Origin of the sequence: Hymenobacter puniceus, assembly GCF_014333525.1 — a bacterium.
Taxonomy (GTDB): domain Bacteria; phylum Bacteroidota; class Bacteroidia; order Cytophagales; family Hymenobacteraceae; genus Hymenobacter.
Window position 1 is genome coordinate 229,928 of record NZ_JACSCX010000001.1, and the last position, 57,671, is coordinate 287,598.

Genomic DNA, 57,671 nt, shown 5'->3' on the forward strand with positions numbered 1-57,671 from the left:
AGTTTGCATCGGGTATCTTTGCCAATCCTGTTGCAGCAAAGCAGCCTGCTATGGCAAGGGCTGCCAGCTTCTGCTGGTGCCAGCCACCAACTATGGCCAGGCGCTTGCGTACCGGACAGCAGATTTCTGGTATTCATTTTCTTGTTTCGCATGAGGTTAAAGCTGTCTACCAAGCTCTTCACTGGTTTTCTGATCATTCTGCTGCTGTTTGTAGGGGTAGTGTTTGTCAACTACCAGCTCTCACGCAAGGTGCTGCGCAATGCCCGGCGCGTGCAGCTTTCACAACGCACCTCCTCAGAGGCCTCTACTCTGCTGCGCAGCATTGTAGATATGGAAAATGGATTTCGGGGCTTTCTGCTGATTGGCAAGGAAGAAACTCTGCAGCCCTACCATGAAGGTGAACGGTACCTGGTCCGGCATTTCGAGCAGCTGCTTACTGAACTGCCGGACACATCGGCGCAGCACGCGCGCATCCTGCGGGCTCGCAGCATCTTCCGCGAGTGGCTTGACTACTCGCACATGCTCATTCAGGAAAAGCGCGAAGCACGCCGCCGTATGCCCGATCAGGCCGGTCTGCAGGGCGTATTGCACCGCGAGCAGGCAGAGGGCCTGACAGGCAAGCGCCTCACCGACCAGATCCGGGTGCTGTTTGCTTCTTTCGCTCGCGAAGAAACTGTCCTGCGTGAAAAACAGGGAATCAAGCTCCAGGAAAGCATCCGTGAAACCCGCCTGATTTCGGTGGGCACAACATTGCTGGCAATTGTGCTGGGGCTGGCCGGAGCGCTCTACCTCACCCGCCTCATCGGCCACCGCATCCAGACGATGGTGACGATGTCGTCGCAGATTGCGGCGGGCGAGTACCATACCCAGCTCACTGACACGGCGGGTGATGAGCTAAGTGATTTATCGGTGTCGCTAAACCAGATGGCAGCTACCATCAATGGCAACATCACGCAGCTGGAGCGCCGCAACCAGGAGCTCGACCAGTTTGCTTACGTGGTATCGCACGACCTGAAAGCGCCGCTCCGGGGTATTGAGAGTGCCTCACGCTGGATTGAGGAAGACATGGGCCACGACACGCCACCGCATATTCAGGAGTTTCTGTTGCTGATGCGCACGCGGGTCCGCCGTATGGAGCACCTCATCACCGGTATTCTCGACCTGGCGCGAGTAGGACGCACGGCACAAGCCGACGAGCCCGTATTTGTGCGGCAGCTGCTGCGGGAGATTATCGACTCACTGGAACTGCCCGCAGGATTTGAGGTAGAGTTGCCGTTTTACCTGCCTACGCTGGTTACAAACCGTGTGCAGCTACAACAGGTGTTCACCAACCTCATCAGCAATGCCGTGAAGTACCACCAACACCCAGCAACTGGGTTGGTACGCATTGGCTGCACCGAAGACAAGAGCTATTTCACTTTTTCAGTTGCCGACAACGGCCCCGGTATTGCCCCAGAATATCACGAGCGGATCTTCGTCATTTTCCAGACGCTGACTGAGCGCGACACGCTGGAAAGCACAGGTGTAGGGCTGGCCATCGTCAAAAAAATAGTGGAGCGGCAGGGCGGCTCCATCCGCATCGAGTCGGCCGAAGGTCAGGGCGCTACGTTCTACTTTACGTGGCCGCGCCAGCCACCTGCCGGCAGGGCCAAGGCTATTGGTTCAGCCTCTAAGCCGCCCGCTACCGTATAATGGCTGCCCATCGGGCTTTTGCTTTCCGTTTTCCGACCCTACCAATCACCCCCGCTATGCCGAGTATCCTGCTAGTTGAAGACGACCAAATGGACATCATGAATGTGCAGCGTGAGCTTCGGAAGAACAACATTACCGTGCCGATGCACATTGCCCGCAATGGCCGCGAAGCGCTGAACATGCTGCGTGGCGAAGCCGGCCAAACCAAAATCGAGCAACCCAGTGTGGTGATGCTCGACATTAACATGCCTCGGATGAATGGGCTGGAACTGCTGGAACAACTGCGCTCCGACCCTGATTTTGTCAATCTGAACGTGTTCATTACCACCACGTCGGATTTGGAATCAGAGCGGCTCAAGGCCCAGAATCTGGCGGTGAGCGGCTACATCATCAAGCCACTGAGCTTCGACAGCTTCGGCGAAGGCGCCACGACTGTGGACGGGTTCAGCTTGTTTCTGGATTTGCTCAAAACAAAGGAGTAAAGAATGACGAGGTACAAAGCAAGGAGGTGATGAAGTGACGACTAACCCTCACCACTTCATCACCTCCTTGCTTTGTACCTCGTCATTTTCTCACAGCAGCCGGAAGCCCATCCGGTGGTGTTCTGTAGTGCCATATTGCCGAATGGCGGCGCGGTGGCTTACTGTAGGGTAGCCGGCATTCTGAGCCCAGCCATATGCCGGATACAGCGCGGCCAACTCTGCCATGCGCTCATCACGAAATGTTTTCGCCAGAATGGAGGCCGCCGCAATATGGCGGAAACGGGTATCCCCTTTTATCAGGCAGGTGTGGGCTATACCTGGGTAGGGCTTAAACCGGTTGCCATCCACAGCCAGATGCGTAGGGACTATGCCCAAAGCAGCTACCGCACGGTGCATGGCCAAATAGCTGGCTTGGGCAATATTGACAGCGGCTATTTCCAATGGAGAAGCTTCGGCCACTGCCCAGGCCACAGCGTACTGGCAGATTTCGGCGCGCAATACTGTGCGGCGGCGGGCACTCAGTTGCTTGGAGTCGTTGAGGTAGGCCGGTGCAAAGTCCGGCGGCAGAATTACGGCCGCCGCGAAAACCGGCCCCGCCAGGCAGCCCCGGCCCGCTTCGTCGAGGCCCGCTTCGAGCGGCTGGTTGGTGTGAGAAGCAAGCAACATTGGCCAAAGATAGGGCAGCCTATTGTCCGAAGCTGAAAAAAGGGCTTCCCGGTAGCATACGCACCCTGAAAAGCCCTTTTTAGATAGCACCTAATGAGTATCTGGTACTGAATAGCAGACGCCAGCTGCGCCTTGGTAGCCAGCAGGTTCTGCTACTGAAAGCCGTGTACTCTGTGCTGACGACTTATTTGTGGCTGCCGGCAGCAGAACCTTCGCTCGGCGAAGTTTCGCCCCGGCGTAACCCTTGCTTGTCGCGCGGGCCTTCGTCAAGCTCCGCGTCTTCGTCGGTACTGATGTATACGTTGGTAGTGGGGCCGAGGCCGCCGGTTTGAGCAGTAAGCTCTGATTCAGCCTGGGCGTGCTTCAGGTTGAAAAGCGGGTCGCCGGACTGGTCATTCTGGTTGGACTGGTTTTTGGGTTGATTGGCCATACCTATTTACAGAGCCGGCCGGAATGTGAGCAGCCAGCATACTACTGGTACGGTGGCGTTTGCCGGCAGGTTGAAACAGAATCTTGTCCGGGGGGGCTAATTCTAGTGCCTAACCCAAGCTGCGGAAGAGCCGCATAGCGGCGACAAGTTTATAGTAAGTCAGCGGTTAGCTGCAACAAGCCGCATAGCGGCGGCAGGTTTTGGGGACTATCTGCCGGCGAATCTGTCGCCGCTATGCGGCTTTTGCCGGCTGTCGATGGATGGACTACACACCTACCGCCGCTACGCGGCTTCTCCGCCACTTGAGCAACCTAAGTATGCCCCAAACAAAAAGACCATTGCGGGGCGGCAACGGTCTTTTGCATTCGGCGCCGGATGACGTTAGTAATCATCCACCCTACTCTTATCATTCATCCGGCTCGGTATGGGAGAGGCCTTCCTTTCCACAAAACTCCCCCACACCTTATTGAATGACACAAAACTACTCACCATCAACAGCTTGCTCTAAACTATTTGGCCAACCGCCGAATTTCGCCGACCAAGTTATCCATTCGCCCGACAGACATGAATTGCGCCCCGCCCCTACCTTTACGGGCCATTGTTCATCTGGCTTTTCTGTTATGCGCTACCCCGATTCTTCTCTTGACGAAAACCACAACCCCTGGCAGGTGCTTGGCTCCGAAGTGAAATACCATAACCCCTGGATTTCGGTGCGCGAAGACCAAGTGCTCAACCCCGGTGGTGGGCGCGGCATCTACGGCGTCGTGACCATGAAAAACAAGGCGCTGGGCATTGTGCCGGTTGATGAGGCAGGCAACACGTGGCTGGTAGGTCAGTACCGCTACCCGCTCAGCGAGTACAGCTGGGAAATTCCGATGGGTGGTGGCCCCGTGGAGCTGGACATTCTGGAGTCGGCGCAGCGGGAGCTACGCGAGGAAACCGGCCTCACGGCCCGCCGCTGGACCAATATAGCCCGCCTGCACACCTCCAATTCCGTCACCGATGAGGAAGGCTTTGTGTTTTTGGCTGAAGACCTCATTCCCGGCGAACTGGAACCTGAAGAGACCGAAGACCTGCGGCTATGGAAGCTGCCACTCGCCGACGCCGTGCAGATGGTCATGGATAACCGCATCACTGATGCCGTGAGCGTGGCCGGCCTGCTGAAAGCAGAAAAGGTACTGGCCAGCAGAAACTAAATTGGAAGTGCGCGTGCAGTGACGCGCCCGTACCGACGGCTTACCATTTCACGGTTTACCTTTGCAGCCATGCGGCACCTTCTGCGCTATCTTGGTCATCGGCTTTACACTACCTGGGCGACGTTCTGGTTTGTGATGCCGTTTGTGGTTACCTATCCGCTGCAATGGGCTCTGAGCCGGCGGCCAAGTGGGCACCGCTACCTGCACAGCCTCAACCGCCACTGGAGCCGGCTGTTCATCCGAATGTGGGGTATGCCGGTGGAAGTGGTGCGCCACAGCCCGCTGCCCGCCGGCCAGCCATGCGTGTACGTGGCCAACCATAGCTCCTACATTGATATTCCGCTGCTGTTTCGCACCATTCCGGGCTGGCTCAACATCATGGGCAAAGTCTCGTTGGCCCGCGTGCCGGTGTGGGGGCCGATTTTCGGGCGCGCCTACATCACCGTGGACCGCGACAATGCCATGAGCCGGGGCCGGGCCATGGTGCAGGCACGCCGCTCGCTGGAAGCCGGCCGCTCGGTTGTTATCTTTCCGGAAGGCTCGATTTCCAAAAAGCCCGGCGAGGAAATGGGCGAGTTTAAGGACGGCGCGTTTCAGCTGGCTATTGCGGCCGGCGTACCGATAGTGCCCATCACAATGCCACTGAACCACCGCTTCATGCCCGACGTTGGGGGCTTGCGGGTGCGCTACTCGCCACTGGCCATTGTGCTGCACGCGCCTATCTTCACGGTGGGCCTTACTGCTGCCGATGCTCCACGGCTCCGGCAGCAAGCCCACGACATCATTGCCAGCGCCTTCCGCCCCGAAGCCAAAGGTATTCCGGAGCCCAGCACTTGGCGCCGGATTCCGGCGCCGCCAACTGCCAGCCGTCCGGCGCAGGCTGCCAAAAACCAGGAATTGGTCTCCACCAATTCTTAATTCTTAATTCTTAATTCTTGATTACCTCGTGAGCACCGACTTAGCCACCCTGCGCCAACTGGCCCACCTTTCCCGCCTCGAACTCGACGAATCTAAAGAGCAGCAAATGCTCGGCGACCTGAACAAAATCCTGAACTGGGTGGACCAGCTTCGCCAGCTCGATACCACCGATGTGGAGCCGCTGGTGCATCTGTCGCACGAAATCAACGTGCTGCGGCCCGACGAGGCCCACAACTCTGTAAGCCATCAGGAGGGCCTGCGCAACGCCCCGCGCAAGGATTCCGATTATTTCCGCGTACCGAAAGTTCTGGAATAGCGTTTGGTGCCGACTTCTCCCTCTGCTGCTAGCTCCGTGCCGGGGCGCAGCTTGTTCTGGCTGCCGCTGGCAGCCCTGACGGCCGTGGCGGTGCTGCTAGCTGTCTACCACTATTTCACCGGCGACGACTTGGCCCTGCCGGTGCAGGCTGTGGCCCAGCTTAAGCCGGTGCCTACCGTGTTGACTTCGGTAGCAGCAGGCTTGGCCAAGCTGCCAGTGCGCGTCAACGGCTACCTGCTCACCCAAACCCACGATTTGGTAGGTCCTTATGTGCGGCCGGAAGCTGCGTACGGCTTGCTGCTGCTACTGGCTGGGGCGATGGTGTACTTTCTGGCGGCAGTTAGCGCGCTGCCGCGCCCCACCTTCGTGGCGACCATGGCAGGGGTTATTTTCCTGCTTATGTCGCTGAATGCCGACTTGCTGGGCATTTTCGATTCGCAGAAGCAGTATTTCCTGGTGTTGATGCTGGCGGCTTTCGTGCTTCCGGCCTACGCCTTCCATGCTTTCTGGCCGGAAGTGCCGCTGGGGCGCCGCCTGTTGCTGTTTGCCGGGCTGATGCTGGCCGTGAGTCTGCTGCTGGTGCAGCGTTCCAAGTTGCCTTTGGATGCCACGGCGCTGCATTTGGCCAGCTTCTTCACCAACGGCGGGGCTATTTTGGTGGCTTTGCTGGTGCTGTGGGTGGCATTCGAGAATATCAACGGCCTGCTGTGGTTCAACACCCAGGCCGAAAATCCTGCCAGCCGCTTCGGGCTGCTGCCTTTTGTGGCCGCCAGTGTGCTATACGTGGGCATGCTGGGGCTTTATATCTGGAACGACGGTGACCTGCTGTTGCTGCCCAGCTTGCACCTCGACCCCTTGGTGCTGCTGCTGCCGGCCGTAGTTATTGGTTGGCTGGGCCTGCCGCGCCGCGCCGCCGCTGCTGCCGGCTGGCTGCCATACCGAGAAGGTACCACTTACCTGTATCTGGTGCTGGTGCTGCTGGCAGCTGCTACCCTGGGCTATGCCTTTGCCACCGCCAACGACCCGCTGCTACTTGCCGCGCGCCATTTTACGGCGTTGGTGCTGTTTGTGGGCGGGGCGGCCTATCTGCTGTACATCCTCGTGAATTTCGGGCCGCTGATCCGGCAGCGGCTCCGCGTGTACCGCGTGGTATATGAGCCGCGCCGCTTGCCGCTGTTTGCCGTGTATGTGCTGCTCATTGCAGGCGTGGGGGCCGTGGAGTTCCGCAACAACTTCGCCACGCTCTACCAGGTGCAGGCCGGCTACTACAACAACCTCGGCGACCTGACCCGCCTGCAAAGCGAGCAGGAGCCCTCCCGCGACGCCCTGGCCTTACTGGCCGAACGCTATTATGCCGAAAGTGACATTCTGGACGAGCACAACCACAAAGCCAGCCTGGGCCGCGCGGCCCTCTACCGGTTCCGGCTGCAGCGCCAGAACGAAATCAACATCCTGCGCCGGGCCCTTAGCCGCCGGCCCTCTGAAAAGATTTCTTTGCGCCTGGCTGCCCTCTACAACGAGCCCAACGACTTCTTCGACCGGCTAGCAGTATTGCGCGAGGGCCTCAAAAACGCGCCCACCAGCTCTCGCCTTAACAACGACCTCGCCCACCTCTACTCCCGTTCCACTCTCTCCGACTCGGTGAACTGGTACCTCAACCGGGCCGAAGCCGCCGACCCAGGTAACTCAGTAATCCAGACCAACCGGCTGGCTTTTCTGCTGCAGAACGCGCAGTTTGAGGCCGCGGCCAAGCTGGCGCAGCAAACCGAACTGACGGATGATGCTGCCTGGCAGAGCAATGTGCTCCTGCTGGCCCAACAGTCGCCGCGCACTGCGGTGGCCCTGCCTGCGCTACCCGCTCCCAACCCAGCCGCTAACCTAACGGTACCCGAGTTTGCGCGCCTCTACCACGCCGCGCTCCGGCAGGTTCAGCAGGCTGATACCAGCTACCTGCCGGCCCTCACGCAGTTGGTGCAGCGCCCCAGCAACGCTGATTACTTCGAGCAGCTGACGTTTCTGCGCGGCCTCACGCAGCATTATGGCGGCCAGCCGGTACCGGCCCGCACCACGCTGGCCCCACTGCTGGCCGGCAACACGCCTAGTGCCGCCTACTACCAGAACCTAGAGGCCCTGTGGCTACTAGAGCAGCGCGCTTACGGCTCGGCAGCGGCCGCCTTCGCCGCTGCCAGCCGCAACGGCTACCCCGAAGCGCAGCTACACCGCGCATACGCATTGGCACTGAATCAGCAACCAGACTCGGCGCGGGCTACAGTGGCCGCCATACTGGCACAGCCCGATACCACCATGCAACGCCCAGCCCGGCAGTTGCAGCAAGTTCTGGCCCTCTCTCCGCAGTCGTACGCAGCAACTTCACCAGCCGCCCAAGCTCAATATCTGGCGCTGCTAGGTTTTACACTGCCGCCAGCGGAGATGCTTGCCGCTGCCGAACGCCTGCCTGATGGTGGCTTGCGCGAAACCGCGCTGCTGGCCCAACTGCCTCGCGCCTTACAAGCCGGCCAATTAGCAGCAGCCACGCAGGTAGTGGCACGTTTTGCTCCAGCCTCCACCAAACAAACTCCGGAAGCTTCCACCTGGAACGTAGTTCGTGGCGACCTGCTACAGCGCCAGCAGAACACGGCCGGGCTGCGCCAGCTGGTAGCAGGTGGCTATTTCGCTCCATTGCACCAGCCCTATCGGCTCGCCTACCAGGCGGCGCTGGCAGACCAGGATGGCCAAGCCAAACAGGCAGGTCAGCTCTACCGCCGCTTGCTGCAGCAGGCGCCTTTCGTGGAGCCGGGCGTACTGGCAGCAGCGGCATTCTACGAGCGGCAGAAAGATTATCTGGGGGCTTATGGCGCGCTGCAAGCAGCCCTAGAGTATAATCCGGAGTCAGTGCCGTTGTTGAAGGCATATGCGCTGGCCGCCATTCCGGCCGGGCTGGCCGAATACGCTACCACTTCGCTGGCCAAACTGCGCCCGTTGCTTTCCCCCGCCGAATATGCTACCTTTCGTATACTATACGACGCCCGCCTTGCCGCCCAGGCAGCGGCCGCCGCTCCCTGGAACTAACCCGGCCCGGCCATGCTGAACCCCGTTATCGACACCCACGACATCTCGAAGATGTATCGGATGGGCACCGAGGAAATCCATGCTCTGCGCTCGGTTACCATCACCATTCAGCGCGGCGAGTATGTCGCCTTCATGGGCCCCTCGGGCTCCGGCAAGTCCACGCTCATGAATATTGTCGGCTGCCTCGACACCCCTACCGGCGGGCAGTACGTGCTCAATGGCAAGGACGTGAGCCGCATGAGCGACAATCAACTGGCTGACGTGCGCAACAAGGAAATCGGGTTCGTTTTCCAGACGTTCAACCTGTTGCCCCGCGCTACTTCCCTAGACAATGTGGCGTTGCCGCTCATTTACGCGGGGTATAGCAAGTCGGACCGCGAGGAAAAAGCTATGGCTGCGCTCCGCAGCGTAGGTTTAGCTGACCGGGCCAAGCACCGCCCTAATGAGCTAAGCGGCGGCCAGCGTCAGCGCGTCGCCATTGCCCGCGCCCTCGTCAACGACCCCAGCATCATCCTCGCCGACGAACCCACTGGCAACCTCGACACCAAGACCAGTCACGAAATCATGGATCTGTTCGAGGCCCTTTACGTGAAAGGCAATACCATCATCATGGTGACTCACGAAGAGGATATTGCCCGCTATGCCCACCGCATCGTGCGCCTGCGCGACGGACTAGTGGAGTCGGATATGGAGAACACCGATGTGGCCACTCACCACGTACAGGTTGCCAAGTAAAACCTAGTATTTTTGTTTGGAGCAAGGCCTTTTTGCGGTTTGCCTGTTATCCCCTCACCAGGATCAAGCACCGCTGAAAGGCCTTCCTGCTTTCAGTCAAAATACTACCTGGCTTCCCGATTCGCATATCACTCCGATTTCGCTTCATGAAAATATATACCAAGACCGGCGACCAGGGCCTGACCTCGCTTATCGGTGGCACCCGGGTACCAAAATCCAGCTTGCGCATCGACTGCTATGGCACCGTAGACGAACTAAATTCCTACATCGGCCTGCTCCGTGACCAAGATGTGAATGCCACTCGCCGCGACCTGCTTAAGGAAATCCAGGACCGGCTTTTCACTATCGGCTCGTCGTTGGCCTCTGACCCAGACAAGTCAAAGATGAAAATTCCGGACCTGCACGCCACCGACGTGGCGTTGCTGGAAGCTGAGATGGATACCATGAATACTCATTTGCCCGAGCTGCGGGTGTTCATTCTGCCCGGCGGCCACCAGTCTGTGTCGTTTGCGCACGTGGCCCGCTGCGTGTGCCGCCGCGCCGAGCGGCTTGTCATCCACCTGCGCGAAGACTCCTACGTGGCCGATTTGGTAGTGATGTACCTCAATCGCCTCTCCGACTACCTGTTTGTGCTGAGCCGCCAGATGAGCCACGATTTAGGCGCCGAAGAAGTATCCTGGAAACCCCGCATGTAATTGGCCGCCGCCGGATCTGCCCCTGCAACCACTCCCCTGACTTCGCGTCTTAACAACTACCCACTGCCTGTCCTCGTTTCAAGTACCACGCTCCGCTTACCTCCCAAATTCCCCCATCCCCCTCATCAATACCTCCCTTTCCATGCTCGAAACCCTCACCATCCGGACCCAGCGTACTACGGCTTCGCGCCTCGAACACCTGGACCCCGAACATATTGAGTTCGGCAAAATTTTTTCCGACCATATGTTTGTGGTGGATTACCGCGACGGCGAATGGCAGCAGCCCCATCTGCTGCCTTACGGCGACATGACTGTAAGCCCCGCAAACTCGGCGCTGCACTACGGACAAGCTATTTTTGAGGGGATGAAAGCCTACAAAAACGCTGATGGCGACATTGCCTTGTTCCGGCCCTACGACAACCTGCACCGCCTCAATGCCTCGGCTGAGCGGATGTGCATGCCACAGTTGCCCGAAGAGCTGTTTATGCAGGGTCTCTCTCAGCTGATTCGCCTCGACGCCGAATGGGTACCTAATTTGCCAGGCAGTGCCCTCTACATTCGTCCTTTCATGTATGCCACCGATGGTTTCATCGGCGTACGGCCTTCCGAATCGTACCGCTTCGTGATTTTCACCTGCCCGGTAGGTCTTTACTACAACAAGCCGCTACGGGTACGTTTCGAGGAAAAATACGTGCGTTCCGCCGAAGGTGGAGCAGGTTACGCTAAGAATGCCGGCAACTACGGTGCGGCTATGTACCCTACCAAACTGGCCCAGCAGGAAGGCTACAACCAGCTTATCTGGACTGACGCCTCCGAGCACCGCTACGTGGAGGAATCAGGCACCATGAATGCTATTTTCATCATCGATGGCAAACTGGTGACGCCCGCGCTCAGCAGTTCTATCCTCGACGGCATCACGCGCCGCAGCGTCCTGCAGATAGCCCGCGACTGGGGCATGCCGGTAGAAGAGCGTAAAGTATCAGCCGTAGAGATAATGCAGGCTCTGGCTGATGGCAAACTGCAGGAAGCTTTTGGAGTAGGCACCGCTGCTACAATTGCGCCTATCGCTGTTATCGGCTACCAGGGCCACGACCACGAACTGCCCAAGTCCGCCGCCGATGCCTTCTCACTGCGCGTCAGCGATGCGCTGCAGGCCATTCGGACTGGTCAGGCGGCTGATACGCACGGCTGGATGGTGGCTGTGTAAGGCAATAAGAATCATTGAACGACATCTGTGCCCAGCGGCCAGCTTCTTATCGGAGGCTGGCCGTTGAATTTTATAGACCTTTACGTATTCAACTCTCACCATTTAACCTTTCCAATGACCCACGACCAGGTAAAGGAATTGAAGGGCCGCGCTGAGGCCCTGAGGAGGTATCTTTGACTACGATAACCGCAAAGCCCAGGTAGTAGCCACCGAAACCCTGGCCGCCGCCCCCGACTTCTGGGAAGACTCTAAAAAGGCTGAATCCATCCTGCGCGATATTAAGTCCGTGAAGGTCTGGACCGACGATTACGAAGCTGTAGAGCAATCCGTCAGCAATGTGGAAGTACTCTACGATTTCTACCGCGAAGGTGAGGCCACTGAAGCGGAAATCGAGCAGGAGTTTACGGCTGCGCAGCAAGCTGTGGAGCAACTGGAGTTCAAGCGTATGCTTTCCGATGAGGAAGACCAGCTTTCCGCCGTCATCGACATCAACCCCGGCGCCGGCGGTACCGAAAGCCAGGACTGGGCCGAAATGCTCATGCGCATGTACATCATGTGGGGTGAAAAGCACGGTTTCGCGGTGCGCCAGCTCAGCTACCAACCTGGCGAAGGGGCAGGCATCAAGTCAGCCTCGCTGGAGATTGACGGGCCTTTTGCGTACGGCTACCTCAAGAGCGAAATCGGCGTGCACCGCCTCGTGCGCATGTCGCCGTTCGACAGTAGTGGCCGGCGGCATACCTCCTTTGCCTCCATCTTTGCCTACCCGGTGATTGATGACACCATCAAAATCGAAATCAACCCAGCTGATATCAGTTGGGACACGTTTCGGGCCGGTGGTGCTGGCGGGCAGAACGTGAACAAGGTGGAAACCGCCGTGCGTCTCACGCACGCCCCGTCCGGCATTATCATCGCCGTGCAGATTGAACGCAGCCAGCTCATGAACAAAGAGCACGCCCTACGCATGCTCAAGTCGCGCCTCTACCAGATTGAGATGGACAAGCGCAACGCTGCCCGCGACATGGTGGAAGCTGGCAAGAAGCGTATTGATTTCGGCTCCCAGATTCGCAATTATGTGCTGCACCCCTACAAGCTCATCAAAGACTTACGCACCGGCATAGAGCGCACCGACGTGCAGAACGTGTTGGATGGTGATTTGGATGAGTATATCCGTGGGTATCTAATGGCTAACTGAGCTTGCCATCAAATAAAAGTCGGTTTAGCCTCAGTAATAAAAAAGGCCCTGCGTAGTACGCAGGGCCTTTTTTCAGATCAAAAATACCTGACCCGGATTATGGGTTTACACTGTCCCAGGCTTTTTCAGCCGCTGGACGAGGCATAGACGCCAGCAAACGGTATGCATTTGTGCCAATAGTGCTGCTGAAAGCCAGCGTGTATGGGAACGTGGTTGCGGCAGAGGCAATAACATTAGGCCGCAGACGGCCGGTACGACGCAAGTCTACGAAGCTATGCCCTTCATAGAAGAGTGAGTAGCGACGCTGACGCAGGATTTCATCCGTTGCTTCTTCAACACTAGAGAAAGGACGGGTTCGAGCTGGCAAGTTGCCGGCGCGAGTGCGGATTATGTTCACATCAGCCAAAGCACCAAGCAGATCATTCGTATTGGCTTTAGCTTCAGCTGAAATCAATACCAACTCCTCGTTGCGGAGAATGTCAAGTGGGCTGGTGTTGGTGGCAAATACACGGGCTTCGTTGATCTGCGAGATACCCCCTGTTACACGAGCGGCAGTACGCTGGCCAATCTTGGCCAAACGAGCATCACCAACTTCGGCTTCCGCCACTACATTATCAGGTACACCAATTACAGTTGAGCCAGTGTTGTTCGGCACTTGAAAGTATGGGTTGCCAGCATCACCTGCAATAGCAGGGTTGAATGTCAGCTTAGGGCCAACTGTCAAGCTACCAGCAGCATCCAGGAAAGAGGCAGCTAATGCCGTTCTAGCACCAGCGTAATCCTTCTGATACAATGCTACACGAGCAGCAAGGCCACGATTGAAGCGCTTAAAGGTAGCGGGCGTGTTAAAGCCTGTGTATCCAGCCGATAGTGGAAAACCAAAAGAAGTACCCGCGGCGTCCAGCTCTGTAGAGGCAAGGTCGAGCAACTGGCGGATGTTAGTTAGCGCATCAGCCTGCGACACAAACTTGCCAGGCTTCAATGGATCATCCAGATCAATACGGATGCCGTTTTCACCCTGCATGTTAAGAATCATCAGCTTGGCTAATGCTTCGTAGGTGTGGGTGAAGCCATCAACACCTTTTTTCTGTTCGGTGGTATACGCCTGGCTATTGTTGCTCGACTGGCGGAACACCTGAGCCGCACGACGCATCTGTGAGAATGGAATGTAATATCCATTATAGTAGGCAGCATCGTCGAGGGTGGTGCGGGTGCCCTGTAGCTCAGCGTACCAGCGCGACTCTGTAGAAGCAAGTACAGTCACCTCACGGCCTAATACACCAGCCACCCAGTTATATGGGGCATTGCCAGTGTGGCCAGCGCGATAAGAGGCCTCTACCCCAACAGCCAGTGCATCAAGCTGCGCTTTGTTGGCATTGGTGAGTACTGCATTGAGGCTAGGGTTGTTTGGGTCAGTTACTGCTTCAGTCTCAAAGAAACCGCAGGAAGAAGTCCCCAGCAGCATAACCAGCGCGGCGGCGGTCAGCGTACGCTTATGGGAGAAAGTATACATGGTTTGAAGAATCAGTGGGTGAAAAAGTCAGGACTTAGAAGTCAATGCCCAAGTGGAAGAATACCCGGCGGGTGCTTGGGTAACCAGCCACGTCAACCTGAGCAAAGTTGGCAGTTGCGCCGAAGTTGGAAACTTCCGGATCGTAGCCTACATAATCCGTCCAGGTAATCAAATTGTTCCCTGACACACCAATTCTGATGTTCGATACATATTCCTTGAACAAGCTGGTACGCAGAGCAGTAGGCAGCGAGTAATACAAGGAGGCTTCACGCAGACGTACATAACCCGAATTCTGGATAAACTGACGAGCAGTCAAGCCAGCAGTGGAAGCGCCTTGGCGAGCCTCGCCTTTCGTAACTGGCGTGCCATCAGCAGCCAACAAGCCACTGTCTTCGCTCCAGTCCTCCGTAGTACCTCCTTCGTCTTTTAGCAATTCACTTAGGTTGCTGTTATAACCATCCTTCTTCCAGTGGAAGAGGAACGACAACTCAAAGTTCTTCGCAATCGTGAACGAGTTCAGAAACGACATCTGGAACGTTGGCTGGGCATCTTCGTAACGCGTCAGGCCGCTGAAGTTCGGGCTGTTCGGATCGTTTGGCGTACCGTACCAGCGTGAAGGCGACTCGCCTACTACGAATACGTTGCGACCGAAGGTGGCACCGAAGCCGGAGCCCGTGTTAAAGGGCGCAACTCGCAACGGCGTTTCGTACAGTTTGGTTACTTCCGTGCGGTTTAGCCAGAACTGCGTCGACGAGTTCCAGTTCAGGAAGGCCTTGCGTACTGGATTCACATTCAAAGCTAATTCCAGACCGCGGTTGCGCAGGTCACCGATGTTGTACGCCCGGATAGAGGTCAGACCGGTAGCAGGAGCCAGCGAGTACGTGTTGACCAAGTCAAACACCTCTTTGTTGTACACAGTAGCCTCAAACCCAATACGGTTTTCCAGGAATCCCAAGTCGATACCGGCTTCCAGCTCCGTTGCACGTTCTGGCTTAATGTCCGGATTACCCAACAAAGTAGACGTTAGCAAACCAGCACGACCACCTGTAGATGTAGCCACCAGTGGCGAATACAGAGCGCCGAAGAAAGCTGGTCCGCCAGTAGCACCGTAGGCAGCACGCAGCTTCACCAAGTTGACTGGCTCTACCGTCCAGAAACCGAACTTAGCCAAGTTAACGGCCAACGAGGCTTTAGGGAAAGCGTAGTACTTGTCTGGGTCACCGTTGCGGTTTGACTTATCGAAACGTACACCGGCCGTAGCAATGATCTGGTCACGGAAGTTAGCTTCCTGCTGCGCTACAAAGCCAACGTCGGCTTCGTTTGACAGAACTGTTTCCTGTGACGTCACCGTACCACGGTTAGGCGTGTAAGGCGGTCCGGGAGACAGGTTTTGGCCTTGGTTAAAGCTCAGGTTCTGACGCTGCGACAGACGGACAGTACCTACCTGCGAAGTAAAGTTTACAGCTTCTCCTAATTTCCAGTCGTAAATCAGGAAGCCCTGCAAGTTGGTATTGAAGAAGTTGTTCTTGGCTACGCGAGCAACACCAGGCAAGGCCCGAGCACGTTGTGACTGCATATCACCAGGCAGTGCGAGCAAGGCTTCGCTAGCCGAGTAATCGACACCACCCTGAGCGGCAAAGCGCAGTGAGGAAGTTTCGTTGTCGATCAGACGCAGTGTGAAGTTTGCCGTCTGAACGAAGCGGTTGGTGGTTTCTTCGTTGATGGCGCGGCCAACTACTGCCAGCGGGTTATCACCTGTGTAATCAGAATCCGGATACTGGCCGGCTTCATTTGGGAACAACTGCGCGTAGCTCGGTGTATAAGCTAAGTTATAGCCCAGCGAAATACCGTTGTTGTCGTTGCCAGTGTAACCACGCTGGTTGGAAGAGTTGATATAGTTACCGCTTAGGCCAATATCAATCCGCTGACCAATTTTCTGGTCGATGTTGGCTCGTACAGAGTGACGCTCAAAACCGGTACGCTTTACAATGCCGTCTTCCTTGGTAGTAGAACCAGCCACGTAGAAACGTGTACGCTCATTACCACCCGATACGCTCAGGCCTGTGTTGCGCAGGAAAGCCGTATTGCCGTAGATTTCCTTCTCGTAGTCGAAAATCTGGCCGGAAGCGTTGGCAGCAGCCAGCTTCGACTTTTCAGAAGCTAGGCGAGCACCCGTGTAGAATTTCTCTAGCTTCTGGTCGGTCCAGTCTTCCTTACCAAGCAGGCGCCAAGCTTCGGCGAAGCCTAGGTCTTGGTTGAAGCTGATGCGGGTTTTGCCGGCAGCACCACGCTTGGTTTTGATAACGATTACACCGGCGTTGGCACGCGTACCATAGATGGCAGCTGCGCTGGGGCCTTTCAGTACTTCAATCGACTCAATGTCGTTGGGGTTCAGGTCAGCCAGACGGTTGATACCGTTGTCCTGAGTGGTGCGGCCCGTACCGGCGGCCGCGCCCGAGAAGGCCGCCGAACCAGCACCGTTGCCTACCTCTGCATTGATGGCATATACACCGTCAATAACATAAAGTGGCTGTGAAGAGCCATTAATGGTAGAAATACCACGCAGCTGTACCGACATACCACCACCGGGAGCACCGCTGGTTTGGGCAATGTTAGCACCTACCACTTTGCCGCTTAAGGCAGCATCTACCGATACTGGGCGGGTGCTACCCGTCAGGTCTTTAGCAGAAATGGTAGTAATAGAGTTGGCAAGGTTGGCGCGCTTGATCGTGGTAGCCAGACCCGTCACTACTACTTCGTCCAGATTACGGGCAGAAGAAGCCAGAGATACGTTGACAGCAGAACCGTCGCCGATGGGACGATCTACGGAGCCGTAGCCAATAAAGCTGAAAGTCAGGGTGGTAGCCGAGGCTGGCACACTCAGTGTGTAAGAGCCGTCAGCATTGGTAGAAGCTCCTACCGTAGTTCCCTTCACGAGAACAGTTACACCGGGCAGTCCTTGCCCAGTGGCCGTGTCGGTAACACGGCCAGAAATGCTGCGATTTTGGGCCGCTGCCTGCTGCATCAGGACTGGCGACACCATCAGCGCACTTAGGAGAAGTTTACGCATGTAGGTGAGTGAGTTTAGTGAGTGAAAGTTGAGGTATATGAAAGATTTGGGCCAAACGTAACGAAAAAACCCCAATGCATATAGGGTGCAGACGTGATTTTTTGTATTGCGAACATGGCAACTTTTTCAGACAAGAATTAATCACGCACTCTTGGCAAGAGCATATTCAATAGAATAATTTTAAAATTTAACCTTTTCACACTGTCCTCTACACCCTGTACATATTTTGATTATTTTCCACCCGGTTTTTCATTTTCTCATTTTTTCCCGCTCACATGAAGAGACATTTACTACTAATCCCCCTCCTTACGTCAGTCTCTCTGCAGCATGTGGACGCGCAAGTCAGAACGATTTCTGGCCAAGTCACTGACCAGACGAATGGGCAGGGACTACCAGGAGTGACCGTTTTGGTGAAGGGCACCAACGTCGGCACTTCAACTAATGCTGATGGCCGTTTTTCCCTGGAAATACCAGCTTCTGCCAGCACTCTATCATTCAGCTTTGTCGGCTATACCACAGTAGAGCGTCCTATTAGTGGCAGCACTATCAATGTTGGCCTGGAAACTGATGCCAAGCAATTGAGCGAAGTAGTGGTTTCGGCGCTAGGCATTAAAGAAAACAAAGATGAGCTTGGCACGGCCAGCTCCCGCGTAACCGGAGCTGCCGTAACGCAGTCCGGTGAAACCAGCGTCATTACAGGCTTATCAGGTAAATCTTCTGGCTTGTCCATCACGCGCTCCAACGGTGACCCCGGCGCCGGCGCTTATATCCAGATTCGAGGGCAAAACACCATTTATGGCGAAACGCAACCGCTGATTGTAATCGACGGTGTTCCGATGTTCAACACCTCTTCCGGGGTTGGCTCGCAGGGCACTTCCACGGCCGGTGTAGCCCAACAGTCGCGCCTGAATGACATCAACCCCAATGACATTGCCTCAGTACAGGTGCTGAAAGGAGCGGCGGCGGCAGCTTTATGGGGCTCCCGGGCTTCCAATGGTGTTATCGTCATCACAACCAAGCGCGGCAGTACCGAAGCGGGCAAGCTTAGCGTCACGTATGGTGCTACGTATTCCATCGACCGGATTTCCTACAAGCACGATCTGCAGGACGCGTACGGCCAGGGCAGCAATGGCAATGCCACCACCGTCAATACCGGGCAGATTGATGCCGGCTACACCTGGGGCGACAAAATTGCCAACCGCAGTGGCGCACCCGACGATGTGAACCGCAACTCGCCGAGCTACTTTGTAGCTCCTAATGGCAACGTGTATTATCCCATCACGCGCAAAAACAGCCGGGAAACCTATCTGCAGAAAAACTTTGACGGCGTTTTCAATACGGGCAGCTTTCTGGAAAACAACCTTAGTCTGAGCGCCGGCAACCGCGAAAGCAACATCTTCGTGAGCTTGTCGGATCTGAATCAGAAAGGCATTATCCGCTACAACTCCGACTACCGCCGTTCCACAGCCCGCATCAACGCCGAGAAACGCTTCAATAAAGTGGTCCGTTTGGCTGGCACCTCCACCTACAGCCGCGTAACGTCCAACCGGATTCAGCAGGGCTCCAATACGTCTGGCCTGTACCTGGGTCTGTTGCGTACGTCACCGGACTTCGATCAGTCGGATTACATCGGCACGTATTTCAGCCCGACAGAAGTAGGCGTTAACCGCCAACGCTCTTACCGCAACCAGATTGGGCAGCGGCAGAATCCGGGCTACAACAACGCCCTCTGGACCATCAAGGAGCAGAAAAACCCCAACGTAGTCGACCGGTTTATCGGCTCCTCCGAAATTGGCCTTGATCCACTGCCCTGGCTGAGCATCACGGCCCGCTTCGGCGCCGACTTCTACTCGGAAATCCGCCGGGACCTGTATCCAATCAACTCAGCTGAAAACGCCGGTTTAGGTTCTGCTACTGAGGAGAACTACACCGAAACCCAGCTAAACAGTGATGTATTCGCCCGGGCTTCGCATTCCTTCAGCGAAAAGCTGAGCGGCACGCTGCTGATAGGCACCAACTTCAACCAACGCACCGAGTACAATTACGGCGCCACCTATGGCCGCTTCATTCTGGATGTGCGCGACCTGAGCTTCTTCGGCAACGCGGCGCTGGCCAATGTTCAATCTTTCGACTCTGAATCGAAGCGACGTAACTCGGCGGCTTACAGCACCATCAACCTCGTGTACAACGAGCAACTGTTCCTGAATGCCAGCGGCCGCTTGGAGAATTCCTCTACGTTTGGCCCAGAAACCCGCAGCCTGTTCTTCTACCCTTCAGTTGATCTGGCCTGGCAGTTCTCTAAGCTACCCTTTCTCGCCGACAACTCTGTTCTTAGCTTCGGTAAACTCCGCGGCGCTTATGGCCGCGTAGGTTTGGAGCCGCCGTTGTATATAGTACGCGACGTATATGTAGAAGCCAGCAGTGGCGACAGCTACGGTGTAATTGCCAACCCAGCTTCCTACGATGGTTCTTTTTCCCGTACATCGACGCGCCGCAACTCGCAACTGAAGCCTGAGCGTAAAGATGAGTTGGAAGGTGGTATTGATTTGCGTTTTCTGCAGGACCGTATTACACTGGGCGCGACTTACTACCGCAACCTCAATTCCGATGTTATCATCACGCGGCCTACGCCACCTTCTTCCGGCTACACCTCGGAATGGGCCAACGCCGCTCAGATTCGCAACAAAGGCATCGAGGTTGATTTGAACGCCGATATTATAAAGACGGGTGATTTTACCTGGAACGTGGGTGGCAACTGGACCCGCAACCGCAATAAAGTGCTCAGCGTTTCGGGCGCTGAATCCCTGTTTCTGGCAGGCTTCGTGGGCACATCGGCTCGAGTAGTGGAAGGCTATCCGTTTAGCGCGTTATGGGGCGGCCGCTTCGACCGGGATGATGCCGGTGGTATCCGAGTAGGTGATAATGGCTTCCCGATAGCCTCAGCCACAGAAGGTGTAATTGGTGACCCAAACCCCGATTGGCGCTCGGGCCTGAACACCACGCTGAGCTACAAAGGCCTGCGCCTCTACGCTCTCGTGGAAAGGCAGCAGGGCGGCGACATCTGGGCCGGTACAGAAAGCATCCTGCGTAATTTCGGCGTATCCAAGTTCACGGATGTGGAAACTACGCTAACGGCAGAAGAGGCGCGCAGCACGCGCGTATTCAGCGGAGCTACTGCCGCGGCGTTCTACGCTAATACGCCCAGCACCAATGCAGATGGCTCCGTGACTTTCCGTGGCAGCATCGGCAACTTCGGTGCCGGGCCGGTTGCGCTCAATGAAACCTGGTACCGGGGCAACGGCGGTGGCTTCGGCAATATCAGTGAGCAGTTTATTCAGGATGCTACCTGGATGCGCCTGCGCGAGCTGACGCTAGGCTACACCCTGAACTCGGAAGGCTTCCGCAGCTTCACGAAGCTCAACAACATTGAGTTCACCTTAACTGGCCGCAATCTGGTACTGTGGACCAAGGAGTTCAAAGGTGTAGATCCGGAAACCAACCTAACTGGCCAGAGCGCCGGCCGGGGCCTGGAGTATTTCAACAACCCCGGCACCCGCTCGTTCCTCGTCAGCCTGCGCCTCACCTATTAGTCATTTGCTCTCCTTCTGCATTCCGTTCTCATGAAAATAAAATTCAATTATACCGTTCTGCTGTTTCTAGGGCTACTATTGGGCTCTTGCCAGGACTTCGTAGATGATCTGGACGTTGATCCGAACCAGCCGCCATCAGCCGACGCCCAGAATATGCTACAAGGCATTGAGTTGGCCGATGCTGTTATTCATGAAGGCGAAGCCGCCCGCATCTCGGCCATGTGGACTGCCCAGTTCACCGGTGCCAACCAGCAGTACAACAGCATCAACCGCTACGACGTCACGGCCGGCAACTTCGACAATATGTGGTCGACGATGTATGTAGATGTAGCCACGCAAAGCCGGATTGCGGCGGCCCGGGCATTACAAGAGCAGAATCCCCGCTTGTCAGGCATTCTGCAGGTTCTGGAAGCCCACACATTAGGCACAGCCACCAGCCTTTTTGGCGACATTCCTTTCAGCCAAGTAAACGACCGTATCAACTTCCCCAATCCGGTGTACGACCCGCAGGTGCAGGTGTACGCGGTGTTGCAACAAGAACTAGATGAGGCCATTGCCAAAATCAATACGGCCGGTGGTGCTCCGCGCGACATTTTCTACCAGGGAAATGGGCCTAAGTGGGCCGCTGCGGCTTATACTCTCAAAGCACGCTACTACCTGCATACCAAGCAGTATGATTTGGCCCGCCAGGCAGCTCTTAATGGCATAAGCTCGCCGGCCAACGACTGGATCATGCCGCACAAGGAATCGGACGGCGCCGAGAACTTCTACTACCAGTTCAATTCTGAGCGGGTTAGCTACCTGACTGGTACCGATTCGTATGTCGCCCGCTTACTGGATCCGGGTCGGCCAGGTGGCAACAACCGCAACAACAGCAAAACAGATGAGTCGGCGCGTTTCAGCTTTTTCTTTAACGCGTCATCTACACCTAATAATCCCAACGATTACCAGTTGCTGGCCAACTCCGGTTTCGCCGATCCAGCAGAGGATTTTCCACTTCTCACGTATTCTGAAAACCAGCTGATACTAGCCGAAGCGTACGCTCGCACTGGCAACCTAACCAGTGCTCTCACCGCGCTGAACGCCCACCGTGCGGCACTGACCTCTAAATATCCTGCTGGCCGCTACGATGCCTACACACTAGCCGATATCCCGGGTGGCGCTTCGCAAGCGAATATGATCAATGAGATTCTAACGGAGCGTTACGTGAGCTTTATTGGGCAGATTGAGCCTTTTAATGATTTGCGGCGCACTAACAATGCAATTGGTCTGCCGAACAAACGTCAGTTGCCGGGTGCACCTACACCGGCCTTTCCTCAGCGGTTCCTATACTCTCAATCTGAGGTAAATTCCAACACCAACACCCCTAGGCCGCTACCAGACCTTTTCTCAAAGACTACGGTAAACCAATAGCACTTACACTTTGCAATTCAGATATACGAACCAATAGATTTGCTTGTATCTCATTTAAGAGTTCTGCTCAGATTGAGCAGAACTCTTTTATTTTTATATATAGCCTTCCCTGTAACAGAAATAAAGATTGTAGAAATCTATTTAATCTACTTCTAATGTGTGTTTTATCATAGTATACAACGACTGATGCGCATCAAGACCCCTTACTTTATATAAAAATAATCCTAACAACTATTATAGCTATAGTTCAAATAATTTTTTTTGATTGCAAATGTTGCCGCATCCATTGCCTGCCTTATGCTGGCCACCCAGCGAATATTCTCTCTTTATTTTGGAATTGATAATCCAGTTGTAAATTCGGACTTCGGAGGTTGGCTTGTAAGCGGCTTTTAAACCGTTGGATTTCCCTCGATAGCACATTTTCACTTTTTTCCCTTACTCACTCCTCATGCAAAAAACCTTACTCGTGGGCACTTTGCTCATGGCCTCCGCTTTTCAGGAGGTAGCGGCTCAGAACCGAAGCCTGTCCGGTCGGGTAACCGACCGCCAGACCGGTGAAGGATTACCCGGTGTGACAGTGTTGATAAAGGGCACCACTAATGGTGTTTCAACCAATTCTGATGGCAGCTATACATTGAGCAATGTGCCCGCTACAGGTGGCACACTTGTTATCAGTTCAGTTGGCTATGTTGGTATCGAGCGGGCAATTGGTACAGACAATGCCCTCAACATTGCGCTTGCGCCAGATACCAAACAGCTCAGCGAAGTAGTTGTGACAGGTTACGGCACCCAGGAGCGTCGTGACGTAACCGGTTCTATTGTATCGGTTAAAGGCGAATCCATTGCTCAGCTGGCAACTCCAAGTTTTGATCAGCAATTAGCTGGCCGTGCTGCTGGTGTTCAAGTCACTACCCCTTCGGGAATTCTGGGGCAGGCACCTCGGATTCGTATTCGAGGCACCAACTCTATTTCTTCTGCTGGTGATCCGCTTATTGTACTCGATGGAGTACCGGTAGTAACAGGAAACCAAAGTGGTGTTACACCCAACAATCCTTTGGGTGATATCAACCCAAATGATATCGAGTCGTACGAAATCCTAAAGGATGGATCGGCAACAGCTATCTACGGTTCGCGAGCAGCTAACGGTGTCATTCTGATTACAACCAAAAAAGGTCGCCTAGGCAAAGCCAAGGTTACGTATGATACGTGGTTGGGTGTGGCAGAAACACTGAAGCGGTACGAGGTCCTGAACGCCGATCAGTTTATTGAGATTTCCAACGAAAAGTATCGTAATTCGGTAGGTGAAGCCGCTTACACACCAATTGCAGCCCCCTACGAGAATAACGTAAGCACCGATTGGCAGGATCTGATATTCCGGTCCGGTTTCCAGCAGAACCATTCGGTTTCTGTTTCAGGGGCTACAGAGAAGACCAACTATTTCTTTTCCGGCGGTTATACCAACCAGGAAGGTGTGATTGTTGCCAACTCGCTGAAACGGGCTAACTTCCGTGCTAACCTCGATCAGGAAGTAGCAAAATGGTTGCGTGTTGGCGTGAACATGGGCTTGACTCGCACCGAGAACCTTGGTCTCAACACCAGTCGGAACGGCCTGTCGGGCAACGTGACCAACGCGCTGTCGCTATATCCCAACGTACCGGCTCGTAACCCCGACGGCACACCCTTCATCAGTACGGTCAATCCAGCCGTACTCGGCCAAGGCAACAACGCCGCCACTATCGACTTTAACTACACCAATATTCTCTTCCCGTTAGAGAACAATCGGTATGAGGCTACCAACTACCGCATTCTGGGCAATGTCTATGCGGAAGTAGAACCAATAGCAGGCCTGCGTTTGCGCACGCAGTACGGCACCGACTTTTTCCTCAACGAAGACTTTCAATACTTGGATCCTCGCCACGGTGACGGTCGTGGATCGAATGGCTTAGTATATCAGCAGTACCTTCCTACGTTCCGCTTTAACTGGCAAAATACGGTTGCCTACAACAGAACTTTGGCGGATGTTCATAAGATTGGATTTGTCGGTGGCGTAGAATACCAGAAAACCACCGCGCAATCGTTCTTTGCACAGGCCACTGGTCTTTCAGACCGTTACTTTGGTCCGAACAACATCATTTCCGGCACCTTCGTGACGCCCAACGTGGGAGGCGGTTTCGCAGAAGAAGGGTTTGACTCCTATTTCGGCCGCATAAACTACTCGCTAAAAGACCGGTATCTGGTGAGCTTAACGGCTCGTAATGATGCTATTTCACGGCTGCCGTCGGCTAATCGTCGGGGCTGGTTCCCAGGTGGCTCTATTGGCTGGCGTATTTCCGAGGAATCGTTCCTGCGCGAGTCCTCTATTCGGACTGTACTGTCTGACCTGAAAGTTCGGGCCAGTTATGCTGTGGTAGGTAATACAGGCATCGGAAGCAGTTTCTTCCCTTATGCCAGTCTGTTTGGCCCCGGCAAGTATGGCTCGCAGAATGGCATTGCCTACAACCGCAACGGTCAATTCGGCAACCAGAACCTGAAGTGGGAATCGTCTACCAAACAAGACGTAGGTCTGGATATGGGGTTCTTGGATGGCCGGTTCTCGTTATCGGCTGACTACTACCGCAATGATATCGACGACCTTGTGTTGTTTGTCAGAGTACCTCTCTCATTAGGTGTTCCTGGTAACGGCTACAATGCCAACATCGGTGAGATGCGTAACGAGGGATTTGAATTCAACTTCACTTCTCAAAATATAAACCGGGAAGATTTTACGTGGGCAACCAACATAAACTTCTCTACTAATAAGAACCGGGTACTGGCGCTCAACAACAACGAAGACATTCTCAACACCTACAATATCACCCGGGTCGGTGAAGCCATTGGCTCGATCTACGGATACGATTATGTGGGCGTGAATTCTTCGTTCGGCTATCCGATCTACCGTAAAGGTGACGGATCCTTGGTGCAGGCAAACGTTGATAATAATACCTATTATCCTTATGACCCAAGCAACCCAGGCGCAACCCTCGGCCCAGCTACCGGTACTACTCCGGCAGGTCAAGTAGCGCGTACGACGCCGTTGCAAGCTGACCGCGACCGTAAGATTCTTGGCAACTCTAACCCCACTTGGTTTGGTGGTATCGACAACAACTTCACGTTCAAAGGCTTCGACCTGAATATCTTTGCTCGCTTCTCTGGTGGCAACAAGATCATGAACGTGTCGCGTCAGCAGTTGCTACGCATGGATTTCGTAAACAACGGCACCGAAATCCTGAACCGCTGGACACCTACCAATACCAATACTGACGTACCGAAACTGGTATTCCGCAATTCCGACTTCATTAACCTCAACAACTCGTCGGTATCACGCTTTGTGGAAGATGGTGACTTCTTCCGCTTGCAGAACATCACCCTCGGCTATACTTTGCCTAAAAACATCGGGCCATTCAAATCGTTGAGCCGCCTTCGGATCTACGGCCAAGTACAGAACGTGTTTACGTTAACTGACTATACCGGTCTTGACCCAGAAGTTAACTCCAATGGTGAAACCAACCAACAGTTTGGTGTTGACTTCAATAGCAATCCGCAGCAGCGGGTATTCACCGGTGGTCTCAACCTAGCTTTCTAACTCACTTCAGAATGACTACTAAATTCTTTGCATTTGCCCCACGGGCAGTGCGTTTGTTAGCCCTAACAACTTTCTTGTCGGTAGGACTAGGTGCTTGCGATGTTACTGATTTGCAACCGCAGGACTCCTTAGCCGAAGAGTTAGCTTTCGAAGATGCCGCAAAAGCCAATATTTCAGTGGCTGGTATGTACGATGCTGCACAATCGGGCTTCTACGATCCGTTGAACGGTACTGCTATTGCTGTACGTGGATACCCATTTGGAGCAGCTGCTAATGAGTTAGGAGATATGCGTGGCGAAGACGTCACGGATTTGGCTGGCTTTTTTGGTATTGTCTACAACAATACCATCACCCCCTCTAGTCCTAACGTAGTGAATATGTGGTCGACGCTGTACGCGCTGATCAACCAAGCAAACGTGGTTATTGAAGGAGTACGTGGTGCCGGTACGCGTGGCACCCTGACTTCTGTAGACGCGTTAGCTTTCGAAGGAGAAGGCCGCTTTCTTCGGGCATTAGCCTACCATGAACTGCTACTAAATTTCGCTCGGCCCTTCGCGGACGGCAACGGCAGTCAATTAGGTGTCCCGTACCGTGACTTCGCTATCAATACGGCAGCAAAAGTAGACCAGGCACGCACGCAGGGTCGTAACACGGTGGCGGAGATATACACTAAAATGATTGAAGACTTGGATTTCGCTGAAACCAATCTTCCTGTTACCCGTGCTGGCAACCTACGAGTAACGCGTGCTACGCGTGCTGCAGCCATTGCGCTCAAGCAGCGCCTCTACCTGCACCAAGGCAACTGGGCTGCTGCGGTACGTGAAGGCAATAAGCTTATTTCTGCTAATGCTCCCTTTACTAGCGCAATCGGTGGATATTCGCTGAATGCGACCCCTGCTGGTGCCTTTCCTGGTGGGACTACTGTTACCAATGAGAATGTATTCTCCATTGAAAATAGCGCAGACGACAACCCAGGGGTAAACGGTGCCTTGCCATCTATGTTTGGCTCACCAAACACGACGGCACAGAATCCGGCAGGTATTCAAGGTCGTGGCCTGATTGCTGTCAGCCCTAATCTGTTCAATTTGTCTGCTTGGTCCTGTTCTGATCTACGTCGCACACAGTTGCTACAGCCCACTGCCACGCGGTACTTCACTTTCAAATACAAGGATGCAGCAAACAACACTGACTTTGCTCCCATCATTCGGTACGCTGAAGTACTGCTAAACCAAGCAGAAGCAGAAGCACGCCAAAACAATTCTGCCCGCGCATTAGTCCTACTGAATGCTGTACGCAACCGTGCTGTAACTACAGCAAGCGAGCAATACACGGCTGCCAACAATAATGTGCCAGTTGGCAATGAGTTGACGCGTGCGATACTCAATGAACGCCGCATTGAATTCGTAGCAGAGGGCTTCCGTTGGGATGATATACACCGACTGGCTGTAGATCCAGTATTTACAACTAACGGTATTCCGCGTAAGCTGAGCGCTGCACAAACAGTAATTGCCAACTACCGCTGCCCTACTCCAACAAATCCCGCCCCGTCACTTACGGGCACCGTTGCCCCAATTCCGTACAGTGACTTCCGTTTTCTGTGGCCTATTCCGTCCATTGAAATAGCCAACAATCCTACGTTGGCTGCACAGCAAAATCCTGGTTATTAGGATTGTTAGCAACGTCTAATAACAATAGGCAGAAAAAGACCGGCCCGGACTAAAAAGTCCGGGCCGGTCTTTTTCTGCCTATTGTGAATTCATAGTAGTCTGTCAGCAAGGTGTATATAGAAGGCAAAAAACTGCTATTCGTTTTGAATGTTCGTTTTGGAATTGACAATCCTGTTGTAAATTGGAAGTTCAAATAGCAGGAATACAATTATCTTGCTGCTCTGTTGGCTTCTTTTCAAAACTAAGTTCTTTTCTTACCCACACTCCTCATGCAAAAAACCTTACTCGTGGGCACTTTGCTCATGGCCTCCGCTTTTCAAGAGGTAGCGGCTCAGAACCGAAGCCTGTCCGGCCGGGTTACCGACCGTCAGACCGGCGACGGTTTGCCTGGTGTGACCGTATTGGTAAAAGGCACCACCAATGGTGTTTCGACCAATTCTGACGGCACTTATTCCCTAAGCAATGTACCCTCCGGCGCTACACTGGTTGTCAGCTCTGTTGGTTACATTAGCATTGAACGCCCAATTGGCACAGAAGACCAAGTAAATATTGGCCTTGCTACTGATACCAAAGCCCTGAGCGAAGTAGTAGTAGTAGGCTATGGTGAACAGTCTAAAACCTTGGTTACGGGTGCTGTCTCGCAAGTAGATGCGAAGCAGTTTCAAAGCCAGCCAGTAGCCAGCGTTGAGCAAGTGCTACAAGGCCGTGCATCGGGCGTGCAGGTAACTACCAACTCGGGTACGCCCGGCGGTGGCATCAGCGTACGTATTCGTGGCAATAACTCTATTTCAGCAAGCAGCGACCCGCTGTATGTAGTGGATGGGGTACCAGTAAATAGCGGCAACTATTCCAACGTTGGTGTAGGTAACCAGCAGCTGAATGCGTTAGCTGATATCAACCCAAATGATATTGCTTCCATTGAAATTCTAAAAGATGCCTCTGCTGCAGCTATTTACGGCTCGCGTGGTGCCAATGGTGTAGTACTTGTAACCACCAAGCGTGGCCAGAGTGGTAAAACCAAAATTACTCTGGATGCCTATGCTGGCGTACAGCAGACCTGGAACCGTCTCGATGTACTCGATGGTCAGCAAGCGCAAGATCTGATCAACGAGGCGCGCACCAACGTAGGCCTGACGCCTCGTTACGTAACGGCCAACCCAAACCCTGCTTCCCAGCAACTCTTTACAGGTGCTAGCACCAATTGGCAGGACGAAATTTTCCGGGATGCTCGTATTCAGAATTATACACTGTCTGCATCCGGCGGTGACTCTAAGACGCGCTTCCTGATTTCGGGTACTTACTTCGATCAGGAAGGCATTATTCTTGGCTCAGGCTACAACCGGGGCAGTGGCCGCTTCAACCTCGACCACCAACTATCGGATAAGTTCAAAGTGGGCTTGAGCCTAACCGGCAGCCGCTCGCTTAGCAACCGTATCAACAACGACAACAACATTTATGGTGTTCTAAGCACAGCACTCTTGCTGGGCTCGCAATTTCCGGTACGGAACCCCGATGGCACCTTCGGCCGCGACCCTTTCAACTCAGTTGAAAATCCGGTTGCCGCTGCTACGCTTCCCACTTTCCTGGCACGCAACAACCGCGTTATTGGTTCGCTTTACGGTGATTACCAGCTGGCGAAAGGCCTTCGTCTCCGCTCGTCCATTGGCGGCGATTATCTCAACCTGAAGGAAGATGTCTTCATTCCGAGCACTGCTCTGCAAGGGGTAGGTAGCAATGGTAGTGGCAATGCCAACAGCCGCTATGATATTGGCTGGATTAACGAAAACACCCTGACCTACGACAAGCAGTTGGGCGACCACTCACTGACTTTACTGTTGGGTCAGAGTGCACAGCGCTCAGTACAGCAAGGTATCATTACGTCGGTATCCGGCTTCGCCACCAACAAAATTACGCAGCTCTCGGCTGGCTCGGTGAAAACCGATGCTTCGTCGGATGAGACGCTGTGGACACTGCTCTCCTACTTCGGTCGTCTGAACTACAACTACAAAGGGAAATATATTTTCTCTGGATCGTTGCGTCGGGACGGTTCATCACGCTTCGGTACCGAAAACAAGTATGGATACTTCCCTGCTGCTTCGGTAGGCTGGCGCGTTTCGGAGGAAGCCTTCCTAAAGGACAATTCTGTGATCAGTGAATTGAAGCTTCGTGGCGGCTACGGTGTAGTAGGCAACTTCGAAATTGGCAACTTCGCTTCCCGTAACCTGTTTGGGGTAGGTGCCGCTAACTTGGCCAACTACAATGCAGTAGCAGGCTTTGCGCCTACTCAGTTGGGCGTAAGCGACTTGGGCTGGGAACAGAGTGCGGAAGTAACTGTCGGTGCTGATTTAGGCTTGCTGGATAACCGCTTCCTGATATCTGCCAATGCTTTCAAGCGTAAAGCCAATGACTTGCTGCTTAACCGCCAGCTACCACTTACTTCTGGTTTCGGCACTGTAACCCAGAACATTGGTGACTTGGAAAACAAAGGCCTTGAGTTTGACCTGACCACGCAGAACGTACAAAATGAATCGTTTAGCTGGTCGACAAACTTAAACGTATCGGTAATTCGCAACGAGGTTACTCGTCTAGTAAACAATGCACCATTCTTGGCAGGCTTCGCCAGCCGGGTGGAAGTAGGGCAGCCATTGGGCAGCTTCTATGGCTACGTGGTAGATCGTATCTATCAAACCCAGGAAGAAATTACTACGGACATTGCGAATGCCCGGGCAGCCACTGGCAACCCCACTATTCTTTACCAGGGCACAAGCGCAGCAACTACGCCCCGCCCAGGTGATATTCGCTTCGTTGATTTGAATGGCGACGGTATAATCACGGCGTTGGATCAGAAGATCATTGGATCTGCACAGCCTAAATTCTTTGGCGGCATAACCAACACCTTGGCTTTCAAAGGCTTTGATCTGAGCTTCTTCCTGCAGTTCACGAAAGGCAATAAGATCTATAACAACACCCGTGCTTTCGCTGAGGGCATGAATGGCCAGTTTGGTCAGTTGAGTTCAACTCTGGACCGCTGGACGCCAACAAACCCCAGCACCACAATGCCACGTGCTGCTGCTGGTGACCCAAACAACAACCGTCGTACTTCAGACCGTTGGTTGGAGGATGGCTCGTATCTGCGCCTGAAAACGGCTACGTTAGGCTATAACTTGCCTACTACCTGGATTACGCCACTCCGCCTGCAATCAGCTCGTATCTACGTAGCTGGTCAGAACCTGCTTACATTCACCAAGTACTCAGGTTTGGAGCCGGAAGTAAATACGTTCAGCGGTTCTAACACATCGTTGGGCACTGACTTCTTAACGTTCCCACAGGCTCGGGTATATCAGGTAGGCGTTAACATCGGCCTGTAATTTCCACTTCGCAACAGCTTCACTTTCATGAATATTCGTTCTAAATTTTCTACGCTGGCAGTTCTGGGTCTGCTAAGTCTGGGCGCAAGCAGCTGCTCTGACTTCCTGACTCCAGAGCCACGTAACTCTGTGGACCGTACGCAGGTGTTCACTGACTTGGAAGGCGCTCGTGCTGCCCTAAACGGTACCTACGGCAACCTATTAAGTGTTAACCACGCTGGTCTACGAGTGCCCATTTTTGCCGATCTGCTGGCTGATAACCTAGCTCACATTGGCACTTTCCCGTCGTTTGCTCAACTCAAAAACCGAGCTATCCTTCCGGATAATACTGAGGTCACGGCAATGTGGACTTCATTGTACTCGACCATTAACCGCGCCAACAATGTTGTAGCTTACACACCTGCTGTAACCGGTACTACTGATGCGGTAAAAGCCCAAATTATGGGTGAGGCTCAGTTTGTGCGGGCGCTGTCGTACTTTTATTTGGTGAACTATTGGGGGGATGTTCCCTTGGTAATAACTCCTACAACTACACCAGATAACTCGCTGTTTGTAGCGCGTAGCCCACGAGCTGCCGTTTACGACCAGATGGTAACTGACCTAACAGAGGCGGAAGCAGTGCTTCCTACTACGGGGGGGCCTGCCCGCGCTACGCGTTTGGCTGCAACTGCCCTGAAAGCCCGCATTGCTCTTTACCGTCAGCAGTACGCGGAGGCTTCTCGACTTGCTGATCTTGTATTAGCCGGCGGCTTTACGCTCAACCCGAGCTACCGTACGGCTGTAGCTTCCGAAAATCCTGCTGAGTCGATTTTCGAGGTACAGTTTGACGCGCAGTCACAAAGCTCTTACGCCTTTTTCATGCTGCCGACAGCCAATGGCGGCCGTAATGAAATGAGCCCAACTGGCCCGGGCTCCACGCTGCCCACTGCGTACGAAACCGGTGACCAGCGTAGGGATGCTACCGTCTCCAATGGCGCATTTACATTAAATGGCCGGGTAGTTCCGACTGGCAACCAAGTGAAGTATGTGGACCCAGGCACTGGCACTGACAATTTCAAAGCCATCCGGTTAGCGGAGATAATTCTGATCAGTGCTGAGGCAAAAGCTCGGCAGAATGATCTGCCCGGTGCTCTTCTGGCGCTGAACCGGATTCGGACACGCGCCGGCTTAACGCCAGCCACTAGCACTCAAGCACAGATTCTCGACCAGATTGAGCGTGACCGGCGCGCAGAACTAGCCCTAGAAGGACATCGTTGGTTCGACCTGATCCGCACTGGTCGGGCACAAACGGTGCTTGGCATCACAGATGTTAACCGCCTGTTGCTGCCAATTCCATTCCGCGAAACAGTAAACAACCCTAACATCACCCAGAATCCAGGCTACAACTAGGCTTGCCTAACTAGCGAAAAAAGTCCCTGACCAATGGTCAGGGACTTTTTTATTTCATTACACTGAAGTAACTGATTACCTATCATTGCAAATCAGAAATACGCACTACCACTTCCTCGTTGGGCTGCCGTGACTGTCTAAGCCATTTACTTATTCTTTCAGCTGCATCAGATGGTTGTACCAACTGGCCATCCTGACTGAATGCTCTAAATCGTTCGATTTCGCTGAAATCACGAGTATCAGACGAACGAATATGCTCTTGCATGGCTGTATCTAAGATGCCTGGGGCAAGACTTCGGATATATATACCGGTTCCGCGCAGGTCCTGTTCTTTCTGGGCTACAACTGACAAGGCATCCAGAGCGGCTTTTGAGGCGCAGTAGGCCCCCCAGCCATCTACAGGGCGCTGAGCAGCTCCACTACTAATGTTGAGAACAAAGCGCGATGTTCCAATATAGGGCTGATAGACGCGTAGGAAGGTATTCATAAGCATAGCTGGTGCAATGACGTTCACATCAAACACGAATTCAAAGTGTTCATTGGGTAACTCCCCTGCGTAACCTACTTCTCCCAGCACACCGGCATTGTTGATGAGCGTAATACTGGCAGCGTCCGGACGGGGCGGAAATACTTTGAGTAAGTTGTTTTGCACGGCCAGCATATCCGACAAGTCTAGTGGCTGGTGCTGGTACCGGTCGTGCTGGATAGTAGCATGACGCGACACACCCAGAACATGAGTATCGGGTTGTTGCAACAGGTGTTCTGCAAGTGCCTTACCCAGGCCACGGCTAGCCCCGGTAATTATGTAGTAGTGCATATCAGAAGGAGGACAGGTGAGTGGTGAGACTGGACCTTAAACGAAAAGAAGCGGCTGGCAGCCGCTTCTTTTCGTTTTTAGCATAATTTCTTCTTCAGCTTTTATCATGCCTGATAGATAACCTATGGGTGATATCAGAGAATATACTGACTCAGGTCACGGTTGCCGACCATATCCTGAAGCCGCTCGTTCACCAAGTCGCGCGTAATAAGGATACGGGCGTTGGCGCCGATACGATCCGGCACATCAAACAGAATGTCGTTGAGGAGGCGGCTCATCACCGTATGCAAGCGGCGGGCCCCGATATTTTCCACTTCGGCGTTGACGTTGAAAGCAATTTCGGCTAGCTGCTCTAACGCCTGGTCTTCAAAGGTCAATACGACATCTTCGGCCTGCAACAAGGCTTCGTATTGCTTGGTAAGCGCGTTCTTAGGGTCTTTCAGAATCCGGAAGAAGTCGTTTTTGGTGAGGCTTTGTAGTTCCACGCGAATCGGAAACCGGCCCTGCAGCTCCGGAATCAGGTCGGAAGGCTTGGCGACGTGGAAGGCACCGGCAGCAATGAACAGGATGTGGTCGGTGTTGATGATGCCGTATTTGGTGCTCACGGCCGAGCCTTCCACGATGGGCAGCAGGTCGCGCTGCACACCTTCGCGGCTTACGTCGGGGCCGCCGCCACCTTTACCGCTGCGACTGGCTACCTTGTCAATTTCGTCGATGAAGATGATACCAGCGTTTTCGGCGTTGCGGATGGCTTCGTCCTTCACCTCGTCCATGTCAATCAGCTTGGCGGCTTCCTCGTCGAGCAGAATTTTGCGGGCCTCGGCAATCGTGACTTTGCGCTTACGGGTTTTCTTGGGCATCATCGAGCCCAGCATATCCTGCAGGCCTGCCATTGAGGCCTCATCTAGCCCCGGGGCGCCACCCAGCACGCCAATGCCGGGGGCACTGCCCTGCTGCACCTTGATGTCAATTTTGCGCTCATCCAGCTCCCCACTGCGGATTTTCTCGCGGAACTTGTCACGGGTACGCTCGTTCAGTTCGTAGTCTGACTCGGGTAAGGCGCTACCATCCTGGCTGCCGCCGAAGCCAACCGACGACTTGCTGCTGCCGCCACTCACTGACGGAATCAGAGCATCCAGAATCAGGTCTTCGACGGCCTGCGCCGCTTGTACTTTCACTTCTTCTTTGCGCCGCTGCTTTACCTGGTTCACTGACTGCTCCACTAAGTCGCGCACCATGCTTTCCACGTCGCGGCCGACGTAGCCGACTTCCGTGAATTTGCTGGCCTCCACTTTGGTGAAAGGTGCATCAGCAATGGCGGCCAGGCGGCGGGCAATTTCGGTTTTGCCCACGCCCGTCGAGCCAATCATGAGGATGTTGTTGGGCACGATTTCGCGCTGCATGTCCAGCGGGGCATGCAGGCGGCGCCAGCGGTTGCGCAGTGCAATGGCCACGTGGCGCTTGGCCTCGTGCTGGCCGATGATGTACTTATCCAGTTCGGCAACTATCTGCGACGGGGTAAGGAAGGTCTGGGAATCGAGCATAAAAGGGGTCGGGAAATAAACGTAGCGGGAGTACCGCCGCTTTGCCGGAATTGTAAGTAGCGCAAACAACGGCTTTCCAGCCTTGCTGCCCGCTGCAATAACCGGGAAGCTATTGGGTTTTGACGAACAGCGTGTTGAGGTTGCGGGCGACGGTGAAGTAGTTGGCGGCGCCGCTGGCGTGCAAACCGGCGCGGGTGTAATCAAGCTGAAACTGACTGATGCGCAGCATCACGCCAAAGGAAATACCCGCTCCGCCCGCCGCGTTTTCCAGGCGCAGCTCGCGGCGCTGCAGGTGGTTGTAGCCAAGGCGTACGTTCAGGCTCTTGCCCAGCATCAACTCCCCTCCTACCGCAAAGTGGCGTGCTATCTTGTCGCCGAGCGTCTTCTTCCGCTTGATTTCCTCGCCGTTCTCATCTAGCTGGCCGCGCTGGTTGGGGTCGAGGTACACGATGTCGAGGCGCTGCAGATTGTGGGCCGTGATGGAGAACCGCAAAGGCATGTGCTCGGGCTTAATGCTGGCACCGAGTTGTACGTCCAGCGGCATTGGCTCACGGCCGGCCCCGACGTAGGGCTTGAGCTGGTAGCCGGCATTTTTCACGGCTAGCCCCACGGTGAACTCCTGCTCGGGATGCTTGAACACGGCGCCTACATCGGCCAGCAGCCCCACCGAGTGGTTGCCGCTAATGCCCGATACGGCCAGCTTGCCGGTGCCAGCCAGCGTGAAAGGGCCCTGCACATAGGCGTAGGTGAGGCCGGCCGCGTACTCGTTCACCGAAAACTGCCCCAGCAAATTGCCGGCTGCATCATACTGGTTAAATTCGCCATAGCTGAGGTAGCTCAGGCTGACACCCAGCCGCCGCATAGCATCCGCAGCCTTGGGCTTGAAGGCATATGCTACGGTGCTTTGCTTGATATCGGCCACATAGTCGACAAACGACAGCGCCAGGCGGCCATCCATTTCGGCGTTCAGCAGCGCGGGGTTGCTGAGCAGCATGGTAGGATCAGCGTCGCGCACGGATACGTTGACGCCGCCCAGTGCGGCCGTTTTAGCGCCCGGCGGCAAATTCAGAAATGAGAAGGCCTGCTGCCCCCCAATCTGGGCTACAGCAGGAGAAGCACCCAGCCCCAGGGCAACGGATATGGGCACTAGAATACGGCGGTGTAGCAGTCCAATCATCGGGTACCAAGATACGGTGTTTGGCAGGTAGTTGCAGGAGGTAAGACGGCCGAAACAGCGCATTTATTGCATGCTTGCAGACCGAAGTTCAGTAGCGGCCAACCCTACAAGTGACGAGCTACCAGAACGTCATGCAGCGCGCAACGAAGCATCCTGCATGCTGACGCAGGATTACTACTGCAACCTCAGCACGCGAGAGGCTTCGTTGCGCGCTGCATGACAGCCCAGACTGAACCCGCCCTGGAGACACGCGCCGCCTACTGCACTTCTACACTGTGCGCGGGTGCTACCGGCGCTTCATCGCGCACGACCAGCGGCATTGGGTGCGACACCAGTTCATCCAGCAGGGCTACCCGCAGCACGTCGTCTACCCGGTCAGCGTAATGGATGGTGAGGTCCTTGACGTATTCGGCGGGAATTTCCTCGATGTCCTTGCGGTTTTTCTGGCACAGGATAATGTCGCGGATACCAGCGCGCTTGGCGGCCAGAATCTTCTCCTTGATGCCGCCTACCGGCAGCACCTTCCCGCGTAGCGTGATTTCGCCGGTCATAGCCAGGTGGCTCCGGATTTTGCGCTGCGTGAACACCGAGGCAATGCTGGTGAAGATTGCAATACCGGCGCTGGGCCCGTCTTTAGGGACGGCGCCTTCGGGGAAGTGAATATGCAGGTCGTACTGGTCGAAAAGGCGGTAGTCGATGCCTAGCTCGTCGGCGCGGCTGCGCAGGTAGCTGAGCGCCGTAATGGCCGATTCCTTCATCACGTCGCCAAGCTGGCCCGACAGCGTGAGCTTGCCGCGGCCCCGGCTCAACAAACTCTCAATAAACAGAATGTCGCCGCCCACGCTGGTCCAGGCCAGGCCCGTTACCACGCCGGCCGTTTCGTTGTCCTGGTACAGGTCCCGGTCGAAGGTAGCCGAGCCGAGGATGCGGGTAATATCTTTAGGCTCCAGCGCCGCCGGAAAGTCCTCCTTCATAGCCTTGCTCTTGGCAATGTTGCGTACCACGGCACCCAGCTTGCGCTCCAAGCTGCGCACGCCACTTTCACGGGTGTAGTCGTCTATCACGCGCGAAAGAGCGGGCGTGGTGATGGCTACATCTTTGGTGCTGAGGCCGTGGTCGGTGAGGAGTTTGGGCCAGAGGTGTTTTTTGGCAATCTGGGTTTTCTCCTCCAGCGTGTAGCCCGTCAGGTCGATGATTTCCATTCGGTCACGCAGGGCGGGCTGAATGGTTTCCAGCGAGTTAGCCGTAGCAATGAACAGCACCCGGCTCAGGTCGTACTCCACCTCCAGGTAGTTGTCGGTGAAGGTGGAGTTCTGCTCGGGGTCCAGCACTTCTAGCAGCGCCGAGCTGGGATCTCCGCGGAAGTCGGAGGCCAGCTTGTCGATTTCGTCGAGCACAATCACGGGGTTGGACGCACCGGCTTTCTTGATCTGGGCGATAATACGGCCAGGCATGGCGCCCACATAGGTCTTGCGGTGCCCCCGGATTTCGGCTTCGTCGCGGACGCCGCCGAGGCTCATGCGCACGTATTTGCGGCCCAGCGCCTTGGCAATGGAGCGGCCGAGGCTGGTTTTGCCCACGCCGGGCGGGCCATAGAGGCACAGAATCGGGGCTTTCAGGTCCTGCTTCAGCTTAAGCACCGCCAGATACTCAATGATGCGCTCCTTCACCTTTTCCATGCCGTAGTGGTCGGCATCGAGAATTTTCTTGGTGCGCTTCAGATTGAAGTTATCCTTGGTTTGCTCGGCCCACGGCAGATCCAGCAGAAACTCCACGTAGTTCACACTCAGCGGATACTCAGCAGCCTGCGGGTTCACGCGGCCCAGCTTGTCCAGTTCCTTGGCAAAGTGCTTGGCCACCGATTCCGGCCACTGCTTGAGCTTGGCCCGCTGCCGGAACTTGTCCAGCTCCTGGTCCGGGCTGTCGCCGCCGCCCAACTCGTCCTGCAGCACCTTGATTTGCTGGCGCAGGAAATAGTCGCGCTGCTGCTGGTCGATGTCGGTATGAACCTTGGTATGGATTTCGTGCTTGATTTCCAGATGCTGGATTTCCTTGAGCATCAGTTCCAGCAGCATGGTGCCGCGCTCCACGCCGTCGTTGATTTCCAGCAGCTTTTGCTTCTGCCCCACTTCCACATTTATGTTGGAACTAAGAAAATGCGTCAGAAACGACGGTGACTCGATGTTGTCGAGGGCCACCTGGGCTTCCTGCGGAATCTCGGGGTTGAGCTTGAGCATCTTGGCGGCCGCGTCTTTCAAGGATGCCACCAGCGCCTTCACTTCCTTGGAAGTCTTATCGGGGAATATTTCCGGGGCGTAGCTGACGCGGGCCGTGAGGTAAGGTGTGCTTTGTAGTTCCTCCTCAATCTGAAAGCGCGACTGACCCTGGATGATGATGGTAGTGTTGCCGTCGGGCAGCACCAGCAGCTTCAGAATCTTGGCCATGGTGCCCACCTGGTATAGGTCGACCAGCGTGGGGTCGTCGTGCTGGTTGTTTTTCTGCGCTACTACCCCGATAATTTTGTTGCCCCGGTAGGCTTTGCGAACCAGCCGGATACTCTTCTTGCGTGTGACGGTGACGGGCAGCACCACCCCCGGAAACAGCACGGTATTGCGTACCGGTAGCAGCGGCAGGGTTTCAGGTGACTCCTGGCCGTTGAGCGGCTGGTCGGGGTCGGCAGCCACAATGGATACGATATCAGAAGAGTCGTCGGTCATCAGCAGGAAAGGCGAGGAGAAGGCAGCAGGAAGAGAAGGCATATACGCGAATCAAAGCAAAAGCGGTAGACGGTGCCAGAATGACAGCACCAGGGCCATTAGCCCAGGCTGCAGCACGCCTGCTACCGAATATACGGGTTTGACAAGCGCCGTGCCACCACGCCTTGGGCCCATTGTGTGCGCCGCGCTGGCACCCGGTCCGGCCACTCCGGCAGACCCGTCGGCGCATAGTGGGGTATACCTGAAAATTCCTATTTTTGACGTCCCGCGCCGCCCCCGGCCGGCTCCGGTGCCTTATCCTGCTATGTCCCGCTCGTTTCGCTGTTTTTTATTGCTGCTGTGGCTGGTTGGGCTGCCCCTAGTTTCACAGAGCCAGAAGATCATCAATGCCCGCACCCGCGTAGCGCGGGCCCGCCCCGACCTCAACCCCACGTTTCCGAACATCAATCGGCTGGCTTTCTACGAAAATAAAAAGGAGCTGAAAGCCATTCAGAAAGCTGAAAAGCGCAAGCAATGGCGCCAAGCGCGCGTATTGCTGGGCGAGTACGTGGGCAAGTTCGGCATCGAGAATTTCTACAAGAACACCCCGATGCTGTGGCGCATGGCCCAGCTCTGGGAAAAGGAAGGCGACCAAGAGCGCGCCAAAGCCTACTACCGCTTGGCCCTCAAGCACCACCGCCAGGACGTGCAGAAAATCCAGCTCTACTACGACTCACTGGAGCAGAAAACGGCCGATTTCTACGTGCCGCTGAAGGTGTACTATGAATTGGTGGAATACCGCAAGAATATCGTGGCTTTCCGCCCACCCAAGGGCGTGCTCACCACCATGGGCGACGCCGTAAACTCCGCGGTGGAAGACTATGGCCCTACCCTGAACCCCGATGCCAGCATGCTCCTGTTTTCGTCGAAGCGCAAGGTGCGCGGCGGCATCAAGCAGGTGATTGACGAGGATTTGTACGTGTCGCGCAAGGATGGCGAAATGTGGACCGACGCCGAGCCGCTGCCCAAGCCCATCAACTCGCCCTACAACGAAGGCTCGGCCTGCTTCACCAAAGACGGCAAAACCATTTATTTCGCGCGGTGCGAATGCCCCAGCTGCCACGGCAACTGCGACCTATTCACGTCGACGTTCCAGAACGGGCAATGGAGCGTGCCCAAAAGCCTGGGCACGCAGGTGAATTCCGGCGCCTGGGACTCGCAGCCCACCCTTTCGCGCGGCGAGGACACGCTGTATTTCGCCTCCGACCGGCTCGGCGGCTTCGGGCTGTCGGACATCTGGTACACCTATAAAACCAAGAACGGGCAGTGGGCCAAAGCCATGAACATGGGCCCAGTGGTAAACACGCGCGAAAGCGAGGTTAGTCCCTTTTTCCACCCGCTCTACAACGTGCTGTACTTCAGCTCGCGCGGGCAACTGCTCAACTACGGCGACTTCGACATCTACAAAACGTACCGCACGCAGGGCCGCTGGCAGGAACCCAAAAACATCGGTCCGCTCGTGAACGGCAAGGGCTCGGAGTACTACTTCACCATCGACAGCGAGTCGAAGAACCTGTATTATGCCCGCTCTGAGGAAAAGGAGATGAAAAACCTGGACCTCTTCTCCTTCCCGCTGCCGATGGAGGCGCAGCCGCTGGCCACTACGCACGTGGAGGGGATGCTCATGGATTCCGTGAGCCGCAAGCCGCTGGGTGGCATCGTTACGATTGTGGACACCGACAACGGTATTGAGGTGGCGGCTAAATACCTGCGGCCCGACGGCTCGTTTGACTTCGACCTGATTGATGGCTCGCACTACGTGATGATCATTCAGAGCCCCGATTTCTTCAGTCTGGAAAAGAAGTTTGAGCTGAAAGGCGACACAGTGATGAAGCTCATGACCAACTCGATTGACTACGGCCTGCCGCTGATTTTCCAGAATATTGAGTTCGACCAGGACAAGTCGCACATCCGGACTTCCATGCAGCCCATCCTGGACCGGATTGCGCTATTTATGGTCGACCACCCCACGTTCCGCCTCAGTATCACGGGCCACACCGACTCTAAGGGCGACCCGGACTTCAACGAGCGGCTCTCGCAGGAGCGCGCCGAATCCATCCGGCGCTACATCGAGCAGAAGGGCAAGCTCAAACCCAACCGCATCGACAGTTTCGGCTACGGCTCTACCAAGCCGCTGAAAGAGGAAATCACCGACGAAGACGCCAAAACTAACCGCCGCGTGGAGTTCCGCCTCATCAGGCCCGACGGCGACGATAAGAAGCCGGCTGATGGCGGCGCGGACTGGAAATAGCTGTCATTGCGAGGACGAAGGACAAAGCAATCCTTCCTCTCAGAGAGTTAATCAACCCTAGCAGACAAGCCCTCCGGCTATAGGCTGCTAACCTACTGCCGGAGGTCTTTCTGTTAAGGGTAGTTTAGAGCATGGAGAGGAAGGATTGCCACGGCCTTCGTCCTCGCAATGACAGCGAGCTTACCAGCTGAATTTCTGGGTTTCCTCGCCGTCGCGGAACAGCTGGCTTTGCTTTTTGCCGCCGGCTTCCAGGTTCACAATATTCATTTGGTCGGGGAACTGATCGAGCAGCAGCGTATTGCGCAGCGTAAAGCCGGTGAGTGGCCGGGCAGCCTTCAGCGTGAAGTACAGCCAGTGGGCGTCGCGCTCCTTTTGCAAGCCCAGCAGCTGCAGCGGCAGCGTTTCACCGGGCCGGGCGCCAAATACCAGCGACTTGCGCAGCAGTGCCACCGTTAGCTGCTGCACCAGCGGCTTGGACGTCTGGTCGAGGTTGATGGGCGTGGGCTGGCCCACCGACAGGGCCTTTTCAAAGTCGTCGGTGAAGACTTTCAGGGCCACTTCCAGCTGCTGCTTGGCTGGGTTGTAGCGCACATCCAGAATACTGGCGTGGTAGGTATGGGCCCACACCGTGAGCGAGGCCAGCAGCAGCGCGGAAAACAACAGAAGCTTACGAAACATCATACGGAGTTGAGAAAGTAACACCCGCCGAGGCGATAATCGTGCCGCGGTAAGTAGGGTGCGGGCAGGAAGCCGTAGCGCCTGCACCAGACGCATTTCGCAGGCTGCGGCTGCAAAAGTAATGGGCTTCTCTACCTTTGCGGCGGACACTGCGCGGCGGCGCCCTACAATTATCAGCAGGCACTACCGCAACACGTCCTATTCTCGCAACACTCCAACTGACCCGATATGGCTCACGACACCACTTCTTCTTCTATTCCGGCCATGACCATGCAGCTTGGCGCTTACCAGGCCGCCGTCGACAGCAAGCTGCAGGAATTCAGCGCCAAAAACTTCACGGCCGGTTTCTGGCAGAAGCAGGCCGACCTATGGGTGCAGGACGCCGAGGCCCAGCAGAGCCTGCGCAGTTTCATGGGCTGGCTGCGCGTAGCCGAAACCATGCTGCCGCGGGTAGCCGAAATTCAGGAATTTGCGCAGGAAGTGAAAGCCGCCGGCTTCAAGCACGTAGTGGTGATGGGCATGGGCGGCAGCACCATGACGCCCATCGTGTTCAAGCAGGCCTTTGAGCAAAGCGCCGACGGCCTGCCGCTGTCGGTGCTGGACACCACCAACCCCGGCTCGGTGCGCGAAATCGAAGCCGCTGTGCCATTAACTGAAACGCTGTTTGTGGTAGCCAGCAAATCGGGCACCACGGCCGAGCCGCTGGCTTTCGGCGACTACTTCTACGCTCGCCTCAAAGAGCTGAAAGGCGATAAGGCCGGCGAAAACTTCGTAGCCATCACCGACCCCGGCTCCAAGTTCGTAACCCAAGCCACCAACGAAGGCTACCGCCGCATTTTCCTGAATTTCAGCGAAGTGGGCGGCCGGTTCTCGGCTCTCTCCTATTTCGGTTTGGTACCAGCCGCACTGTACGGCATTGACATCAAAACGCTGCTGGAGCGCGCCATTGGCATGATGCAAGCCAGCGGCTCCGCGGGCGACGTAGCCGACAACCCTGGCCTGGAGCTGGGCGTGGCGCTGGGCGTACTGGCGCAGCAGGGCCGCGACAAGCTCACGCTGGTGGTGCCCGCTGGCCTCTCCGACTTTGGCTTGTGGCTAGAGCAGCTGGTGGCTGAAAGCACCGGCAAGGAAGGCAAAGGCATCCTGCCGCTGGCCGGCGACCCGCTCAGCAGCCCCGAGGTGTACGGCCAGGATCGGGTGTTCGTGTACGTGGGCTACAAAGGCCAGCCCGACGCCGAAAACCGCCAGAAAGTAGCCGCACTGCAGGCTGCGGGCCATCCGGTCATCACCATTCTGCTCCATGATGCGCTGGATTTAGGCCAGGAGTTCTTCCGCTGGGAAGTGGCAACGGCCGTAGCCAGCGCCGTGCTGCAACTCAACCCCTTCGATCAGCCCAACGTGCAAGCCGCCAAAACCGCCACCGACCAACTGATGAAAGTGGTAGTGGAAAAAGGCGCTCTTCCCCAAACCAGCGCCCCCACATTGGAACAGGATGGCTTGGCCTACTACACCAGCGTAGCCGGCGCCACTGCCCCCGACGTATTACGCGCCTTCTTCAATCAGGCCCAAGCCGGCGACTACCTCTGCATTCAGGCCTACCTGATGGAAACGCCGGCCTTGAACGCCGAACTGGATGAGCTGCGGGCTTTGGTGCAGCAGCGCAAACATATTGCCACGGCAGCCGGCTACGGGCCGCGTTTCCTGCACTCCACCGGCCAGTACCACAAAGGCGGCCCCGACACCGGCCTGTTCCTGCAAATCACCACCGACCACAAGCAGGACCTGGCCCTGCCCGGCCGCCCCTACACGTTCGGCACGTTCCAGAACGCTCAGGCCGCCGGCGACCTGCAGGCCCTCCACGATTACAACCGCCGCACGCTGCGCGTGCACCTCGGCCAAGCCGGCGAAGAGGCCGGAGTAGCCAAGTTGCTACAGAACCTGCGCACGGCCCTGACGGCCGAGTAACGCGAAGTTCGCCATTACCCGAAACAGAAAGAGGCTTGCCGGTTGGCAAGCCTCTTTCTGTTTAACTCAAATGCAAAGCAGTGCGTTGATACTATTCACAAAATCCGTGCAATCCGCTAAAATCCGTGCTAATCCGTGATTCTAGCGGCCGAAGTCGTCCTGTACGCGCACGATATCGTCTTCGTCGGAGGGCTGCGTGACATCCGTATGCTGCCAGATTTCAGCCAGCACGCCCCAGCAGTCCAGGCCCACGAGGCGGTGCCGCTCGCCCTGGCGCAACGTTATGGTTTCGCCGGGCTGGTAAGTATTCAACTCGCCTTCGTCATCGGTATTGCTCGTCACCACGCCCACCGGCCCTTCCACTACGCGCCAGATTTCGGCGCGGCGGTGGTGGTACTGCCACGAGAGGCGCTTGCCGGGTTCTACCAGCAGCACCTTTGGGCTGAGCCTACCGGAAATGCGCAATGTATCCACCGAAAGGCTGTCAAAATAAGCATCGGCAAAATGCTGGGCCTGGTCTTCGTCAATCACAAAGAAGCCGCCCCACGGCCGGGCCTGGTCTTTCTTGTTGATGGTAAAGCCTTGCTGCACTAATTTCTGCTCGGTGTGCTGAAACAGCTGCGTTTTTTGCTCTTCGAGGGTGCTCATCAAGAAAAGGAAAACTGGGAATGGTAGCGGGAATTTCAGCAAGAAAGCAAAACGCCTGACAACAGTCTGTACAAATACAAACTATCGTCAGGCGTTTTCCAGCGTCACTCGAGCTGCCATACTGCTTCTATCTGAATAGCAGCATATAGCTCAGCTGTGAGCCAGTAGTTCAGCGGCAACTTAAATCCCGATTTTCTTGAGAATTGGGTTGATGATGAGCACAAAGGCCATGAGCGTGAGCAACAGCATCATGCCCACCTTTTGCGAATTCTCCATGAACTTGTCGGAGGGCTTGCGGCCGGCTACCATTTCGTAGAGCAGGAACACCACGTGGCCGCCGTCGAGGGCCGGGATGGGCAGCAGGTTCATGAAGGCCAGCACCATAGACAGCATACCGGTCATGGTCCAGAACCACACCCAGTCCCAGGTGGGGCCGTACTGCTGGGCAATTTCCCAAGGACCACCCACCGACTTGCGGAAGGAAGCTTCGCCCTTGAAGATCTTGCCGAACGCCGTAATCTGGTTGGTGATGACGCCAAAGGCCTTTTTGGTACCCACCGGCACCGACTCGCCGAACGAATACGTGCGCACCGATTCCTTGAGCAGCGACTTGGGGAAGAAGCCCAGGTGGCCTTCCTCGTCTACGGTGATGTCCAGCGTTTTCAGGACGCCGGCGCGCTCCACAGTCAGCTTCACGGGCTTGCCGGCACGGGCCAGCAAATCCTGCTGAAACTCCGGAAAAAACTCCACCTTTTTGTTGTCGAGCTGCACAATCCGGTCGTTGGGGAGCAGGCCGCCTTTGGCGGCAGGGCTACCGGAATTCACCCGGTCCACGGCAAACGGGTTGCGCGGCATCACAAACCGCTCCGGCCCCTGCTCGGAGAGGCGGTCCAGGAAGTTGGCCGGAATGGGCACATCAATCAGCTGGCCCTGGCGCTCCACGGTATAAAACGAGTTGGAGCCCATCATCACGTCGGGGCTGTACACGTCGTTGAACTCCGTGAACGGGCGGCCGTTGATTTTCACGATTTTGTCGCCGGAGCGGAAGCCCATTTCCTCGCCGAGCTTGCTGGGCAGAATACCGTAGCGCACCTCCGAAGCCGGCAGATACCGGTCGCCCTGGCTGTAGGTGAGCAGCGAGAAGATGATGATGCCCGTAATGACGTTCATGATGATGCCACCGAGCATCACAATCAGGCGCTGCCAGGCTGGCTTGGCCCGGAACTCGTTGGGCTGGGGCTCGGCAGCAAGGCTGTCGGCGTCCTGGGTTTCGTCGATCATACCGTGGATGGCCACGTAGCCGCCCAGCGGAAACCAACCGATACCGTACTCCGTTTCGCCGATTTTTTTCTTCAGCAGCGCGAAGTTGAGCACGTTCGGCAGCGGAAACAGGAAGTCGAAGAAAATGTAAAACTTATCGACCCGAATTTTAAAGTATTTGGCGGTTGCGAAGTGTCCGAACTCGTGCAAGCCAACCAGAATGGAAAGGCCCAGCAGCATTTGCCCGGCCATGATGAGAATTTCCAACGGTACAGAACAGTTTAAGTAGTAGAAGCGAGAACATTCCCGCCTGCCATTGCTGCCACAGCAACGGCTGAATCAATGAGAAAAGTGTTGGTTATGAAGTGCCGCCGGCTAAATGGCGGGCTCAGCATACTGCCCTACTTTCGTACCAAATACTCCTGGGCAACCCGGCGTGCCTCCTTGTCAGTAAGCACATAGTCGTCCAGCGACGGATTGGCAAGGTACGAAACCCGGCCTAGGCACTCGGCCACTACATCCGACATTTCCAGAAAACCGACTTCATCGCGCAGAAATGCGGCTACCGCTACCTCATTGGCGGCGTTGAGCACGCAGGGCGCATTGCCGCCGCGCTCCATGGCCTCGAAAGCCAGGGCCAGGTTGCGGAAGGCAGTGGTGTCAGCCTGCTCAAAGGTGAGCTGCGGGTAATCCAGGAAATTGAAGCGTGGAAACGTATTGGCCAGCCGCTGCGGGTAGCCCAGCGCGTACTGAATGGGCAGCTTCATATCGGGCAGCCCCAATTGGGCCTTCAGGGAGCCATCCTCGAACTGCACCAGCGAATGGACGATACTTTGCGGGTGCACCACCACCTCAATCTGGTCGTTGCGCAGCCCGAACAGCCATTTGGCCTCCATCACCTCTAGGCCTTTGTTCATAAGCGAAGCCGAATCGATGGTGATTTTGGCGCCCATGTCCCAGTTGGGGTGCTTGAGGGCCTGCGCCTTCGTAACCTGAGCCAGCTGCTCGCGGCTGCGGCCCCGGAACGGCCCGCCCGAAGCCGTAAGGATGATTTTCTCGATGGGGTTCTGCTCCTCTCCCACCAGACACTGGAAAATGGCCGAATGCTCGGAATCGACGGGCAGCAGGCGCACGCCGTGCTCCTGCACCAGCCCGGTGATGAGCTGGCCGGCCACTACCAGCGTTTCCTTGTTGGCCAGCGCAATGTCTTTGCCAGCTTGGATGGCGGCCACCGTGGGCAGCAATCCGGCGTAGCCGACCATGGCCGTCAGCACCACATCAGTATCGGGGTGGGCAGCTATTCCGGTAAGGGCGGAGGCTCCGGCCAGCACCTCGGTTTCGGGCTGCGCCGCCAACGCGGCGCGCACCTGCTGGTACTTGCTTTCGTCGCCGATGACCACGGCGGCGGGCCGAAACTCGCGGGCCTGCTGCACCAGTAGCTCGGCGTTGGACTGCGCCGACAGGGCCGCGACAGTAAACCGGCCGGGTTGGGCACGCACCACGTCGAGGGCCTGGGTGCCAATGGAGCCGGTGGAGCCCAGCAGGCTGACGCGTTTGGGGAATTCAGAGGGCATAGGAGAATCGAGATACTAGGGTAAGCAAAGGTAGTGCAAGGCTGCACAGTTAGCGGCAGCCCGTGCAGGCGGCGGGCTACGCTTTTACCAGACCGTCATGCTGAGCTTGCCGAAGCATCTCTACCGCTGCGTTGTTGAAATTATACAACAGTGAGGCAGTAGAGATGCTTCGGCAAGCTCAGCATGACGGTACAGTGCTTCCAGATGACGCCTAACAAACCACAACCCTGGCCTGCCGCCTTGAAAACCGCGTACTTTGGCTTTTCAGCCCTTTGTTACTTCTATCGTGACTGATCCTGCCGCCGCTTCCGCCGCCTTCGATAAAGCCCGTACGGGTCTGTGGGTTAGCCTGCAAAAGCACCTGAGCACCGTGTACGCCGCCGAAAAGGACTTTCGGGCCGCCACGGCTTTTGCCCACGAATTCCCATTTTCGGCCGCCGCTCTGGAGCCGCAGCAGCTCCTCGACTACCAGCACCAGCGCGCCGTTCTGCGCGACCTGTTCGTGGATGAAACCAACCAGCTCGACAGCTTGGCAAAGGCTGTACGCCAGAAAAGTTACCCGGAAGACGACAAAAAACTGCTGTATCTAATGATCCTGGGCTATATGGACATGGCCGCCACCATCTTCACCCTGCTCGACACGCACCGCCCCAGCCGCATGGACAAGGACGAGGAACTGGAAGAAACCGCCACCAAGTTCGAGCGGGTCCGCAACTTTGTGCGCCTCAACATCCGAGGCCTAGGCGGCTTGCTGCCGCGGCTGTAGGCGGATCAGCACCTCCTACAGAAACAGACCGTCATGCAAAGCGGAGCGAAGTATGACGGTCTGTTTCTGCTTGATCTACTCTACCGCTTCCACCTTCACATGCTTGCCGTTGAACACGGCTGACTCCCTGGCCCGCTTGCCGGCCAGTGCCGCCGCCACCGGCGCGGCAGCCGATACGGCAAAGTAGTCCTGTCCCTCAACCGTGAGCTTGCCGGCGCTGATGCCGAGGTAGAATACGCCCATGCTGGTGTGCACCAGCGCCCCAGGCCGCACGGTGTCGCAGGGCAATTCGGGGTGGATGCGCTGCAGCTCGCCTTGGAGCTGCTGGGCCTGCCGCAGCTGCACGGTGTTCCGGTCTCGCTCGTTCTGGGCCATAGCGCGGCCGGTTTCATATTTGTCGCCGGCGCTGCTCTTGGTTTCGGAGTTGGCCGACTCCTGCGCCGCTTGGATAGCGGCCTGGCAGGCATCAATGCGCTCCTGCACGTAGGCCAGGCAGAGGGCGTGGAGTTGAGGTTTGATCATAGTATCTATTCGAAATCCGCTATCAGTCCTGTTTCAACCCTTTGTAATTTTTAAAGGTAGCTGCCATCAACTCAGCAAACGTGCGGTACCGGTTAGCGCCAGGCATCCAGTTGGCAAAATGCCAAGCCTCCCATTCGCCGTCGTGCTGCACGGCCGGATTCAAAGCCAAAAACCCGGCGTCGCCCCAGTCTGAAATCATGAGCAGCCCCCGAAAATATTCTCTTCGTACCTGTCCGTCTATTTGACTGTCGTCATAGCGGAAGTAATCTTCGTCGGGTATACTTGGGATTAATTCAACGCCTCGCTCCCATAGAGTCACCAGATCAGCATCGGTGTTCACCAACCAATCTACCTCCTGAGTAGGCCGTAGTCGCCAGATGAAATAATCCAAAGGCCCGAACCCATTGGATGCCTGCAAGAACAGCCGGTAAGATGGTGGCAAACTGACTTGCAACCGTTGCTCCAACTCTCGCAACTCTGCTTCTGAAGCACCTATGGCTCCCAGCCAGCCGGCCTGTCGTTGCGCAGGCGTCACCATCTCGGCCAAGTTGCCATCGATAAAATCTGGGTCGGAAAGGATTTCCTGGCTGATTTGCTTGAGCAGTTCCAGCCACTCAGCAGGTATCGTTAGATCCATGTTTTTATTGCCAAATGAATTACCCAACGCCCAACAACCCGTCCGCCAGCGTCCGGTCGTTGCTCAGACGCGGCACTTTGTTCTGGCCGCCGAGCTTGCCCTGGCTTTTCATATAGCGCTGGAACGCGCCGGCCGGCAGCGGCGTGAGCAGCAGCGGGGCCAGAATGTGGCCGGCCAGCAGGTCGTCATAGTAGGTGTTGCGCTGGCGCAGGCCCGCGTCGAGGTCGGCGGCAAAGGCGGCAGGATCGTGGGGCGGGCGGGCGAATTCGATGAGCCACTCGTGGCGGGAAGGGACGGCGGGGTCGTCGCTGACGCGGGGCGCGACGGTGAATTCCACCACGTCCGCTTCGGGGTGCTGGCGCATGGCTTCGCGCAGGGTCTGCTCCACTTCTTCGCCGATGACATGCTCGCCAAAAGCCGACAAGAAGTGCTTGATACGGCCCGACACCACCACCCGAAACGGGTACTTGCTCACAAAGCGCACTGTATCGCCAATAGAGTAGCCCCAAAGGCCGGCATTGCTGGTCAGCACCAGCGCATACTGGCGGTCCAGCTCCACTTCGGCCAGCGTGAGGCGCGGCGGATTGGGCTCGAAAAACCGCTCGGCCGGGACGAATTCGTAGAAGATGCCCGCGTCCAGCAGCAATAGCAGGCCCGGATTGCCGGGCTCGTCCTGAAAAGCCAGGAAGCCCTCGGAAGCCGGAAACAACTCCACACTGTCCACGGGCCGGCCAATCGTATCGAACAGCTTTTTGCGGTAGGGCTCGAAGTTGACGCCGCCGTACACGAACAGGTCAAACCCTGGGAATACCTCCCCCACCGGCCGGCCGGTGCGCGCCACGATTCTATCAAAGTACATCTGCACCCAGGGCGGAATTCCTGAAATCAGGGCCATGGGTGCGTGCAGCGTTTCGTCCACAATCCGGTCGAGCTTGGTTTCCCAGTCCTCGATGATGTTGGTGGCGTAGCTGGGCAGTTGGTTGCGGCGCAGGTAGGCCGGCACATGGTGGTTCACGATGCCCGACAGCCGGCCGGTATGAATGCCACCCACTATTTCCAGTTCCGGCGAGCCCGACAGAAACATCAGCTTACCATCCAGAAACCGGCTTTTGCCGGTGCGGTGCACGTAGTGCAACAGAGCATCCCGGGCCCCATTGATGTGGTTGGGGATACTATCTTTGGTAAGCGGAATGTACTTGGCGCCGGACGTGGTGCCCGAGGTTTTGGCCAGGTAAAGCGGCTTGCCAGGCCAAAGTACGTCGGCCTCGCCCGCCTTCACCCGCTCGAAATACGGCTTCAGCGCCTCGTAGTCGCGCACGGGCACGCGGGCGGCCAGGTCCTGGGCGGTGCGGGCGCCGGCCAGGTTATGGTCATGGCCGAAGGAAGTGCGCGTACCCTGCACCAGCAGTTCGCGCAGCACCTGCTGCTGCGTACCGATGGGGTCCTGCTGCCACTGGGCGTACTGGCGGGCAATGTAGGCGGCCAGCGGCCGGCTCAGAGTGGATTTCAGGCCCATAAACAGTGAGGAAAGAAGGTTAGTGGCGAAAAAAGTCGGTTAACCCACACCAGAATCATTCAAAGGTACACTTCCAACTACTTTTCCTAAGCGGGCAAAATCCATCTTTTTCGGCCGTTTTAGCGTACCAGCTTCACCAACTCAACTATTCACAATCTACCCAACTCCCATGATCAACCAACGTGGCACGGCCGTCTGGAACGGCGACATCAAAGGCGGCGGCGAAATTGCCACCCAAAGCGGCACCGTGAAAGCGCCCTACTCGGTAGGCGCGCGATTTGAAGGCCAGAAAGGCACCAACCCCGAAGAGCTGATTGGCGCGGCCCACGCCGGCTGCTACACCATGTTCCTGACCAGCATTCTGACCAAAGACGGCAAAGCCGTTAAGCAGATCAACACCGAGTCGAAGGTAACGCTCGATACCTCGGGCGAAGTACCGAAGGTGGTGAAAATCAGCCTGACCACCGAAGGCGAAGTAGAAGGCATCTCGCAGGAAGAATTTCAGCAGTACGCCGAGAAAGCCAAGGAAAACTGCCCTATTTCAGTGTTGCTGAAAGCGGTTCCGGAAATGGAGTTGGCCTCGGCTAAGCTGAAGTAAGTTGTCATTCTGAACGTAATGAGGAATCTGGGTTCATCATAAGTAGTTACCCAGATTCCTCGCTGCGCTCGGAATGACAACTTGTGCAAAACCGGCTGCGCCGCGTGCGTTGCCGGTTTTTCGCTTTCTTTGCTTTTTGTTGCGACCATCCTTGCTTTATGCCCACTACTTCTACCCGCATCCGGCTTCAGCCCGCCAACACTTCCCGCATCCCGTTCTGGGGGCAATTGTTCATCGGCTCACTCTGGATTGCCTACACCGTGGCGCTCATCGTCACCGACCAGGGACTTAACGATCTGCACTTTTTGCACTACGTGTTTCTGGTATTCAGCCTGGTGTATGTGGGCTACGTGCTGGTGCACAACGCGCCGGTATTTGGCACGCAGAGCTACCTGGAATTCACGCCCGGCTATATTGTGCATAAGGCTGGTTTGTTTCGGGCCAAGCAGGTAATTGCCGCCGAAAACATCAGCCGGCTGGAACTGGTGCCGCGCCAGGTGCGCGTGCACTCCAAAAACGACGGTACATATGCGCTGAGCTTGCGCGAAGTGCGCGGCCGCAAACGCCGCCGCCTGCTTATGGAGCAGCTGCGCGCCTTTGCCACACAATACCAAATTCCGTTCGTGGAAGGCCCAGCTGTTGCGTAACCCCAACTAGTTGCTCGCATAAAAAAAGGCTTCCTCAGCGGGAAGCCTTTTTTTATGCAGCCGACTCCAGGTTAGCGGCCGGCAAATTTCTTGCGCAGCTCCACAATCTGGCTGCGGAAGCTCTTGTCGGAGTCAATCAAATCCGAAACGGTTTGTACCGAGTGGATGACGGTGCTATGGTCGCGGCCGCCGAAGTGGTGACCGATGCTTTTGAGCGAGTGGCTGGTGTGCTCCTTGGCAAAGTACATGGCCACCTGCCGGGCCGTCACGACCTCCTTTTTGCGGGTCTTGGCTTTCAGCAGATCCAGCGGCACGCTGAAATACTCGGCGCAGGTTTTCTGGATGAAGTCGATGTTGACCTCCGCCTCTACTTCCTCAATGATGTGGCGCAGCGCCTGCTTGGCCATTTCCAGGTCGATTTCGCGGCGGTTGAGGCTGGATTGAGCCACCAGCGAAATCAGCACGCCTTCCAGCTCGCGCACGTTGGTATTCACGGAATGCGCCAGATACTCCACCACCTGCGGCGGAATATCGATGCCATCCTGCTGCATTTTGTTCTGGATGATGGCCATGCGCGTCTCGAAGTCGGGGCTTTGCAGGTCAGCCGTCAGGCCCCACTTGAAGCGGGACAGCAGCCGATCCTCTAGGCCCACCAGGTCGCGCGGCGGGCGGTCCGAGGTCATCACAATCTGCTTGCCAGCCTGGTGCAGGTGGTTGAAGATGTGGAAGAACATTTCCTGCGTCTTGTCCTTGCCCGACAGAAACTGCACGTCGTCGAGAATCAGAATGTCCACCAGCAGGTAGAAATTCGCGAAGTCCTGCACCGCGTTGGCGCGCAGACTCTCAATAAACTGGTTGGTGAACTTCTCGGCCGATACGTACAGCACGAACTTGTCGGAGTTGGAGCTTTTGATGTGGTTGCCGATGGCCTGCACGAGGTGCGTTTTGCCCAAGCCCACGCCGCCATACACCATCAGCGGGTTGAAGCTGGTGGTGCCGGGCTTATTGGCCACGGCGAGGCCCGCCGAGCGCGCCAGCCGGTTGCAGTCGCCCTCGATGTAGTTTTCGAAAGTGTAGCTGCCGTTAAGCTGCGAGTGCAGGTAGTTGCGGTCAATGGCTTTGCTGGCCTCGAAGGGGTTGCGCAGCGTGGTGGCCGACGAAGCCGGCGCTGCCGCCGCGCCCGCCACGTGCCGCGCCGACGACGACATCGGGCCGCTAGCCAAAGCGGCGGCCGGCGTGGCTACGTCGGCGGGGCCGGCGGCTTTGCGGGCGGTGGGCAGGTTGAGAGTGCGGGGTTGATTCTGGCTGTTGCCCTGGTCTACCACAATGCTGTATTCCAGCCGCCCGTCGGGGCCCAACTCCTGGTGAATAGCGCGTTTCAGCTCCTCCACGTAGTGTTCCTCCAGGAATTCGTAGAAATACGTACTCGGCACCTGAATGATGAGCACGTTATTCTGCAGATGCACCGGCATGATGGGCATGAACCACGTTCGGAAGCTCTGCTCACCAATATTCGCTTTGATGACGCGAAGGCAATTGGCCCAGACTGTACGGCAATCCTTCAGCATCAAGCAGTTAGTTACGAAATTCGGTGGTGTCTAGGTAGAATAGCAGAGGCGCGAACGGGCTCCATAGGAGCCCGTTTTTTCCAAAGGGAGACAAAAATGTGGAAAAGTCAGGAGAGAAAAAACCGTTTTGCCCCTTGTATTTGTCCGGCTTTTATCAGGCTGCCTGAATGGGCACTACGGCGGCGGCAGCCACGCTCGGGCGGCGGGTGCCGCGCTCAAACGTGTAGTCGAGGCGGCCGAGGTTGATGCCCGACCAGCCCACCTGGTTGATGAGCGTCTGGTGGCCGTTGGGGCCGGCCACCACGTCGGGCTTCTCCAGGAAAGTATGCGTGTGGCCGCCCAGAATCAGGTCGATGCCGGGGGCGCCGGCGGCCAGCTTGAAGTCGTCAATTTTGGCCGAATCGTACTTGTAGCCCAGGTGCGAGAGGCAAATCACCAGGTCGCACTTTTCGGGGCCGCGCAGCTTAGCCACCATGTCCTTGGCTACCGCAGTCGGGTCGAGGTACTTGGTAGCTCCAAAGTTCTTGTCGGCCACCAGCCCGGCCATTTCAATGCCGATGCCGAACACGCCGATGCGGTGGCCGGCCTTTTCAAACACCTTGTACGGCTGGAATTTGCCGGCCATGATGGTGTCGGTGAAGTCGTAATTGGCAATCAGGAACGGGAAGCCAGCGTGGGGCAGCTGCTTCTGCAGGCCTTCGAGGCCATTGTCGAAGTCGTGGTTGCCGAGGGTGCTGGCGTCGTAGGCCATTTGGGTCATCAGCTTGTACTCCACCTCGCCCTGGAAAAAGTTGAAGTAGGGTGTGCCCTGCCAGATGTCGCCGGAATCGAGGAGCAGCACGTTGGGCTCCTGCGCCCGGATCTGCTTGATGAGCGCGGCCCGGTGGGCCATGCCGCCCATGCCAGCCCACTGCGCGGCATTGGCCGGAAACGGCTCGATGCGCGAGTGCATGTCGTTGGTGTGCAGAATCACCAGGCGGCCGGATTTGGGGTCGGCGGCAGCGGCAGGCAGGCTATGCAAACCCAGCAGACCCAGGCTGGCGGCTCCCAGGCCACTATTTTTCAGAAAGTCGCGACGGTTCACGGTATTGATTTGCTGATGTGTTGATATGTTGATGTGCCACTTTTGAATTGATGAGTCCTGTTATTGCCGTCTGAACGACATCAGCCCATCAACTCATCAGAAACCAGCACATTAAAATTTCACGCGCCCTTCTACTTTGGCCTCTACCGGCTTACCGGCCTTGGTGAGGTCCCGGATATGGTCGATAATGGCATTGCGCAGCAGCACGCCGGTACCGCGGGGCTTGATGGTTTTGAAGAACGTGAGCTGGTCGCCGCCACCGGCCAGGTAGTCGCTGATGGCAATGGTGTAGAGCCGGTCCTGGGCGGGGTTAAAGGGCTGGCCGCCGATGCGGATATCGGTGGGCTTGCCGTCGGGCGTGGCGGTATAGGTGGCACCCGACACGGCCATTTTCACGCGGGCCGCATATGCAAACAGCTGCTGCACCACATCGGCGGGAGCATCCAGAATTACCAACTCATTCTCGAACGGCATCAGCTCGAACACCGAGCCGGTGGTGATAGGGCCGGCCGGTAGCGGTGCACGCAGGCCGCCGTTGGTCATCACGCCCAGGTCCATGGCCTGGCCGGTTTCGCGGGCAGCACGGGTGCGCTGCAAATCCGACACGAAATTGGCCAGCGGCGACTCGCCCGGGTTTTTGGTGATGGCTGCCGGGGCCGTGCCCAGCACGGTGGTCATCTGCTCGGTGACGCGCTGGCGGTAAGGGGCAATGGTGGCGGCGGCCGTGGCGTCGTCGGGCAGGGAGCTGCCTACCGGCTGGGCCGTGGTGGGCGCCAGCTGGGGTTTGGCCACATAGGTGGCGCGCTGACAGGCAGGAAACAGGGCCACAGCCGTCAGCAGGCTAAGCGCAGCCGTCCGGGAACGAAGGAGTTGCATCAGAATCAGGGAAGAAACGGACCGCAAAGATACTCCGCCCGCCCGATTATCCGGCCGGTGCGGGCGTACCGGGGCGCTCCTGATGCAGCCAGTTGGGTTGGCGGCCGGGGCTGGCCCGCATTATTTACCCCGCCTTTCCGGCTTGATGCGGTATCTTTAACCCGCCCGTTCCCTTCCCACTTTCTCAGTGCCTTTGGCTATGTCCGATACGCCGCATTTCGCGCCCGTTACCTTTTCGGAGTTTGAACCTGTCACGACTGCCGCCTGGCAGGCCCGCCTGGAGCGGGACCTGAAAGGCGCCGACCCGGCCACGCTGCGCTGGACCACCCCCGATGGTTTCGTACTGGAACCTTTCTACCACCGCGAAGCGCTGAATGCCCTGCCCGAGCAGCCCGCCCCGCAGCTACGGGCCACTGCCGGCAACCAATGGCGCAATGTGCCTGCCTACCCGGTACCGGCCCTCGACAACGGCCACGATGCCATCCGGCGCGCTGCTGCAGCCCTGGCACGCGGGGCCGAGGGCGCCCACTTCGTGCTGGCCGATGCCGCCGCTTTCGACGTGGAATTTCTGCACGAGCAGCTGCCGCTGGCCGATACGTACATTGGCTACACGCTTACGGCCAGCCCGGCGGCACTGGTGCGCCAGCTGCTGGAAACCGGTACGCCCCTGCTGCGTGGCTTCCTGCAGTTCGACCCCATTGCCAACCACCTGCCCGACTTTCCGGGCCAGCTGCGGGAGCTGCGCGAGGTGCTGCGCCTCACCAAAGGAATGCCCGACTTCCGGGGCCTGACGCTGGACGTGGCGTACTACGGCAACCGCGGCGCCACGGCCTCGCAGCAAATAGCCTTCGGGCTGGCGGCAGCGGCCGGCTACCTCAGCGAGCTGCCCGACGGCACCCTAACCGTGGCGGACGTGGCGGCGGCGCTGCGGATGCACACGGCTATTAACCCCAACTACTTCTTTGAGCTGGCCAAGCTACGGGCGCTGCGCCAGGTATGGGGTACGCTCTGCCACGCCTATGGCCTGCCGCCCGAGGCGGCGCAGGTGCCGATACTGGCCGAAACCGCCTCCTGGAGCCAGACCACCCTCGACTCGCACACCAACCTGCTGCGCGTCACGACTGAGGCCATGAGCGCCGTGCTGGGCGGAGCCGATGTGCTGAGCGTGCGCCCCTTCGATACCTTGTACCAGGAGCCCAACGAGTTTTCAGACCGGCTGGCGCGCAACCTATCGGTGCTGCTGCGCGAGGAGGCCGGCCTGGGTGCCGTGGCCGACCCGGCAGCCGGCTCTTACTACCTTGAAACCCTCACCGACACGCTGGCCCGCGAAGCCTGGACGTTGTTTCAGCAGCTGGAAGCAGAAGGCGGCCTGCCAAGTGCTATCGGCATGGCTATGCAGCAGATGCACCAGGCGGCGCAAGCCCAGTTCCAGCGCATTGCCAACGGCGAGCAGGTGGTGGTGGGTACCAACCGGTTTCAGAACCCGAAAGAGCAGTTCAGCTTCAACCCCAAGAAGCTGCTGCGCAGCCGCGAATTCGACTCGACCCGCGCCACGTATCCGTCGGAGGTGCTGCGGCTGGCTACCAGCCTGCACTTCGAGCGGCGCGAGAAAAAGAAGAAACGCGCCGCCGTGGTGCTGCTGGGCGCGCACACCAACCAGATGATTGTGGAGTCGTTTCTGCGGCTGCTGCCGGCCGAGGAGCGGCCGGAGCTGCGCGAGGCGCACCCGACCGGCACGCTGTCGGTGCTGTTTTCGTCGGCCGAAGAAGCCACGCTGATGTACGCCACGCCCGAGCAGTTCGGCCGCCTCTCGCGCTACCTCTACAAGGTGCCGAGCGACGTGCCCTTCGTGCCCCCGGCCCTGCTCACCGCCGACCTGGCCAACCTGCAGGAGGCAGTGCGCGTGTTCGGCTTTCAGGAATTCACCGTGCAGGGCTATAGCACCGAAGACGTGCTAGCGCGGCTGCAGGGGAAAAGGTGATGTGGTGATTTTGGGTGACAGGTGACAGGTAACAAGTGACACGTAACAGCTAACGGGCTATGAATACCGGGCGACGTAATAAGCCGCACTATGGCTTGGAGTGCTGGCGTCTGGCATTCGAATTTGTGCCGGTAGCTTACGAACTGGCGCGGGCGTTTCCAGCTGAAGAACGGTACGAGTTAGCCTCGCAATTACGCCGCGCTGCTACTTCTGTAACACTCAACATTGCCGAAGGCGCGGGCCGACAATCTGCCGCCGAGTTTACCCGGTTTCTGTTTATTGCCCGTGGCTCAGTTACCGAGCTTGATACCATCCTGCTACTGGCCGAACGGCTTGGCTACCTCACTACTTCGCAAACTGACCTCGCCATTGCATCTTTAGACCGCATAACCGGCCTGCTCACAGGACTCATTAAAAGTCTACAATCCAAGCAATAACCACAGCTCAGCACCATCACAAAATCAGCTATTCCACCTGCCCATCACCTCCTACCTATCCCTATTAGCTACTACCTGTCTCCTATTACCTGTTACCTGTAACGTGTCACCCCAAAAACATGAAACCCGACTTCTCCCA

Annotated in this window: 43 protein-coding genes (1 of these 43 cut by a window edge); 24 read left to right on the forward strand and 19 right to left on the reverse strand. The window is 56.5% G+C overall.

The genetic code is table 11. The features are described from left to right. Positions 1 to 150 precede the first annotated feature (150 nt). Positions 151 to 1,692, forward strand: a complete 1,542-nt coding sequence (locus H8B14_RS00940) for a sensor histidine kinase (RefSeq protein WP_187313759.1) — start codon at positions 151 to 153, stop codon at positions 1,690 to 1,692. A gap of 56 nt (positions 1,693 to 1,748) precedes the next feature. Further along, positions 1,749 to 2,174 carry a response regulator gene (locus H8B14_RS00945; RefSeq protein ID WP_187313760.1) on the forward strand — a complete coding sequence of 142 codons (426 nt, stop codon included), beginning with the start codon at positions 1,749 to 1,751 and terminating at the stop codon, positions 2,172 to 2,174. 90 nt (positions 2,175 to 2,264) lie between these two features. Here H8B14_RS00945 and H8B14_RS00950 read toward each other — a convergent pair whose 3' ends face one another. Both H8B14_RS00950 and H8B14_RS00955 read right to left on the reverse strand, forming a co-directional pair. Beyond that, positions 2,265 to 2,840 carry a ribonuclease HII gene (locus H8B14_RS00950; protein ID WP_187313761.1) on the reverse strand — a complete coding sequence of 192 codons (576 nt, stop codon included), beginning with the start codon at positions 2,838 to 2,840 and terminating at the stop codon, positions 2,265 to 2,267. A 184-nt stretch (positions 2,841 to 3,024) separates the two neighbouring features. After that, positions 3,025 to 3,270, reverse strand: a complete 246-nt coding sequence (locus tag H8B14_RS00955) for a hypothetical protein (RefSeq protein ID WP_187313762.1) — start codon at positions 3,268 to 3,270, stop codon at positions 3,025 to 3,027. Between the two features lie 620 nt (positions 3,271 to 3,890). Here H8B14_RS00955 and H8B14_RS00960 point away from each other — a divergent pair. The 8 genes from H8B14_RS00960 to prfB all read left to right on the forward strand — a co-directional run bounded on the left by H8B14_RS00960 (position 3,891) and on the right by prfB (position 12,598). Next, positions 3,891 to 4,466, forward strand: a complete 576-nt coding sequence (locus tag H8B14_RS00960) for an NUDIX domain-containing protein (protein WP_187313763.1) — start codon at positions 3,891 to 3,893, stop codon at positions 4,464 to 4,466. Positions 4,467 to 4,535: 69 nt separating this feature from the next. Continuing rightward, complete coding sequence (locus H8B14_RS00965; protein ID WP_187313764.1) at positions 4,536 to 5,384, forward strand: lysophospholipid acyltransferase family protein; 849 nt, start codon at positions 4,536 to 4,538, stop codon at positions 5,382 to 5,384. Between the two features lie 28 nt (positions 5,385 to 5,412). Then, positions 5,413 to 5,700 carry an Asp-tRNA(Asn)/Glu-tRNA(Gln) amidotransferase subunit GatC gene (gene gatC, locus H8B14_RS00970; RefSeq protein WP_187313765.1) on the forward strand — a complete coding sequence of 96 codons (288 nt, stop codon included), beginning with the start codon at positions 5,413 to 5,415 and terminating at the stop codon, positions 5,698 to 5,700. A gap of 6 nt (positions 5,701 to 5,706) precedes the next feature. Beyond that, positions 5,707 to 8,769 carry a tetratricopeptide repeat protein gene (locus H8B14_RS00975; protein WP_187313766.1) on the forward strand — a complete coding sequence of 1,021 codons (3,063 nt, stop codon included), beginning with the start codon at positions 5,707 to 5,709 and terminating at the stop codon, positions 8,767 to 8,769. Positions 8,770 to 8,781: 12 nt separating this feature from the next. Continuing rightward, on the forward strand, positions 8,782 to 9,504 hold the full coding sequence (locus tag H8B14_RS00980) for an ABC transporter ATP-binding protein (RefSeq protein WP_187313767.1): 723 nt from the start codon (positions 8,782 to 8,784) through the stop codon (positions 9,502 to 9,504). Between the two features lie 146 nt (positions 9,505 to 9,650). Next, on the forward strand, positions 9,651 to 10,199 hold the full coding sequence (locus H8B14_RS00985; protein WP_187313768.1) for a cob(I)yrinic acid a,c-diamide adenosyltransferase: 549 nt from the start codon (positions 9,651 to 9,653) through the stop codon (positions 10,197 to 10,199). A 142-nt stretch (positions 10,200 to 10,341) separates the two neighbouring features. After that, complete coding sequence (locus H8B14_RS00990) at positions 10,342 to 11,406, forward strand: branched-chain amino acid aminotransferase (protein WP_187313769.1); 1,065 nt, start codon at positions 10,342 to 10,344, stop codon at positions 11,404 to 11,406. 114 nt (positions 11,407 to 11,520) lie between these two features. Further along, positions 11,521 to 12,598 (forward strand): peptide chain release factor 2 gene (gene prfB, locus H8B14_RS00995; RefSeq protein WP_410054450.1). Its coding sequence is split into 2 segments (ribosomal slippage): positions 11,521 to 11,571 and positions 11,573 to 12,598, totalling 1,077 coding nucleotides; the frame shifts between segments, so codons are not numbered across the junction. 97 nt (positions 12,599 to 12,695) lie between these two features. Here the strand turns inward: prfB and H8B14_RS01000 are convergent. After that, on the reverse strand, positions 12,696 to 14,111 hold the full coding sequence (locus H8B14_RS01000) for a RagB/SusD family nutrient uptake outer membrane protein (RefSeq protein WP_187313771.1): 1,416 nt from the start codon (positions 14,109 to 14,111) through the stop codon (positions 12,696 to 12,698). Between the two features lie 34 nt (positions 14,112 to 14,145). Then, positions 14,146 to 17,181: a SusC/RagA family TonB-linked outer membrane protein gene (locus H8B14_RS01005; protein WP_187313772.1), complete on the reverse strand. Its 3,036-nt coding sequence runs from the start codon at positions 17,179 to 17,181 to the stop codon at positions 14,146 to 14,148. A 275-nt stretch (positions 17,182 to 17,456) separates the two neighbouring features. Between H8B14_RS01005 and H8B14_RS01010 the strand changes: the two genes are divergently transcribed. The 6 genes from H8B14_RS01010 to H8B14_RS01035 all read left to right on the forward strand — a co-directional run bounded on the left by H8B14_RS01010 (position 17,457) and on the right by H8B14_RS01035 (position 32,230). Next, the gene (locus H8B14_RS01010; RefSeq protein ID WP_187313773.1) at positions 17,457 to 20,771 is read left to right on the forward strand and encodes a SusC/RagA family TonB-linked outer membrane protein; all 3,315 of its coding nucleotides are present in this window, start codon (positions 17,457 to 17,459) and stop codon (positions 20,769 to 20,771) included. Positions 20,772 to 20,801: 30 nt separating this feature from the next. Then, a complete protein-coding gene (locus tag H8B14_RS01015) occupies positions 20,802 to 22,184 on the forward strand; it encodes a SusD/RagB family nutrient-binding outer membrane lipoprotein (protein ID WP_187313774.1) in 1,383 nt (460 codons plus the stop codon). Between the two features lie 448 nt (positions 22,185 to 22,632). Beyond that, positions 22,633 to 25,806 (forward strand): SusC/RagA family TonB-linked outer membrane protein, encoded by a 3,174-nt coding sequence (locus tag H8B14_RS01020; RefSeq protein WP_261989839.1) that lies wholly within the window; start codon positions 22,633 to 22,635, stop codon positions 25,804 to 25,806. An 11-nt stretch (positions 25,807 to 25,817) separates the two neighbouring features. Further along, positions 25,818 to 27,473: a RagB/SusD family nutrient uptake outer membrane protein gene (locus H8B14_RS01025; protein ID WP_187313775.1), complete on the forward strand. Its 1,656-nt coding sequence runs from the start codon at positions 25,818 to 25,820 to the stop codon at positions 27,471 to 27,473. A 269-nt stretch (positions 27,474 to 27,742) separates the two neighbouring features. Beyond that, positions 27,743 to 30,841, forward strand: a complete 3,099-nt coding sequence (locus H8B14_RS01030) for a SusC/RagA family TonB-linked outer membrane protein (protein ID WP_187313776.1) — start codon at positions 27,743 to 27,745, stop codon at positions 30,839 to 30,841. A 27-nt stretch (positions 30,842 to 30,868) separates the two neighbouring features. After that, positions 30,869 to 32,230, forward strand: a complete 1,362-nt coding sequence (locus tag H8B14_RS01035) for a RagB/SusD family nutrient uptake outer membrane protein (RefSeq protein ID WP_187313777.1) — start codon at positions 30,869 to 30,871, stop codon at positions 32,228 to 32,230. Between the two features lie 82 nt (positions 32,231 to 32,312). Here the strand turns inward: H8B14_RS01035 and H8B14_RS01040 are convergent, their stop codons facing one another. The 4 genes from H8B14_RS01040 to lon form a co-directional block, all read right to left on the reverse strand. Further along, a complete protein-coding gene (locus H8B14_RS01040) occupies positions 32,313 to 33,047 on the reverse strand; it encodes an SDR family NAD(P)-dependent oxidoreductase (RefSeq protein WP_187313778.1) in 735 nt (244 codons plus the stop codon). A 134-nt stretch (positions 33,048 to 33,181) separates the two neighbouring features. After that, positions 33,182 to 34,591: an ATP-dependent protease ATPase subunit HslU gene (hslU, locus tag H8B14_RS01045; protein WP_187313779.1), complete on the reverse strand. Its 1,410-nt coding sequence runs from the start codon at positions 34,589 to 34,591 to the stop codon at positions 33,182 to 33,184. A gap of 109 nt (positions 34,592 to 34,700) precedes the next feature. Continuing rightward, positions 34,701 to 35,768, reverse strand: a complete 1,068-nt coding sequence (gene porQ, locus H8B14_RS01050; RefSeq protein WP_187313780.1) for a type IX secretion system protein PorQ — start codon at positions 35,766 to 35,768, stop codon at positions 34,701 to 34,703. A gap of 257 nt (positions 35,769 to 36,025) precedes the next feature. Further along, entirely contained in the window at positions 36,026 to 38,527 is a 2,502-nt protein-coding gene (gene lon, locus H8B14_RS01055; protein WP_261989840.1) for an endopeptidase La, read from the reverse strand. Positions 38,528 to 38,789: 262 nt separating this feature from the next. Here lon and H8B14_RS01060 point away from each other — a divergent pair, with 262 nt between their 5' ends. After that, a complete protein-coding gene (locus H8B14_RS01060; RefSeq protein ID WP_187313781.1) occupies positions 38,790 to 40,775 on the forward strand; it encodes an OmpA family protein in 1,986 nt (661 codons plus the stop codon). 180 nt (positions 40,776 to 40,955) lie between these two features. Here H8B14_RS01060 and H8B14_RS01065 read toward each other — a convergent pair whose 3' ends face one another. Beyond that, complete coding sequence (locus H8B14_RS01065; RefSeq protein WP_187313782.1) at positions 40,956 to 41,456, reverse strand: DUF6702 family protein; 501 nt, start codon at positions 41,454 to 41,456, stop codon at positions 40,956 to 40,958. A gap of 225 nt (positions 41,457 to 41,681) precedes the next feature. Here H8B14_RS01065 and H8B14_RS01070 point away from each other — a divergent pair, with 225 nt between their 5' ends. Next, positions 41,682 to 43,418 (forward strand): glucose-6-phosphate isomerase, encoded by a 1,737-nt coding sequence (locus H8B14_RS01070; RefSeq protein WP_187313783.1) that lies wholly within the window; start codon positions 41,682 to 41,684, stop codon positions 43,416 to 43,418. A 141-nt stretch (positions 43,419 to 43,559) separates the two neighbouring features. Here the strand turns inward: H8B14_RS01070 and H8B14_RS01075 are convergent, their stop codons facing one another. The 4 genes from H8B14_RS01075 to H8B14_RS01090 all read right to left on the reverse strand — a co-directional run bounded on the left by H8B14_RS01075 (position 43,560) and on the right by H8B14_RS01090 (position 46,900). After that, the gene (locus H8B14_RS01075; protein WP_187313784.1) at positions 43,560 to 44,066 is read right to left on the reverse strand and encodes a cupin domain-containing protein; all 507 of its coding nucleotides are present in this window, start codon (positions 44,064 to 44,066) and stop codon (positions 43,560 to 43,562) included. A gap of 180 nt (positions 44,067 to 44,246) precedes the next feature. Beyond that, positions 44,247 to 45,593: an RIP metalloprotease RseP gene (gene rseP / locus H8B14_RS01080; RefSeq protein ID WP_315984788.1), complete on the reverse strand. Its 1,347-nt coding sequence runs from the start codon at positions 45,591 to 45,593 to the stop codon at positions 44,247 to 44,249. A gap of 14 nt (positions 45,594 to 45,607) precedes the next feature. After that, on the reverse strand, positions 45,608 to 45,721 hold the full coding sequence (locus H8B14_RS21395; RefSeq protein WP_187313785.1) for a twin-arginine translocation signal domain-containing protein: 114 nt from the start codon (positions 45,719 to 45,721) through the stop codon (positions 45,608 to 45,610). 6 nt (positions 45,722 to 45,727) lie between these two features. Continuing rightward, entirely contained in the window at positions 45,728 to 46,900 is a 1,173-nt protein-coding gene (locus tag H8B14_RS01090) for a 1-deoxy-D-xylulose-5-phosphate reductoisomerase (RefSeq protein ID WP_187313786.1), read from the reverse strand. Between the two features lie 286 nt (positions 46,901 to 47,186). On the opposite strand from H8B14_RS01090, the gene H8B14_RS01095 reads away from it, so the two are divergent. After that, the gene (locus tag H8B14_RS01095) at positions 47,187 to 47,666 is read left to right on the forward strand and encodes a hypothetical protein (RefSeq protein WP_187313787.1); all 480 of its coding nucleotides are present in this window, start codon (positions 47,187 to 47,189) and stop codon (positions 47,664 to 47,666) included. 75 nt (positions 47,667 to 47,741) lie between these two features. On the opposite strand, the gene H8B14_RS01100 is transcribed toward H8B14_RS01095, so the two are convergent. Genes H8B14_RS01100 through H8B14_RS01110 form a run of 3 tightly spaced genes read right to left on the reverse strand, consistent with a single transcriptional unit; the run spans position 47,742 to position 50,341 of the window. Continuing rightward, a complete protein-coding gene (locus tag H8B14_RS01100; RefSeq protein WP_187313788.1) occupies positions 47,742 to 48,188 on the reverse strand; it encodes a 3-oxoacyl-ACP synthase in 447 nt (148 codons plus the stop codon). 22 nt (positions 48,189 to 48,210) lie between these two features. Beyond that, positions 48,211 to 48,825 carry an SMI1/KNR4 family protein gene (locus tag H8B14_RS01105; protein ID WP_187313789.1) on the reverse strand — a complete coding sequence of 205 codons (615 nt, stop codon included), beginning with the start codon at positions 48,823 to 48,825 and terminating at the stop codon, positions 48,211 to 48,213. Positions 48,826 to 48,844: 19 nt separating this feature from the next. Further along, positions 48,845 to 50,341, reverse strand: a complete 1,497-nt coding sequence (locus tag H8B14_RS01110; protein WP_187313790.1) for a GH3 family domain-containing protein — start codon at positions 50,339 to 50,341, stop codon at positions 48,845 to 48,847. 169 nt (positions 50,342 to 50,510) lie between these two features. Between H8B14_RS01110 and H8B14_RS01115 the strand changes: the two genes are divergently transcribed. Next, a complete protein-coding gene (locus tag H8B14_RS01115) occupies positions 50,511 to 50,939 on the forward strand; it encodes an OsmC family peroxiredoxin (protein ID WP_222840522.1) in 429 nt (142 codons plus the stop codon). 158 nt (positions 50,940 to 51,097) lie between these two features. After that, the gene (locus H8B14_RS01120; protein WP_187313791.1) at positions 51,098 to 51,586 is read left to right on the forward strand and encodes a hypothetical protein; all 489 of its coding nucleotides are present in this window, start codon (positions 51,098 to 51,100) and stop codon (positions 51,584 to 51,586) included. A 71-nt stretch (positions 51,587 to 51,657) separates the two neighbouring features. On the opposite strand, the gene dnaA is transcribed toward H8B14_RS01120, so the two are convergent. The 3 genes from dnaA to H8B14_RS01135 form a co-directional block, all read right to left on the reverse strand. Continuing rightward, complete coding sequence (gene dnaA, locus H8B14_RS01125) at positions 51,658 to 53,154, reverse strand: chromosomal replication initiator protein DnaA (protein ID WP_187313792.1); 1,497 nt, start codon at positions 53,152 to 53,154, stop codon at positions 51,658 to 51,660. 154 nt (positions 53,155 to 53,308) lie between these two features. Then, positions 53,309 to 54,238: a bifunctional metallophosphatase/5'-nucleotidase gene (locus H8B14_RS01130; protein WP_187313793.1), complete on the reverse strand. Its 930-nt coding sequence runs from the start codon at positions 54,236 to 54,238 to the stop codon at positions 53,309 to 53,311. Positions 54,239 to 54,349: 111 nt separating this feature from the next. Further along, positions 54,350 to 55,114 (reverse strand): 5'-nucleotidase C-terminal domain-containing protein, encoded by a 765-nt coding sequence (locus H8B14_RS01135; protein WP_187313794.1) that lies wholly within the window; start codon positions 55,112 to 55,114, stop codon positions 54,350 to 54,352. Positions 55,115 to 55,313: 199 nt separating this feature from the next. Here H8B14_RS01135 and H8B14_RS01140 point away from each other — a divergent pair, with 199 nt between their 5' ends. From H8B14_RS01140 to scpA, 3 genes are all read left to right on the forward strand, one after another. After that, a complete protein-coding gene (locus H8B14_RS01140; RefSeq protein ID WP_187313795.1) occupies positions 55,314 to 57,095 on the forward strand; it encodes a methylmalonyl-CoA mutase family protein in 1,782 nt (593 codons plus the stop codon). A gap of 59 nt (positions 57,096 to 57,154) precedes the next feature. Next, complete coding sequence (locus tag H8B14_RS01145; protein WP_187313796.1) at positions 57,155 to 57,532, forward strand: four helix bundle protein; 378 nt, start codon at positions 57,155 to 57,157, stop codon at positions 57,530 to 57,532. Between the two features lie 119 nt (positions 57,533 to 57,651). After that, a protein-coding gene (scpA, locus tag H8B14_RS01150) for a methylmalonyl-CoA mutase (RefSeq protein WP_187313797.1) crosses the window boundary here: on the forward strand, positions 57,652 to 57,671 show its 5' portion. Its footprint extends 2,107 nt past the window's final position; 20 of the gene's 2,127 nt are visible here — the first part of the coding sequence; its start codon is at positions 57,652 to 57,654; the stop codon falls past the right edge of the window.

Excerpts from the sequence above, each read along its gene's own strand:
- H8B14_RS00940 (WP_187313759.1), top strand. The coding sequence starts at position 151 with ATGAGGTTAAAGCTGTCTACCAAGCTCTTCACTGGTTTTCTGATCATT.
- H8B14_RS00945 (WP_187313760.1), top strand. The coding sequence starts at position 1,749 with ATGCCGAGTATCCTGCTAGTTGAAGACGACCAAATGGACATCATGAAT.
- H8B14_RS00950 (WP_187313761.1), bottom strand. The coding sequence starts at position 2,840 with ATGTTGCTTGCTTCTCACACCAACCAGCCGCTCGAAGCGGGCCTCGAC.
- H8B14_RS00955 (WP_187313762.1), bottom strand. The coding sequence starts at position 3,270 with ATGGCCAATCAACCCAAAAACCAGTCCAACCAGAATGACCAGTCCGGC.
- H8B14_RS00960 (WP_187313763.1), top strand. The coding sequence starts at position 3,891 with ATGCGCTACCCCGATTCTTCTCTTGACGAAAACCACAACCCCTGGCAG.
- H8B14_RS00965 (WP_187313764.1), top strand. The coding sequence starts at position 4,536 with ATGCGGCACCTTCTGCGCTATCTTGGTCATCGGCTTTACACTACCTGG.
- H8B14_RS00980 (WP_187313767.1), top strand. The coding sequence starts at position 8,782 with ATGCTGAACCCCGTTATCGACACCCACGACATCTCGAAGATGTATCGG.
- H8B14_RS00985 (WP_187313768.1), top strand. The coding sequence starts at position 9,651 with ATGAAAATATATACCAAGACCGGCGACCAGGGCCTGACCTCGCTTATC.
- H8B14_RS00990 (WP_187313769.1), top strand. The coding sequence starts at position 10,342 with ATGCTCGAAACCCTCACCATCCGGACCCAGCGTACTACGGCTTCGCGC.
- H8B14_RS01000 (WP_187313771.1), bottom strand. The coding sequence starts at position 14,111 with ATGTATACTTTCTCCCATAAGCGTACGCTGACCGCCGCCGCGCTGGTT.
- H8B14_RS01005 (WP_187313772.1), bottom strand. The coding sequence starts at position 17,181 with ATGCGTAAACTTCTCCTAAGTGCGCTGATGGTGTCGCCAGTCCTGATG.
- H8B14_RS01010 (WP_187313773.1), top strand. The coding sequence starts at position 17,457 with ATGAAGAGACATTTACTACTAATCCCCCTCCTTACGTCAGTCTCTCTG.
- H8B14_RS01015 (WP_187313774.1), top strand. The coding sequence starts at position 20,802 with ATGAAAATAAAATTCAATTATACCGTTCTGCTGTTTCTAGGGCTACTA.
- H8B14_RS01020 (WP_261989839.1), top strand. The coding sequence starts at position 22,633 with ATGCAAAAAACCTTACTCGTGGGCACTTTGCTCATGGCCTCCGCTTTT.
- H8B14_RS01025 (WP_187313775.1), top strand. The coding sequence starts at position 25,818 with ATGACTACTAAATTCTTTGCATTTGCCCCACGGGCAGTGCGTTTGTTA.
- H8B14_RS01030 (WP_187313776.1), top strand. The coding sequence starts at position 27,743 with ATGCAAAAAACCTTACTCGTGGGCACTTTGCTCATGGCCTCCGCTTTT.
- H8B14_RS01035 (WP_187313777.1), top strand. The coding sequence starts at position 30,869 with ATGAATATTCGTTCTAAATTTTCTACGCTGGCAGTTCTGGGTCTGCTA.
- H8B14_RS01040 (WP_187313778.1), bottom strand. The coding sequence starts at position 33,047 with ATGCACTACTACATAATTACCGGGGCTAGCCGTGGCCTGGGTAAGGCA.
- hslU (WP_187313779.1), bottom strand. The coding sequence starts at position 34,591 with ATGCTCGATTCCCAGACCTTCCTTACCCCGTCGCAGATAGTTGCCGAA.
- porQ (WP_187313780.1), bottom strand. The coding sequence starts at position 35,768 with ATGATTGGACTGCTACACCGCCGTATTCTAGTGCCCATATCCGTTGCC.
- lon (WP_261989840.1), bottom strand. The coding sequence starts at position 38,527 with ATGCCTTCTCTTCCTGCTGCCTTCTCCTCGCCTTTCCTGCTGATGACC.
- H8B14_RS01060 (WP_187313781.1), top strand. The coding sequence starts at position 38,790 with ATGTCCCGCTCGTTTCGCTGTTTTTTATTGCTGCTGTGGCTGGTTGGG.
- H8B14_RS01065 (WP_187313782.1), bottom strand. The coding sequence starts at position 41,456 with ATGATGTTTCGTAAGCTTCTGTTGTTTTCCGCGCTGCTGCTGGCCTCG.
- H8B14_RS01070 (WP_187313783.1), top strand. The coding sequence starts at position 41,682 with ATGGCTCACGACACCACTTCTTCTTCTATTCCGGCCATGACCATGCAG.
- H8B14_RS01075 (WP_187313784.1), bottom strand. The coding sequence starts at position 44,066 with ATGAGCACCCTCGAAGAGCAAAAAACGCAGCTGTTTCAGCACACCGAG.
- H8B14_RS21395 (WP_187313785.1), bottom strand. The coding sequence starts at position 45,721 with ATGCTGAGCCCGCCATTTAGCCGGCGGCACTTCATAACCAACACTTTT.
- H8B14_RS01090 (WP_187313786.1), bottom strand. The coding sequence starts at position 46,900 with ATGCCCTCTGAATTCCCCAAACGCGTCAGCCTGCTGGGCTCCACCGGC.
- H8B14_RS01100 (WP_187313788.1), bottom strand. The coding sequence starts at position 48,188 with ATGATCAAACCTCAACTCCACGCCCTCTGCCTGGCCTACGTGCAGGAG.
- H8B14_RS01105 (WP_187313789.1), bottom strand. The coding sequence starts at position 48,825 with ATGGATCTAACGATACCTGCTGAGTGGCTGGAACTGCTCAAGCAAATC.
- H8B14_RS01110 (WP_187313790.1), bottom strand. The coding sequence starts at position 50,341 with ATGGGCCTGAAATCCACTCTGAGCCGGCCGCTGGCCGCCTACATTGCC.
- H8B14_RS01115 (WP_222840522.1), top strand. The coding sequence starts at position 50,511 with ATGATCAACCAACGTGGCACGGCCGTCTGGAACGGCGACATCAAAGGC.
- H8B14_RS01120 (WP_187313791.1), top strand. The coding sequence starts at position 51,098 with ATGCCCACTACTTCTACCCGCATCCGGCTTCAGCCCGCCAACACTTCC.
- dnaA (WP_187313792.1), bottom strand. The coding sequence starts at position 53,154 with ATGCTGAAGGATTGCCGTACAGTCTGGGCCAATTGCCTTCGCGTCATC.
- H8B14_RS01135 (WP_187313794.1), bottom strand. The coding sequence starts at position 55,114 with ATGCAACTCCTTCGTTCCCGGACGGCTGCGCTTAGCCTGCTGACGGCT.
- H8B14_RS01140 (WP_187313795.1), top strand. The coding sequence starts at position 55,314 with ATGTCCGATACGCCGCATTTCGCGCCCGTTACCTTTTCGGAGTTTGAA.
- H8B14_RS01145 (WP_187313796.1), top strand. The coding sequence starts at position 57,155 with ATGAATACCGGGCGACGTAATAAGCCGCACTATGGCTTGGAGTGCTGG.